The sequence below is a fragment of the Aeromonas sp. R7-4 genome, assembly GCF_040908055.1.
Classification (GTDB): domain Bacteria; phylum Pseudomonadota; class Gammaproteobacteria; order Enterobacterales; family Aeromonadaceae; genus Aeromonas; species Aeromonas sanarellii.
Genome location: NZ_JBFODA010000058.1, coordinates 1 through 54,790, shown reverse-complemented (window position 1 = coordinate 54,790; position 54,790 = coordinate 1). Strand labels below are relative to the sequence as shown.

General features: G+C 66.2%; 52 protein-coding genes and 4 pseudogenes. 32 read left to right on the top strand and 24 right to left on the bottom strand.

Going from position 1 to position 54,790, the window contains the following annotated elements; all coding sequences use genetic code 11:
• Window positions 1–149 precede the first annotated feature (149 nt).
• The 5 genes from AB5Y72_RS15620 (at window position 150) to AB5Y72_RS15600 (ending at window position 6,085) form a co-directional block, all read left to right on the top strand.
• On the top strand, window positions 150–2,078 hold the full coding sequence (locus AB5Y72_RS15620) for a PTS mannitol transporter subunit IICBA (RefSeq protein WP_042077585.1): 1,929 nt from the start codon (window positions 150–152) through the stop codon (window positions 2,076–2,078).
• Between the two features lie 37 nt (window positions 2,079–2,115).
• Window positions 2,116–3,261: a mannitol-1-phosphate 5-dehydrogenase gene (locus tag AB5Y72_RS15615; protein ID WP_182935173.1), complete on the top strand. Its 1,146-nt coding sequence runs from the start codon at window positions 2,116–2,118 to the stop codon at window positions 3,259–3,261.
• Window positions 3,262–3,377: 116 nt separating this feature from the next.
• On the top strand, window positions 3,378–3,899 hold the full coding sequence (locus AB5Y72_RS15610; RefSeq protein ID WP_042077582.1) for an MltR family transcriptional regulator: 522 nt from the start codon (window positions 3,378–3,380) through the stop codon (window positions 3,897–3,899).
• Window positions 3,900–3,990: 91 nt separating this feature from the next.
• A complete protein-coding gene (locus AB5Y72_RS15605) occupies window positions 3,991–5,772 on the top strand; it encodes a sodium:proton antiporter (RefSeq protein WP_325783461.1) in 1,782 nt (593 codons plus the stop codon).
• A 64-nt stretch (window positions 5,773–5,836) separates the two neighbouring features.
• Window positions 5,837–6,085, top strand: a complete 249-nt coding sequence (locus tag AB5Y72_RS15600) for a hypothetical protein (RefSeq protein ID WP_042077579.1) — start codon at window positions 5,837–5,839, stop codon at window positions 6,083–6,085.
• Window positions 6,086–6,123: 38 nt separating this feature from the next.
• Here AB5Y72_RS15600 and AB5Y72_RS15595 read toward each other — a convergent pair whose 3' ends face one another.
• Window positions 6,124–6,642, bottom strand: a complete 519-nt coding sequence (locus AB5Y72_RS15595; RefSeq protein ID WP_042077578.1) for a mechanosensitive ion channel domain-containing protein — start codon at window positions 6,640–6,642, stop codon at window positions 6,124–6,126.
• 9 nt (window positions 6,643–6,651) lie between these two features.
• Window positions 6,652–7,644, bottom strand: coding sequence for a zinc transporter ZntB (zntB, locus tag AB5Y72_RS15590; protein WP_209793709.1), 993 nt, complete (start codon window positions 7,642–7,644; stop codon window positions 6,652–6,654).
• Window positions 7,645–7,749: 105 nt separating this feature from the next.
• Here zntB and AB5Y72_RS15585 point away from each other — a divergent pair, with 105 nt between their 5' ends.
• Window positions 7,750–8,199, top strand: coding sequence for a YaiI/YqxD family protein (locus tag AB5Y72_RS15585; RefSeq protein ID WP_042077576.1), 450 nt, complete (start codon window positions 7,750–7,752; stop codon window positions 8,197–8,199).
• Window positions 8,200–8,325: 126 nt separating this feature from the next.
• Here the strand turns inward: AB5Y72_RS15585 and AB5Y72_RS15580 are convergent, their stop codons facing one another.
• Complete coding sequence (locus AB5Y72_RS15580) at window positions 8,326–9,531, bottom strand: NupC/NupG family nucleoside CNT transporter (RefSeq protein WP_209793710.1); 1,206 nt, start codon at window positions 9,529–9,531, stop codon at window positions 8,326–8,328.
• Window positions 9,532–10,094: 563 nt separating this feature from the next.
• Between AB5Y72_RS15580 and dbpA the strand changes: the two genes are divergently transcribed.
• The 6 genes and pseudogenes from dbpA to AB5Y72_RS15550 all read left to right on the top strand — a co-directional run.
• Window positions 10,095–11,474 (top strand): ATP-dependent RNA helicase DbpA, encoded by a 1,380-nt coding sequence (gene dbpA / locus AB5Y72_RS15575; protein WP_325783460.1) that lies wholly within the window; start codon window positions 10,095–10,097, stop codon window positions 11,472–11,474.
• A 72-nt stretch (window positions 11,475–11,546) separates the two neighbouring features.
• Window positions 11,547–11,834 (top strand): YkgJ family cysteine cluster protein, encoded by a 288-nt coding sequence (locus AB5Y72_RS15570; protein ID WP_042077573.1) that lies wholly within the window; start codon window positions 11,547–11,549, stop codon window positions 11,832–11,834.
• A 34-nt stretch (window positions 11,835–11,868) separates the two neighbouring features.
• Window positions 11,869–11,976, top strand: a pseudogene (locus AB5Y72_RS15565) (YkgJ family cysteine cluster protein); the annotation flags it as partial.
• Between the two features lie 34 nt (window positions 11,977–12,010).
• Window positions 12,011–12,118 (top strand): annotated as a pseudogene (locus AB5Y72_RS15560) (YkgJ family cysteine cluster protein); the annotation flags it as partial.
• Between the two features lie 34 nt (window positions 12,119–12,152).
• Window positions 12,153–12,260, top strand: a pseudogene (locus AB5Y72_RS15555) (YkgJ family cysteine cluster protein); the annotation flags it as partial.
• 34 nt (window positions 12,261–12,294) lie between these two features.
• A pseudogene (locus tag AB5Y72_RS15550) lies at window positions 12,295–12,402 on the top strand (YkgJ family cysteine cluster protein); the annotation flags it as partial.
• A gap of 40 nt (window positions 12,403–12,442) precedes the next feature.
• On the opposite strand, the gene AB5Y72_RS15545 reads toward AB5Y72_RS15550, so the two are convergent.
• Window positions 12,443–12,838, bottom strand: a complete 396-nt coding sequence (locus tag AB5Y72_RS15545; protein ID WP_042077572.1) for a hypothetical protein — start codon at window positions 12,836–12,838, stop codon at window positions 12,443–12,445.
• A gap of 275 nt (window positions 12,839–13,113) precedes the next feature.
• Here AB5Y72_RS15545 and AB5Y72_RS15540 point away from each other — a divergent pair, with 275 nt between their 5' ends.
• The gene (locus tag AB5Y72_RS15540; RefSeq protein WP_368199195.1) at window positions 13,114–14,511 is read left to right on the top strand and encodes a PepSY-associated TM helix domain-containing protein; all 1,398 of its coding nucleotides are present in this window, start codon (window positions 13,114–13,116) and stop codon (window positions 14,509–14,511) included.
• Window positions 14,512–14,577: 66 nt separating this feature from the next.
• On the opposite strand, the gene AB5Y72_RS15535 is transcribed toward AB5Y72_RS15540, so the two are convergent.
• The 5 genes from AB5Y72_RS15535 to AB5Y72_RS15515 form a co-directional block, all read right to left on the bottom strand.
• Entirely contained in the window at window positions 14,578–14,796 is a 219-nt protein-coding gene (locus tag AB5Y72_RS15535; RefSeq protein ID WP_042077569.1) for a DUF6500 family protein, read from the bottom strand.
• Window positions 14,797–14,809: 13 nt separating this feature from the next.
• Complete coding sequence (locus tag AB5Y72_RS15530; protein ID WP_216991137.1) at window positions 14,810–15,823, bottom strand: GTP-binding protein; 1,014 nt, start codon at window positions 15,821–15,823, stop codon at window positions 14,810–14,812.
• A gap of 111 nt (window positions 15,824–15,934) precedes the next feature.
• A complete protein-coding gene (locus AB5Y72_RS15525; RefSeq protein ID WP_025325546.1) occupies window positions 15,935–16,132 on the bottom strand; it encodes a YbdD/YjiX family protein in 198 nt (65 codons plus the stop codon).
• Between the two features lie 59 nt (window positions 16,133–16,191).
• Window positions 16,192–18,315 carry a pyruvate/proton symporter CstA gene (cstA, locus tag AB5Y72_RS15520; RefSeq protein ID WP_368199194.1) on the bottom strand — a complete coding sequence of 708 codons (2,124 nt, stop codon included), beginning with the start codon at window positions 18,313–18,315 and terminating at the stop codon, window positions 16,192–16,194.
• A 242-nt stretch (window positions 18,316–18,557) separates the two neighbouring features.
• Window positions 18,558–19,463 (bottom strand): 1,4-dihydroxy-2-naphthoate polyprenyltransferase, encoded by a 906-nt coding sequence (locus AB5Y72_RS15515; protein ID WP_209793716.1) that lies wholly within the window; start codon window positions 19,461–19,463, stop codon window positions 18,558–18,560.
• Between the two features lie 209 nt (window positions 19,464–19,672).
• Between AB5Y72_RS15515 and AB5Y72_RS15510 the strand changes: the two genes are divergently transcribed.
• The 8 genes from AB5Y72_RS15510 to AB5Y72_RS15475 all read left to right on the top strand — a co-directional run bounded on the left by AB5Y72_RS15510 (window position 19,673) and on the right by AB5Y72_RS15475 (window position 30,767).
• A complete protein-coding gene (locus AB5Y72_RS15510) occupies window positions 19,673–21,004 on the top strand; it encodes an isochorismate synthase (protein ID WP_325783511.1) in 1,332 nt (443 codons plus the stop codon).
• A 34-nt stretch (window positions 21,005–21,038) separates the two neighbouring features.
• Window positions 21,039–22,772, top strand: a complete 1,734-nt coding sequence (gene menD, locus AB5Y72_RS15505; RefSeq protein WP_325783510.1) for a 2-succinyl-5-enolpyruvyl-6-hydroxy-3-cyclohexene-1-carboxylic-acid synthase — start codon at window positions 21,039–21,041, stop codon at window positions 22,770–22,772.
• A complete protein-coding gene (menH, locus tag AB5Y72_RS15500; RefSeq protein ID WP_325783509.1) occupies window positions 22,762–23,523 on the top strand; it encodes a 2-succinyl-6-hydroxy-2,4-cyclohexadiene-1-carboxylate synthase in 762 nt (253 codons plus the stop codon). The genes menD and menH overlap by 11 nt, the downstream gene beginning before the upstream one ends.
• 4 nt (window positions 23,524–23,527) lie before the next feature.
• Window positions 23,528–24,376, top strand: coding sequence for a 1,4-dihydroxy-2-naphthoyl-CoA synthase (gene menB / locus AB5Y72_RS15495; RefSeq protein ID WP_325783515.1), 849 nt, complete (start codon window positions 23,528–23,530; stop codon window positions 24,374–24,376).
• On the top strand, window positions 24,376–25,305 hold the full coding sequence (gene menC / locus AB5Y72_RS15490; protein WP_325783508.1) for an o-succinylbenzoate synthase: 930 nt from the start codon (window positions 24,376–24,378) through the stop codon (window positions 25,303–25,305). Before menB ends, menC begins: the two co-directional genes overlap by 1 nt.
• The gene (gene menE, locus AB5Y72_RS15485; protein WP_325783507.1) at window positions 25,298–26,716 is read left to right on the top strand and encodes an o-succinylbenzoate--CoA ligase; all 1,419 of its coding nucleotides are present in this window, start codon (window positions 25,298–25,300) and stop codon (window positions 26,714–26,716) included. Before menC ends, menE begins: the two co-directional genes overlap by 8 nt.
• A 177-nt stretch (window positions 26,717–26,893) precedes the next feature.
• Entirely contained in the window at window positions 26,894–29,638 is a 2,745-nt protein-coding gene (locus AB5Y72_RS15480; RefSeq protein ID WP_325783506.1) for a collagenase, read from the top strand.
• A gap of 166 nt (window positions 29,639–29,804) precedes the next feature.
• On the top strand, window positions 29,805–30,767 hold the full coding sequence (locus AB5Y72_RS15475) for an ElyC/SanA/YdcF family protein (RefSeq protein ID WP_325783505.1): 963 nt from the start codon (window positions 29,805–29,807) through the stop codon (window positions 30,765–30,767).
• A gap of 58 nt (window positions 30,768–30,825) precedes the next feature.
• Here the strand turns inward: AB5Y72_RS15475 and AB5Y72_RS15470 are convergent, their stop codons facing one another.
• Both AB5Y72_RS15470 and AB5Y72_RS15465 read right to left on the bottom strand, forming a co-directional pair.
• A complete protein-coding gene (locus tag AB5Y72_RS15470) occupies window positions 30,826–31,440 on the bottom strand; it encodes a superoxide dismutase (RefSeq protein ID WP_325783504.1) in 615 nt (204 codons plus the stop codon).
• A gap of 21 nt (window positions 31,441–31,461) precedes the next feature.
• Complete coding sequence (locus AB5Y72_RS15465) at window positions 31,462–31,887, bottom strand: hypothetical protein (RefSeq protein ID WP_325783514.1); 426 nt, start codon at window positions 31,885–31,887, stop codon at window positions 31,462–31,464.
• A 280-nt stretch (window positions 31,888–32,167) separates the two neighbouring features.
• Here AB5Y72_RS15465 and AB5Y72_RS15460 point away from each other — a divergent pair, with 280 nt between their 5' ends.
• Both AB5Y72_RS15460 and AB5Y72_RS15455 read left to right on the top strand, forming a co-directional pair.
• Window positions 32,168–33,079 (top strand): triacylglycerol lipase, encoded by a 912-nt coding sequence (locus AB5Y72_RS15460; RefSeq protein WP_216991146.1) that lies wholly within the window; start codon window positions 32,168–32,170, stop codon window positions 33,077–33,079.
• The gene (locus AB5Y72_RS15455) at window positions 33,076–33,831 is read left to right on the top strand and encodes a lipase secretion chaperone (RefSeq protein WP_325783503.1); all 756 of its coding nucleotides are present in this window, start codon (window positions 33,076–33,078) and stop codon (window positions 33,829–33,831) included. Before AB5Y72_RS15460 ends, AB5Y72_RS15455 begins: the two co-directional genes overlap by 4 nt.
• A 51-nt stretch (window positions 33,832–33,882) precedes the next feature.
• Here the strand turns inward: AB5Y72_RS15455 and AB5Y72_RS15450 are convergent, their stop codons facing one another.
• Genes AB5Y72_RS15450 through sgrR form a run of 3 tightly spaced genes read right to left on the bottom strand, consistent with a single transcriptional unit; the run spans window position 33,883 to window position 36,797 of the window.
• Window positions 33,883–34,581, bottom strand: coding sequence for a hypothetical protein (locus tag AB5Y72_RS15450; protein ID WP_216991148.1), 699 nt, complete (start codon window positions 34,579–34,581; stop codon window positions 33,883–33,885).
• A gap of 30 nt (window positions 34,582–34,611) precedes the next feature.
• On the bottom strand, window positions 34,612–35,007 hold the full coding sequence (locus tag AB5Y72_RS15445; RefSeq protein WP_042077546.1) for a thioesterase family protein: 396 nt from the start codon (window positions 35,005–35,007) through the stop codon (window positions 34,612–34,614).
• A 50-nt stretch (window positions 35,008–35,057) separates the two neighbouring features.
• Window positions 35,058–36,797, bottom strand: a complete 1,740-nt coding sequence (gene sgrR / locus AB5Y72_RS15440) for an HTH-type transcriptional regulator SgrR (RefSeq protein WP_325783502.1) — start codon at window positions 36,795–36,797, stop codon at window positions 35,058–35,060.
• A 100-nt stretch (window positions 36,798–36,897) separates the two neighbouring features.
• Here sgrR and AB5Y72_RS15435 point away from each other — a divergent pair, with 100 nt between their 5' ends.
• The 3 genes from AB5Y72_RS15435 to AB5Y72_RS15425 all read left to right on the top strand — a co-directional run bounded on the left by AB5Y72_RS15435 (window position 36,898) and on the right by AB5Y72_RS15425 (window position 39,217).
• Complete coding sequence (locus AB5Y72_RS15435; RefSeq protein ID WP_084202829.1) at window positions 36,898–37,074, top strand: hypothetical protein; 177 nt, start codon at window positions 36,898–36,900, stop codon at window positions 37,072–37,074.
• A 138-nt stretch (window positions 37,075–37,212) separates the two neighbouring features.
• Window positions 37,213–38,481, top strand: coding sequence for an O-acetylhomoserine aminocarboxypropyltransferase/cysteine synthase (locus AB5Y72_RS15430; protein ID WP_325783501.1), 1,269 nt, complete (start codon window positions 37,213–37,215; stop codon window positions 38,479–38,481).
• Window positions 38,482–38,587: 106 nt separating this feature from the next.
• Window positions 38,588–39,217, top strand: coding sequence for a glutathione S-transferase (locus AB5Y72_RS15425; protein ID WP_325783500.1), 630 nt, complete (start codon window positions 38,588–38,590; stop codon window positions 39,215–39,217).
• Window positions 39,218–39,352: 135 nt separating this feature from the next.
• Here AB5Y72_RS15425 and AB5Y72_RS15420 read toward each other — a convergent pair whose 3' ends face one another.
• Window positions 39,353–40,528 (bottom strand): iron-containing alcohol dehydrogenase, encoded by a 1,176-nt coding sequence (locus AB5Y72_RS15420; protein WP_325783499.1) that lies wholly within the window; start codon window positions 40,526–40,528, stop codon window positions 39,353–39,355.
• Window positions 40,529–40,719: 191 nt separating this feature from the next.
• Between AB5Y72_RS15420 and AB5Y72_RS15415 the strand changes: the two genes are divergently transcribed.
• The gene (locus AB5Y72_RS15415; RefSeq protein WP_325783498.1) at window positions 40,720–41,304 is read left to right on the top strand and encodes a hypothetical protein; all 585 of its coding nucleotides are present in this window, start codon (window positions 40,720–40,722) and stop codon (window positions 41,302–41,304) included.
• A 102-nt stretch (window positions 41,305–41,406) separates the two neighbouring features.
• On the opposite strand, the gene AB5Y72_RS15410 is transcribed toward AB5Y72_RS15415, so the two are convergent.
• The 4 genes from AB5Y72_RS15410 to AB5Y72_RS15395 all read right to left on the bottom strand — a co-directional run bounded on the left by AB5Y72_RS15410 (window position 41,407) and on the right by AB5Y72_RS15395 (window position 43,525).
• Complete coding sequence (locus AB5Y72_RS15410) at window positions 41,407–41,835, bottom strand: hypothetical protein (protein WP_042077531.1); 429 nt, start codon at window positions 41,833–41,835, stop codon at window positions 41,407–41,409.
• A 194-nt stretch (window positions 41,836–42,029) separates the two neighbouring features.
• On the bottom strand, window positions 42,030–42,776 hold the full coding sequence (locus tag AB5Y72_RS15405) for an SDR family oxidoreductase (RefSeq protein WP_216991155.1): 747 nt from the start codon (window positions 42,774–42,776) through the stop codon (window positions 42,030–42,032).
• Between the two features lie 42 nt (window positions 42,777–42,818).
• Window positions 42,819–43,055, bottom strand: coding sequence for a DUF3624 domain-containing protein (locus AB5Y72_RS15400; RefSeq protein ID WP_216991156.1), 237 nt, complete (start codon window positions 43,053–43,055; stop codon window positions 42,819–42,821).
• Window positions 43,052–43,525, bottom strand: coding sequence for a GNAT family N-acetyltransferase (locus tag AB5Y72_RS15395; RefSeq protein ID WP_368199188.1), 474 nt, complete (start codon window positions 43,523–43,525; stop codon window positions 43,052–43,054). Before AB5Y72_RS15395 ends, AB5Y72_RS15400 begins: the two co-directional genes overlap by 4 nt.
• 186 nt (window positions 43,526–43,711) lie before the next feature.
• Between AB5Y72_RS15395 and AB5Y72_RS15390 the strand changes: the two genes are divergently transcribed.
• Window positions 43,712–45,151, top strand: a complete 1,440-nt coding sequence (locus AB5Y72_RS15390) for a RimK family protein (RefSeq protein WP_325783497.1) — start codon at window positions 43,712–43,714, stop codon at window positions 45,149–45,151.
• Between the two features lie 57 nt (window positions 45,152–45,208).
• On the opposite strand, the gene AB5Y72_RS15385 is transcribed toward AB5Y72_RS15390, so the two are convergent.
• The 3 genes from AB5Y72_RS15385 to AB5Y72_RS15375 all read right to left on the bottom strand — a co-directional run bounded on the left by AB5Y72_RS15385 (window position 45,209) and on the right by AB5Y72_RS15375 (window position 47,891).
• Complete coding sequence (locus AB5Y72_RS15385) at window positions 45,209–46,825, bottom strand: alpha-amylase family protein (RefSeq protein WP_325783496.1); 1,617 nt, start codon at window positions 46,823–46,825, stop codon at window positions 45,209–45,211.
• Window positions 46,826–46,950: 125 nt separating this feature from the next.
• Complete coding sequence (locus tag AB5Y72_RS15380; protein ID WP_042077515.1) at window positions 46,951–47,223, bottom strand: DUF2442 domain-containing protein; 273 nt, start codon at window positions 47,221–47,223, stop codon at window positions 46,951–46,953.
• A gap of 197 nt (window positions 47,224–47,420) precedes the next feature.
• Complete coding sequence (locus AB5Y72_RS15375) at window positions 47,421–47,891, bottom strand: Lrp/AsnC family transcriptional regulator (RefSeq protein ID WP_042077514.1); 471 nt, start codon at window positions 47,889–47,891, stop codon at window positions 47,421–47,423.
• A gap of 160 nt (window positions 47,892–48,051) precedes the next feature.
• On the opposite strand from AB5Y72_RS15375, the gene AB5Y72_RS15370 reads away from it, so the two are divergent.
• Window positions 48,052–48,570, top strand: coding sequence for a tyrosine-protein phosphatase (locus AB5Y72_RS15370; protein WP_368199185.1), 519 nt, complete (start codon window positions 48,052–48,054; stop codon window positions 48,568–48,570).
• A 4-nt stretch (window positions 48,571–48,574) separates the two neighbouring features.
• On the opposite strand, the gene metA is transcribed toward AB5Y72_RS15370, so the two are convergent.
• Window positions 48,575–49,525: a homoserine O-succinyltransferase gene (gene metA / locus AB5Y72_RS15365; protein WP_042077510.1), complete on the bottom strand. Its 951-nt coding sequence runs from the start codon at window positions 49,523–49,525 to the stop codon at window positions 48,575–48,577.
• 144 nt (window positions 49,526–49,669) lie between these two features.
• Here metA and AB5Y72_RS15360 point away from each other — a divergent pair, with 144 nt between their 5' ends.
• Window positions 49,670–50,908 carry an HD-GYP domain-containing protein gene (locus AB5Y72_RS15360; RefSeq protein ID WP_216991161.1) on the top strand — a complete coding sequence of 413 codons (1,239 nt, stop codon included), beginning with the start codon at window positions 49,670–49,672 and terminating at the stop codon, window positions 50,906–50,908.
• A gap of 28 nt (window positions 50,909–50,936) precedes the next feature.
• Window positions 50,937–52,100, top strand: a complete 1,164-nt coding sequence (locus AB5Y72_RS15355; RefSeq protein ID WP_219143393.1) for a CinA family nicotinamide mononucleotide deamidase-related protein — start codon at window positions 50,937–50,939, stop codon at window positions 52,098–52,100.
• Between the two features lie 9 nt (window positions 52,101–52,109).
• On the opposite strand, the gene AB5Y72_RS15350 is transcribed toward AB5Y72_RS15355, so the two are convergent.
• Window positions 52,110–52,625: a metal-dependent hydrolase gene (locus AB5Y72_RS15350; protein WP_325783494.1), complete on the bottom strand. Its 516-nt coding sequence runs from the start codon at window positions 52,623–52,625 to the stop codon at window positions 52,110–52,112.
• Window positions 52,626–53,018: 393 nt separating this feature from the next.
• On the opposite strand from AB5Y72_RS15350, the gene AB5Y72_RS15345 reads away from it, so the two are divergent.
• Window positions 53,019–54,683, top strand: a complete 1,665-nt coding sequence (locus tag AB5Y72_RS15345) for a DUF342 domain-containing protein (protein ID WP_368199183.1) — start codon at window positions 53,019–53,021, stop codon at window positions 54,681–54,683.
• Window positions 54,684–54,790: the final 107 nt, after the last annotated feature.

Sequence of the window (54,790 nt, the reverse complement as noted above, 5' to 3'; positions counted from 1 at the left end):
AGATGTGGGTCACAATACCCCCCGTTTTCAGCCTAATTTGATTACAAGCTGGTAGATTGAAGTTGCTTAGACGACAGGGATGGGGTTCTGCAAAACCGACCATCCCCACTACCACCCTTAATCACACAGGCTTAAAACGGGGTCCCGACATGTTATCACCGGATACCAAAGTCAAGATACAGAATTTTGGACGCTTCCTGTCCAATATGGTCATGCCCAACATAGGCGCCTTCATCGCCTGGGGCTTCATCACCGCCCTCTTCATCCCCACCGGCTGGCTGCCGAACGAGACGCTGGCCAAGCTGGTCGGCCCCATGATCACCTACCTGCTGCCCCTGCTCATCGGCTACACCGGCGGCAAGCTGATCGGGGGTGACCGGGGTGCCGTGGTCGGTGCCATCACCACCATGGGCGTCATCGTGGGGACCGACATCCCCATGTTCATGGGCGCCATGATGGTCGGCCCGCTCGGTGGCTGGGCCATCAAGCGCTTCGACAAGGCGATGGAGGGTCGCGTCAAGAGCGGCTTCGAGATGCTGGTGAACAACTTCTCCGCCGGCATCATCGGCATGCTGCTGGCCATCCTCGCCTTCTTCGTGATCGGTCCCTTCGTCAAGGTGCTCTCCGGTGCCCTGGCCGGCGGCGTCGACTTCCTGGTCGCCCACGGTCTGCTGCCGCTCACCTCCATCTTCGTCGAACCGGCCAAGATCCTGTTCCTGAACAACGCCATCAACCACGGCATCTTCTCGCCGCTGGGCATCCAGCAGGCCACCGAACAGGGCCGCTCCATCTTCTTCCTGATCGAAGCGAACCCGGGCCCGGGCCTCGGCGTGCTGCTGGCCTACATGGTGTTCGGTCGCGGAGCCGCCAAGCAGTCCGCTGCCGGTGCCTCCATCATCCACTTCTTCGGCGGCATCCACGAGATCTACTTCCCCTACGTGCTGATGAACCCGCGCCTCATCCTGGCGGTGATCGCCGGCGGCATGACCGGGGTCTTCACCCTGACCCTGTTCAACGCAGGCCTGGTCTCCCCCGCCTCGCCGGGCTCCATCTTCGCCGTGCTGCTGATGACACCGAAAGCCTCCCTGATCGGGGTGCTGCTCTCCATCATCGCCGCCGCCACCGTCTCCTTCCTGGTCGCCGCCGTGTTCGTCCGTGCCCAGCAGCCGGAAGCCGACGAGGCCGATGCCCTGGGTGAAGCCACCCGCAAGATGAAGGCCATGAAGGGTGCCAAGCCCGAGACCACCGCGGCCAAGAAGCCGGGTGCCGAGCTCACTGCGGTGCGCAACATCGTCGTTGCCTGCGATGCGGGCATGGGTTCCAGCGCCATGGGTGCCGGCATGCTGCGCAAGCGGGTGCAGGCCGCCGGCCTCGACATCAGCGTCACCAACCGTGCCATCAACAACCTGGACGATCAGGTGGATCTGGTCATCACCCACAAGGATCTGACCGACCGTGCCCGTCGCCACGCGCCGCACGCCCGTCACATCTCCCTCTCCAACTTCCTCGACAATGCCCTCTATCAGGAGTTGGTGCAGAACCTCACCCTGGCCAACGCGGCCAACGACGACGTGGCCAACCCGCAGCTGCTGGTGGCGGCCAACGACGACAGCTACGAGCCGCAAGCCAGCGAGGTCTTCACCCTGAGCCTGCAGGACGTGCATCTGGGCCTCAAGGCCGACAACAAGGAGGCCGCCATCCTGGCCGCCGGCAGGTTGCTGGCCGAGCGCGGCTACGTGGCACCGGACTATGTCGACGCCATGTTGGAGCGGGAGAAGCTGGTCTCCACCTACCTCGGCGAGTCCATCGCCGTGCCCCACGGCACCATAGCCGCCAAGGAGCACGTCAAGCGCACCGGCATCGTCATCTGCCAGTATCCGGCCGGGGTCGCCTTCGGCGAGGGCGCCGACGAGGTGGCGCGCCTGGTCATCGGCATCGCCGCCCGCAACGATGAACACATTCAGGTCATAACCCGCCTGACCAATGCACTGGACGAACCCGGTCTCGTCGACCGCCTGGCCAGTACCCAGGATCCTCAGGAGTTCCTGGACTTGCTGGGCGCCGAACAGGCTGCCTGATCATCCGTCATCGTCTTTGGTTATAGAGGTTAATATCATGAAAACATTGCATTTTGGTGCCGGCAACATAGGTCGTGGCTTCATCGGAAAACTGCTGGCGGACGCCAGCCACCAGGTCACCTTCGCCGACGTCAACGAGACCCTGATCGATCAGCTCAACCACCGCCAGGAGTACAAGGTGCACGTGGTGGGCACGGATCAGAAGCTGGACGTGGTGCGCAACGTGGCGGCGGTCAGTTCCGCCGGCCACGAGGTGATCGCCCGCATCATCACCGCCGATCTGGTGACCACCGCGGTCGGCCCCAACATCCTGGACAAGATTGCCAGCACCCTGGCCAAGGGGCTGCAGGCCCGCTTCGATGCCGGCAACCTGACCCCGCTCAACGTCATCGCCTGCGAGAACATGGTGCGCGGCACCAGCCACCTCAAGCAGGAGGTACTCAAGTATCTGCCGGTCGCGTATCATGCCACCCTCGAAAACTGTGTCGGCTTCGTCGACTCGGCGGTGGATCGCATAGTCCCGCCGGCGGCGGCGAACGACGATCCCCTGGAAGTGACGGTGGAGAGTTTCAGCGAGTGGATCGTCGACCAGACCCAGTTCAAGGGGGAGCTGCCCCAGGTGGCGGGCATGGAGCCTACCGACAACCTGATGGCCTTCGTCGAGCGCAAGCTGTTCACCCTCAATACCGGCCACATCGTCACCGCCTACCTCGGCAAGCTCAGGGGCTATGGCACCATCCGCGAGGCGATCGAGGATCCGCTGATCCGCAGCAAGGTGCGCCGCGCCATGGAGGAGAGCGGAGCCGTGCTGGTGAAGCGATACGGTTTCGACCCGCGCCTGCACGCCGCCTATATCGAGAAGATCCTGGCCCGCTTCGCCAACCCCTATCTGGTGGACGAGATCGACCGGGTTGGTCGCCAGCCACTGCGCAAGCTGTCGGCGGGGGACAGGCTGGTGAAGCCGCTGCTCGGCACCCTGGAGTACGGCCTGCCGAGCGATCACCTGCAGGAGGGCATCGCGGCGGCGCTGCACTACCACAATGCCGACGATCCCCAGGCGGTGGAGCTCCAGTCCCTGCTCGCGGAGCTGGGCCCGGCCCGGGCCCTGGCCAGGGTGACCGGCCTGGATGAAAACAGCGATGTCGTGCGCACCATAGTCGCCCGCTACAACAACTTGAAGTGACCCTATGGGGTGCCTTCACCGCCGCCGGTCAGCGCAGACCGGCCAGTGAGGCACCCCATACGATAAAACCGGGGAAGAGCCTGGCTCTCCCCCTGTCAGCCGGACCCTAGAGACCTATGACCACACACCAGGAAGATGATGTACTGGAGCGACTGAACGAGCAGGACGGCCCCCGCGGCTTCTTTCTCGAGGTCGTGACCATCCTGGAAGAGGCGGTCGACTCCCTGATGCGGCGAGCCTTTCGCCAGGAGGAGTATGCCGTCAAATACGCCATCGAGCCCCTGCTCAACCAGAGCGGCCCCCTCGGCCAGCTGGAGGTGCGCCTCAAGCTCATCTTCGCCCTCGGCCTCATCTCCCTCGAGCGCTATCAGGATCTCGAGGCCTACCTGAAGATCCGCGATTTTCTGGTGCGCGATCCCAAGGATTACCGCTTCAGCGACAAGCCGATCCGGGATCTGCTGGCTCGCCTCCATGGCATCAATCAGGGCAGCATGATGCCGCAGGATCCGCCGGCCAACGAGGAGGACTGGCCCCTCTACCAGATGCAGCTCAACCGGCTCGATCAGATGGTGCGCTCGGCCCTGGTGCTGGCGGTGACCGACTGTGTCACCGAGCTCCACAAAGAGAGTCCCATCTGATCGGGACCGTCCGCTGAGGGCCCACCCACAGGGTGTCAACTTGCCCTCCCCGCTACACTAGGTCCAACCCCATCATCTGTCCGAGGTTGGCATGATTGCACTCTCCCTCGCCGGGATCGCCTTGATCTCCCTGCTGGCCCAGTGGCTCGCCTGGTCGCTGCGCGTCCCCGCCATCCTGTTCCTGCTGCTGAGCGGCCTGCTGCTCGGTCCGATCACGGGCGCGCTCGACCCGGATCTGTTGCTGGGGGAGCTGCTGTTTCCCCTGGTCTCCCTCTCGGTCGCCATCATCCTGTTCGAAGGGGCGCTGACCCTGCACCTGACCGAACTCAAGGGGATCGGCAAGGTGGTGCGCAACCTCTGTTCGGTGGGCATGCTGGCCAGCTTCGCCGTCATCGGTGTGGCCAGCTACTTCCTGCTCGGGCTGGACTGGCGGGTCGCCATGGTGCTCGGCGCCGTGCTGGTGGTCACCGGCCCCACCGTGGTCGCCCCCATGCTCAACGTGATCCGGCCGGTGCGGGAGGTGGACAAGATCCTGCGCTGGGAGGGGATCGTCATCGACCCCATCGGCGCCCTGTTCGCGGTGCTGGTGTTCGAGGCGGTGCGCCTCGGCAGCCAGAGCGACGTGCTCAGCCACACCCTGCTGGCGCTGGCCAAGACGGTGGGGGTCGGCTCCCTGATGGGGGCGGCCGCCGGCTGGCTCACTACCTTGCTGATCCGCAAGGACTGGTTGCCGGTCAGCCTGCACAAGTTCGGTGTGCTGGCGCTGGTGCTGGTCACCTTCACCCTGTCTGACTGGCTCAGCCACGAGTCCGGCCTGCTGGCGGTGACCGTGTTCGGCATCTGGCTCGCCAATCAGGAGGGGCTGGATCTGGAGGAGGTGCTCGCCTTCAAGGAGGACCTTGCCGTCATCCTCATCTCCTCCCTCTTCATCCTGCTGGCGGCCCGCCTCGATCTGGCCCAGCTCTGGCAGCTCGGCCCCATGGTGCTGGCGCTGCTGTGCGTGGTACAGTTCGTCGCCCGCCCGCTCTGCATCCTGGTCTCGACCTGGGGGTCGGACCTGCCCTGGCGGGCGCGGGCCCTGCTCGGCTGGATAGCGCCCCGCGGCATAGTGGCGGCGGCGGTCAGCGCCTCCTTCGCCATCAGCCTGCACCAGGCCGGCATCGCGGATGCCGACAAGCTGGTGCCCCTGGTGTTTGCCGTCATCATCTTCACCGTGGTGTTGCAGAGCCTGACGGCCACCCCCCTGGCCCGGCTGCTCGGCATGCGCCAGAGCGCGCCCAACATCTGGCTGCTGATCGGCGCCAACTCGGTGGCCCGCGCCATAGGCCGGGCGCTGGCGGATCAGGGCATCCCCGTCCATCTCTCGGATCCGGCCTGGGAGCACTGCAAGCTGGCCCGCATGAGCGGTCTGCCCTGCTATTTCGGCAACCCGCAGTCGGAGCACGCCGAGCTGCACCTGCCCCTCACCAGCATCAATACGGTGCTCGCCCTCTCCCCCAACCGCCACAACAACGCCCTCGGCGTGCTGCATTTTGCCCACCTGTACGGGGAGGAGAAGGTCCACTCCCTGCGCTCCAGCGAGCAGCATGGCAAGGCGAACCGGGAGAGCGCCACCTTCCGCGCCCGCCAGCACCTGTTCGGCCCCGACGTCAATTTCGCCCGCCTGAGCGGCCTGCTGAGCCGGGGCGGCCAGATCAGGGCCACCAGGCTGAGCGACGCCTTTGACTGGGGCCAGTACCAGGACGCCAATCCGGGCGCCATCCCCCTGTTCGTGCTGGATCCCAGGGGCAGGCCCAGGGTCGTCACCGGCCCCGTCGCCCCCCTGGCAGGGGAGCTGCTGATCGCCCTGCAACCGCCCAGGGAGGCGGGATGAAGGGGGCGCATCCTTGGCTGCGAGCTAGACTTGAGGGTGGCGCCATGAGTCACAGGAGGATGTCATGACAGTCAGCGAATTGCGTGCGCTTCACCAGCAGCACAGGTTCAGGGAGGCGGAGATCATGCACGACATCATCGCGCCCGGCTGGATCGTGGAGTTTCGGGGGCAGGACGGTCATCTCTATGTGATGACGGATACCCTGGGGTGTCCCATGAGCTTCTCCTCCACCGAGGAGGCTCGCGACCACATCCATCTAGTGGCCGATTGCCCCATCCAGGTCGAACACCTCTACCGCTTCTTCGAACGTTGAGCCCCCGACCAGCAAGAAGGCTCCCGCAGGAGCCTTCTTCACTCCGGTTGCAGGGGTTCAACCTCCTTGCCCTCCAGCCGCCTGACCGGCTTTTGCAGGATAAGGTTGGCCGGATAGGTGACCAGATCGCCGTTGTCATCCCGCACCCGCACATAGAAGAGGCCGATCTCGGTGATGACGCCGGTGACGGAATCGTCCTTGTCCAGGATGCGGATCCGGTCGCCGATCTTGTAGGGGAAGGCGAAGAAGATGGTGATGCTGGCGGTGATGTTGGAGAGGATCGACCACTGGGCCACCATGGCGACGCCGAGCACCGCGAAGAAGGAGGAGGCGAGCACCACCAGCCGGGAGAAGTCGAGCCCCCAGACCCCCGCCAGGATCAGCAGGGTGGCGCAGCCGAGCAGGAAATGGAACACGTGCTCCACGTAGATCACCCGGTTCTCGCTCACCTGCCGGCTCTGGCCAAGGGCCATCAGGCTCTTGTGGATGAGGCCGCGGATCAGGGTGTGACCCAGCAGCAACAGCAGGGTCCAGCCAAAAGATTCCCATGTCGTCATGTTCACTCCTTACCACCAGCGCCTGTGCTTGAGCCAGACCGCGAGTCCGGTCGCCAGCGCCAGCAGGGAACCACAGAAGACCCAGAAGGCGGTCGGGCTCTCGGCCCCCGGCATGCCCCCCAGGTTGATGCCGAACAGGCCGGTCAGGAAGCTGGCGGGCAGGAACAGCAGCGCCATCACCGACATCTGGTAGGCGCGGCGGTTGGTCGCCTCCGCCATCAGGTTGTTGATCTCGTCCGCCAGCACGGCGGTGCGCGCCACCCCGGCATCCAGATCGTCCAGCCAGCGCCGCAGGCGGTCGGCGATGTCGAGCAGACGGCGCCTGTCGTCCTCGTCCAGCCAGCTGATCTTCTCGTTGGCCAGGCGCGCCACCAGATCCCGCTGGGGGGAGAGGTAGCGGCGGATCATGATGAGCTGCTTGCGGATCCGTGCCAGCCGGCCATTGGGGGGCAGATCGCGCATCAGCACCATCTCCTCCAGATCCAGGATCTGATCGTGCAACTCCTCGACAAACTCCCCCGCCCTGTCGGTCAGGGCATCGCAGATCTCCACCAGCCAGTCGGCGGGGGAGTCGGCGCCTCCCCCCAGCGTCAACTGCTCGAACACGTCCTTCTCGGAGAGCAGCGGACGGCGGCGACTGCTGATGATGAGATCCGGCGTGATGTAGATGCGCAGCGCCACCATCTCTTCGGGTCTGTGATCCTTGTTGTGGTTGATGCCCCGCAGGATCAGCAGCACCGTCTCCCCCATCCTGACCAGCTTGGGCCTGTTGCTCTGGCCGAGCAGGGCTTCGCGCGCCGCCTCCCCCAGCAAGGGGGTCTGCAGCAGCCAGCGCGCGGCCTCCGGGTTGCCGTAATCCAGATGCAGCCAGCCGGGCTGGGCTGCCGGGATCTCGCTTCCTGCCGCCAGCGGCTGCATGCCCCCCCTGCCATCCAGGGTCAGGCCATAAATCACGTCACTGGGCACCCGATCCATCCACACGTCCTTCTCGCTCATGGTCATCGGCCCAGCTTACACCAAAGCCGGGCCCGACTCAGCCCCGGGGCAGCCGCCCCGCACCGGCCGTGCTAACATTGCAGCCTCGCCTCAGACACAGGAAACCATGCCATGCCCATCTGGGTTGATGCCGATGCCTGCCCGCTCCCAATCAAGGAGATCCTCTACCGCGCCGCCCACCGCGCCCAGGTCGTCACCACCCTGGTGGCGAATCAGGGGTTGCGGGTGCCCCCCTCTCCCTTCATCAAGACCCAGCAGGTGGAGAAGGGGTTCGATGTGGCGGATCATGTCATCGCCCAGCAGGTCAAACCCGGCGATCTGGTGATCACGGGCGACATCCCCCTCGCCTCCTGGGTGATCGATGCCGGGGGCGAGGCGCTCAACCCCCGCGGCGAGATCTACACCCGCGAAACCATCAAGGCGCGCCTCGGCATGCGCAACTTCATGGAAGAACTGCGCTCAGCCGGGGTGCAGACCGGCGGCCCCGCCCCCCTCAACGCCGCCGACAAGCAGCGCTTCGCCAATGCGCTGGACAAGTGGCTGGTCAGGGGCAAGCTCTGACCCCTGCCCCACGCCGTCTGACAGGGCCAGGCCCTGCCTCTTGTGGACGGCCTGAGACCGCCAGACGCCCAAAAAACAACCCCCTGCCGGGGCAGGGGGTTGTCAGCACGAGCGCGGAGGGATGAGTTAGAGCATTACGCCGGCGATGACGGCGGAGAGCAGGCTCACCAGGGTGGAGCCGTAGACCAGCTTCAGGCCGAAGCGGGAGACCATGTTGCCCTTCTCTTCGTTCAGCGCCTTCACTGCACCGGCGATGATGCCGATGGAGCTGAAGTTGGCGAACGACACCATGAAGATGGAGAGCATGCCGACGGTACGCGGGGAGAGCTCGGCGGCGATCTTGCCGAGATCCATCATGGCCACGAACTCGTTGGTCACCAGCTTGGTCGCCATGATGGAGCCGGCCTGCAGCGCCTCACCGCTCGGGATGCCCAGGATCCAGGCGATGGGGTAGAAGATGTAGCCCATGACGTGCTGGAAGTTGACCCCAAATGCCGCCTCGAACAGGAAGTTGATGAGGGCGATCAGGGCGATGAAGCCCACCAGCATGGCACCGACGATGACCGCCACGGTGAAACCGGCCATGATGTATTCGCCCAGCATCTCGAAGAAATTCTCCTGCTTCGGGGTGTGGTGCTCGTCACCCTCGGCCAGCGCCTTGGCGTCGGTCACGGTATTGTCCGGCTCGTAGGGGTTGATCAGCGACAGCACGATGAAGGTGCTGAACATGTTGAGCACCAGGGCCGCCACCACGTAGCGCGGCTCGATCATCTGCATGTAGGCGCCGACGATGGACATGGAGACGGTGGACATGGCGGTCGCCGCCAGGGTGTACATCTGCTTCTCGTTCAGGTGCGGCAGCACGTTTTTCAGCGCGATGAAGTTCTCGGACTGGCCGACGATCATGGAGCTGATGGCGTTGAAGGACTCCAGCTTGCCCATGCCGTTGATCTTGGCCAGCACGGTGCCGATGCCGCGAATGACGATGGGCAGCAGGCGGATGTACTGCAGGATGCCGATCAGCACTGAGATGAAGACGATGGGCATCAGCACCATCAGGAAGAAGGAGAAGGCCCCCTCGTTCATCAGGCCGCCGAACACGAAGTCGGTCCCCTGCTTGGCAAACTCCATCAGCTTGGTGAAACCGGCGGCGAACCCGCCGATGACGGCCAGACCCACTTCGGAGTTCAGCATGAACCAGGCGAGCGCCAGCTCGACCACCAGCAGTTGACCGATGTAGCGCGGCTTGATCTGTTTCCAGTTGCGGCGGTTTGCCAGCAACGCCAGAGCCAGGACCATCACGAGTCCGAGCACAAAGTGAACGTATTCCATACCTGTAGCACCTGAGTGAATTGTAATTTTTGACCGGCGCCATCATAGACATTTGCACATTTAAAAATCTGATAGCCATCACAATCCGCGGTAAAAATATGCATGCAGGATAATACAAACGTTTTTAAATTAATTAAACAATTTCGCCAGTATTAATCCATCGTCCACAAAACAATTAAATCATTATAAAACAATCACTTAAAAATAATCCGCTTCACATTAAAGGCTTATTTTCACAGCCGCATTACATCCCTTTAAAATTCGCACAGTGGCGTCGCAGCCAACCTGTCAAATTTACGACCGCTTTATTTAATCAAGGCGAAATGACAAACGTTTATCTTATTTGCAATGAATGATGACGGCGCCATCAACCTATTTCCACGACAGCGGAATGGTGACTCGCATGCTCCCTGCCCGGCTGGCAGCCCAGACTCCCCTGCCGGGGCGGGAAGGCAGGCACCCGCACTGTCGCTCAAATTTGCGCCACATCCGGCGGGGGATTCTGGTACAATGCGCGCCCCTGCGCCCGGCGCAGCCCGTTTTCTCCGATATAGAGTCCTTTTGTGAACAACAGCGAATTTAGCAGCCTCACCCTCTCCCCCGCCCTGCAAGAGAACCTCGTCAGCCTGGGCTATCTGCAGATGACCCCGATCCAGGCCCAGAGCCTGCCCCTGGTACTCGATGGCAAAGACTTGATCGCCAAGGCAAAAACTGGCAGCGGCAAGACAGCCGCCTTCGGCCTCGGCCTGCTCTCCCGCCTCGACGTCAACCGGCTCGAGGTACAGGCCCTGGTGCTCTGCCCGACCCGCGAGCTGGCGGATCAGGTGGCCACCGAGATCCGCCGTCTCGCCCGCACCCTGCCCAACGTCAAGCTGGTGACCCTGTGCGGCGGCACCCCGACCGCCCCGCAATCCGCCACCCTGGGCTTTGGCGCCCACATCGCCGTCGGCACCCCGGGCCGGATCCTCAAGCACCTGGAGCAGGACACGCTCGTGCTCGACGGCCTCCAGACCCTGGTGCTGGACGAGGCGGATCGCATGCTGGACATGGGCTTTGGCGAGGACATCAACCGGGTCATAGGCTATGCCCCGCACGAGCGTCAGACCCTGCTCTTCTCCGCCACCTATCCGGAGGGGATCGCCCGGATGAGCCGCGGCGTGCAGCGCAACCCGGTCGAGGTGAGCGTGGAATCCCTGCACGAGGGCAGCGCCATCGAACAGAAGCTGTATGAAGTGCCGGCCGGCCAACGCCTGGACGCGCTCACCTGGCTGCTGAGCCACTATCAGCCGGGCTCCTGCGTGGTGTTCTGCAACACCAAGCGCGCCTGCAACGAGGTGGCCGACCATCTGGCCGCCAAGGGCTTCTCGGCGCTGGCGCTGAACGGCGATCTGGAGCAGCGCGAGCGGGATCAGGTGCTGGTGCGCTTCGCCAATGGCAGCGCCACCATACTGGTGGCCACCGACGTGGCCGCCCGCGGGCTGGACATCAAGGAGCTGGGCGCCGTCATCAACTACGAGCTGACCTACGACCCGGAAGTGCATGTGCACCGCATCGGCCGCACCGGTCGCGCCGGCCAGCAGGGCCTGGCCCTGAGCCTCTACCAGCCCAACGAGGCCCAGCGCGTCAACTTTATCGAGGAGTACCAGAAAGCGCCGATGCCGCTTGGCGATCTCGACGGGATAGGCCGCGAGATCAAGCCGATCGCGCCGCAGATGGTGACCCTCTCCATCGACGCGGGCCGCAAGAGCAAGGTGCGGGCCGGCGACATCCTGGGCGCCCTGACCGGCGAAGGCGGCATTGCCGGGGCCGACGTCGGCAAGATCCAGATCGCCGAGCAGTACTCCTATGTCGCGGTCAGACAGGGCGCGGCCAAGGCGGCGCTCAAGCGACTGCAGGAAGGCAAGATCAAGGGGCGCAGCTACCGTGCCCGCAAACTGGGCTAAGGTTCAGACCACAGGCGCCGCACCGGCGCCTGTTTCCTATTCTTCCGTGCCCATGACGGCGAGGCAGGTGCCATGACCCGGACAACTCCCGAAGTAAGCTGCCAGAACTGCGAGGCGTGCTGCTGCCGTCTCGAGGTGATGCTGTTTACCGATACCGGCGTGCCGGACCGCTATGTCGAAGAGCGGGAAGGCGAGGTGCCCGTGATGCACCGGCTGGAAGATGGCTGGTGCGCGGCGCTCGACCGGAACACCATGATGTGCCGCATCTACGAGGTACGCCCACTGATCTGCCGCGAATTCGAGATGGGTGAGCCCGACTGTCTCGACGAACGGGACAAGTGGTTTATCACGTTGAGTTAATCTGCTGAAGGGCGCTCGTTCGCCACTCCCCGCGATGATGTGCAGCATCCATGAGGTATGCCCGCTGATCTGCCGCGAATTCGAGATGGGTGAGCCCGACTGTCTCGACGAACGGGACAAGTGGTTTATCACGTTGAGTTAATCTGCTGAAGGGCGCTCGTTCGCCACTCCCCGCGATGATGTGCAGCATCCATGAGGTATGCCCGCTGATCTGCCGCGAATTCGAGATGGGTGAGCCCGACTGTCTCGACGAACGGGACAAGTGGTTTATCACGTTGAGTTAATCTGCTGAAGGGCGCTCGTTCGCCACTCCCCGCGATGATGTGCAGCATCCATGAGGTATGCCCGCTGATCTGCCGCGAATTCGAGATGGGTGAGCCCGACTGTCTCGACGAACGGGACAAGTGGTTTATCACGTTGAGTTAATCTGCTGAAGGGCGCTCGTTCGCCACTCCCCGCGATGATGTGCAGCATCCATGAGGTACGCCCGCTGATCTGCCGCGAATTCGAGATGGGTGAGCCAGACTGTCTCGACGAACGGGACAAGTGGTTTATCACGTTGAGTTAATCCGCTGAAGGGGCTCGTTCGCCACTCCCCGCGATGTCGTTCAGACAAGCTCGGCCAGCTGCTGTTCCAGCCAGAGCAGCGCCTCGTCAGTCTGCTCGAAGTAGCGTATCCCCTGAAACGGCAACTCGTGAAAGACCCGATCCGCCAGATAGCGCTTGAACCCGCCCGTCACCACCACCGCCAGAAAGGCACAGCCGTGGGTGGCACACCAGCCAAACTGGCGGCGAAAGCGCGCCAGCACCTCGGGCCCGGCCGCCTCGAACTCGGTCGCCACCTCGACTATGCCCCAGGGCGCGGCATGCAGGCTGGCGATCTGCTGGCTGAACTGCGCCTCATAGGCCATGGCCCCCGCCAGATTGAAGGGGCCGCTCGGACGGCAGATCAGCACCTGCCCCCGTCGCTGCATCTCGAAATGGCCGTGTGGTTTCAACGTCACGCCAGTCTCCTTCCTTGGATCCTTCCCGACTTCACCCAAAGGGTGGCATGTTGCAACAAGGTAAGGATTTATCTGCTGAAAGTCCATTTTGGCGGCGGCAGTCCCGCGCTCTCGACCACGCCCGCCCGGCCACAATCCCCCATGTGTTTCGCCTTTCTGCCCCCCGGCGACGCCCGTGCCATGTTCTGTTGCAGTTAACAAAACGTTGCTGCTATCATCCGCGCCGACAAACCTTCCACTAACTGCAATGTTTGCCCTTGCCGCAAGGATCCGAGATGAAAACCCGAGATGCGAACCACTACCAGAGGATCTGGCGCTGGCACTTCTATGCCGGGCTCTTCGTCGCCCCCTTTCTGATCCTGCTCTCGCTGACCGGGATCGTCTATCTGTTCAAGCCCCAGCTCGACAATCTGATGTACCCCGAGCTGATGAAGGTGGCCCCCAGCACTCAGACCCTGAGCGCAGACCAGCTGCTGGCCAAGGCGATGATGGCCATTCCGGACGCCAGCCTGAGCAAGTACCTGCCCCCCGCGGCCCCGGACCAGAGCGCCCAGTTTATCGTCCGCCAGCAGGGTCATGAGTTGACCCTGTTCATGGATCCCGCCAGCGGCGCCCTGCTCGGCACCCAGGATAACCAGTGGAACCTGCAGGCGGTGGCGCGGGCCCTGCACGCCGATCTGCTGATCGGCACCACGGGGGATCGCCTGATAGAGCTGGCCGCCGGCTGGGGAATAGTGTTGCTCGTCAGCGGCCTCTATCTCTGGTGGCCGCGCAAGGGTCCCGGGGTGGGCGGCATCCTCTGGCCCAGGGCGAACCAGAAGGGACGCCTCTGGTGGCGCGATCTGCACGCCGTGGTCGGCTTCTGGGGGGCGGGCTTCCTGTTGCTGCTGCTCTTGAGCGGCATGACCTGGACCGGCTTCTGGGGGGATCAGTTCGCCAACCTCTGGAACCGCTTCCCCGCGGCCATGTGGAACGAGGTGCCCAAATCCGCCCCCCTGACCCGCAGCCTCAACCATGCCCATGAGCAGACCGTGCCCTGGGGGGCAGAGACCCTGCCCATGCCGAGCTCCCAACCCAAGCCCGAGAGCCACGACCACGGCGCCATGAACCATGGCGGCGGCCACCAGGGCATGGTGATGGCCAGCCACCGCATCCCGCTGCAGCAGGTGGTGGAGATCGCCAGGGAGCGCCGGGTCACCCCGGGCTACAGCATCACACCGCCGACCGGCGAGCACGGCGTCTACACCATCGCTGTCTTTGCCGACGATCCCCGCAACGACGCCACCCTGCACATCGACCAGTACAGCGGCAAGGTGCTGGCGGACGTGCGCTGGCAGGATTACGGCCCGGTCGCCAAGACGGTGGAGACCGGCGTCATGCTGCACATGGGCAAGATGTATGGCTGGCCTCACCAGCTCGTCATGCTCCTCATCTGCCTGATGATCCTGGCAAGCTCGGCAAGCGGGCTCTGGATCTGGTGGCGCCGCCGCCCGACAGGCCGACTCGCCGCGCCCCCCCTGCCCGCCAGGCTGCCCCCCATGCGCGGTGCCATCGCCGTGCTGGTGCTGCTCGGAGCCGCCTTCCCCCTGGTCGGTGCCTCCATGGTGGTCATCTGGCTGCTGGACACCCTGCTCTTCTCCCGCCGCTCGAGGGAACTGGCGCAGGCCGAGTGAGGCCAGACGCCGGGACTGACGAAGGAAGGGCTTCTTGTCAGAAGCCCTTCCTGTCTCATCGCACCGTCATTCCATGCTCTCAACCAGCCTGATTATCTTCCTCGCCTTCTCGAAGTGGTCTAGTCGATGGGTCTGGATCCACCAGGTCGCGGCCTCCATCAGCAGATCGGGATCATCATTCCTGTTGGCGAAAAACGCATAGAAGGAGACGCCAACCTCCTCCCCCTTCTGCGCGATTTTCTTCTGGCAAACCTGGATCATCTTCTCTCTCAGCGATGCGCGCATCGGCGGCTCTCCCTCACTCCTGTGTCTGCAGAAAGTCTGCCCGCAGCACCTCGACGGGCAGGTAGCGGCCGATGATCACCAGACGCGACCGGGGCGTCTCATCCCCCCAAGGGGAGCCGTAATCGAAGCCCGCCACCCTGTGCACCCCCTGCACGATCAGGCGGCGCGGCTCCCCGGCGATGGCCAGCACTCCCTTGTAGCGCAACATGTCGTTGCCATGCTGCTCGATGCAGGACTCCATGAAGGCCCCTATCTTCTTCAAGTCCAGCTCGCCCCCCTCGAACAGCTGGGCCGAGATGGCGTCGTGCCAGGAGCGGGGACGGGCCGAGAGGGGACCAAATGCCTCCAGGCCCAGGTCACCACCGCGCACTATCCTGATGCCCTGGCTCAGGCTCAGCTCGTCGCTCAGGGTGAAGGCATCGAGATCCAGCCAGAGCGCGGCCGGGCACTCCCCCCGCACTATGTCGAGGATCTGGGCCCTGGCATTGATCTTGTGGATCCGGGCGATGGCGGCTGCCCGCGTCGCCTCGTCCACCCTGTCGGTCTTGGTGAGCAGGATACGGTCGGCGAAGCCGAGCTGGGCCGCCGCCACCGGATGCTCATCCAGCTGACGGCCGATATGTTCACAGTCGGCCAGGGTGATGACGGCATCCAGGCGCAGGGCATCCCGCAGCGCCTCTTCAACGAAGAAGGTCTGAATGATGGGGGCGGGATCGGCGAGCCCCGTGGTCTCGACGATCAGTCGCTCGAACTGCAACTCCCCCGTCGCCCGCCGGGCCAGCAGATCCCTCAGGGCAGCGCCGAACTCCCCGCGAACGCTGCAGCAGACGCAGCCGTTGCTGAGCTCCACCACGCTGACCCCGGCGCCTCCCTCCAGCAGGGAGCCGTCGATATTGGCGGCGCCAAACTCGTTCTCGAGAATGGCCACCGAGGCGTCGCCATGGTGGCGCAGGAAGTGGTTGAGCAGGGTGGTCTTGCCGGCGCCGAGAAAACCGGTCAGCAGAGTGACAGCTACAGCCTGTGTCATGTTGGAAATCCTGTGAGATGGGGATCGTATCTCTCGCCGAAACCGAGAAAACCGTTCAATAAAGAGTGACCGCTACAGCCTGTGTCATGTTGGAGTCCTGTGATGTGAAACCTAGCAGCAACGCCCGCCATTCTTGCCGCCATAGCGGGCATCCTGGCGTTCGCGAAAGAACTCGTCGTGGCTCATGGGGGTCTGCTCTGGATGAGTCAGCCGCATGTGCTGCACATAGTTGTCGTAATCGGGCACGCCCACCATGAGTCTGGCGGTCTGTCCCAGATACTTGCCCGCCTTGGCCAGGGTATCGAACATGCTTGCTCCTCGTTCGCCGTCGATGAGGGACCGGCACCCCGGGGTGCCGGCCTGCTGACTTACTTCAGGCTGGGGGCCAGATCGCCGTCGTCATCAGAGTCGGGCTGAGCCGCCTTGCCCGCCGGCATCGGCTGATAAGGGGTTTCGTTCGCGGTCGGCTGCGGATTTTGCAGCGCCTTGAGGGCCGTCTTCAGGGAGAAGAAGGCGAGCACCACCACCACCGCCATGAAGAACAGGGTCAGCCCCGCATCCAGCCGGTTGTTGAACACCAGCTGGGCCAGCTGGGACTCGGTGTACTGGGCCGGTATGGCGCCGCTGTCGATCATGGCCTGGAACTTGTTCGCGATGGCCAGGAAGCCGAGCTTGGGATTGTCGCTGAAGGTCTTCTCCCAGCCCGCCGACAGGGTGCAGATCAGCAGCCAGCTGGTGGGCAGCAGGGCCACCCAGGCGTAGGCCTGACGCTTCATCTTGAACAGCACCACGGCGCACAGCATCAGCGCCATGCCCGCCAGCATCTGGTTCGCGATGCCAAACAGCGGCCACAGGGTGTTGATGCCGCCGAGGGGATCCACCACCCCCTGATGAAGGAAGTAGCCCCAGGCCAGCACGCACAGGGCGGTGGCCAGCAGGTTGGCCGGCAGGGAATCGGTGCGTTTCAGGGACGGGGAGATGACCCCCATCAGATCCTGCAGCATGAAGCGGGCCGCCCGGGTACCGGCGTCCACCGCGGTGAGGATGAAGAGCGCCTCGAACAGGATGGCGAAGTGGTACCAGAAGGCGACGTTCATCAGGCCACCGAGGGCGCCGTGCAGTATGTAGGCCATGCCGACCGCCAGGGTCGGGGCGCCGCCGGCACGGGCGATGATGCTCTGCTCGCCCACCTCGCCGGCGATGCGGGTCAGGGTCTCCGGGGTGATCTGGAAGCCCCAGCCGCTCACCACGGCGGCGGCGGAGGCCACCACGTCGGCGGTGCCCGCCGGCGCCAGCACCGCCAGGGGGCTGTTCATGGCGAAGTAGACGCCCGGATCGATGACGCAGGCGGAGACCAGGGCCATGATGGCGACGAAGGACTCCATCAGCATGCCGCCGTAGCCGATGAAGCAGGCCTGGTTCTCGTTGGCCAGCATCTTGGGGGTGGTGCCGGAGGAGATGAGCGCGTGGAAGCCGGAGACGGCGCCGCAGGCGATGGTGATGAACAGGAAGGGGAAGAGATCCCCGGCCCAGACCGGACCCGTGCCGTCCACGAACTGGGTCAGCGCCGGCATCTGCAGGGTCGGCTGGGTCACCAGAATGCCGATGGCCAGGCCGACTATGGTGCCGATCTTGAGGAAGGTGGAGAGGTAGTCCCGTGGCGCCAGCAGCAGCCAGACCGGCAGCACGGAGGCGACGAAGCCATAGCCCACCAGCATCCAGGTCAGCTGCACCCCGTCGAAATCGAAGTAGGGCGCCCAGGTCTCGCTCCCGGCCACCCAGCCACCGGAGACGATGGCGAAGACGAGGCACACCAGGCCGATGATGGAGACCTCGCCGATGCGGCCCGGCCTCAGGTAGCGGGTGTAGATCCCCATGAAGATGGCGAGCGGTATGGTGAAGGCCACCGTGTAGGTGCCCCAGGGGCTGTGGGTGAGCGCCTTGACCACTATCATCGCCAGCACCGCCAGGATGATCACCATGATCATGAAGGTGGCGACCAGGGCGATGACCCCGGCGACGGGGCCCATCTCCGACTTGATCAGCTCGCCGAGGGAGCGACCGTCGCGGCGGGTGGAGACGAACAGCACCATGAAGTCCTGCACCGCCCCCGCCAGCACCACCCCCGCCAGCAGCCAGAGCATGCCGGGCAGATAGCCCATCTGGGCCGCCAGCACGGGGCCCACCAGGGGGCCGGCACCGGCGATGGCGGCGAAGTGGTGGCCGAACAGCACCTTCTTGTCGGTCGGCACATAGTCCAGGCCGTCGTTGTGGCGCACCGCCGGGGTCATGCGGCTGCCGTCCACCGCCAGCACCCGGCTGGCGATGTAGAGGCCGTAGTAGCGATAGGCGATCAGATAGACGCACACCGCCGCCACCACTATCCAGAGCGCGTTGATCTGTTCACCCCGGTTGAGGGCGATGTAACCGAGGGAGCCTGCGCCCAGCAGCGCCAGCAGCCCCCATCCCAGGTGTTTCCCTAACTTGTCCATAAGTGTGTCCCTGCCGTCGATTTTTACATGTGCAACCAAGTACGGTTACATCTCTATAGCAATCAGGCAGGCGCCACAATCGGAGCCCGTCACAACTCGGAAGCCTGCCCCGGGAATTTCTCAATATTGCCGGACGGATCACGGCCCTGTGGGGAGAGGCGACATGGATGGGATTGAATTGGCAGGAAAAACTGGCGATGGCCCCACAAAAAAGGCCCCTTGCGGGGCCCTTCAGGCAGCCCTCAGGAAAGGGCGAGGCCGATGGAGAGCAGCAGGCTGTAGAGGAAGGCGCTGATGGCGGTCTTCTTGAGGGCGCCGGTCAACACCTCCCCATCGAAGCTCTGGCGCAGGGTGCGGGCGGCATCGGCGAGGGGCTTCATGGCGGGCAGGAAGATCCAGGGCCAGAGGCTCGCGGGCTGGGTCAGCAGGAAGGCGACGGTGGCCAGCAGCGCCGCCCCCAGCAGCCCCCAGTGATAGGCGATGGCGCGGTTGCGGCCGAGCCGCACCGCCAGGGTGATCTTGCCGCTGGCGGCGTCCGTCTCGATGTCGCGCACGTTGTTGATGTTGAGCACGGCGGTCGCCAGCAGGCCGCAGGCGGTGGCGGGCAGCAGCAGATCCCACTGCAGGGTGTGGGTGAACAGGTAGTAGGAGCCGAGCACCCCCAGCAGGCCGAAGAACAGGAACACCGAGATATCCCCGAAGCCGCGATAACCGTATGGAGTCTTGCCCACCGTGTAGGTGATGGCCGCGACGATGGCGGCGCCTCCCAGCAGGATGAAGGTCAGGATCTGCTGCCACGCCTCCCCGAAGGCGCAGGCCAGCAGGGCGAGCCCGCTCACCACGGCCGCCAGGGCGGTCAGCCCCATGGCCAGGCACATCTGGTGCCTGGTGATGAGGCCGGAGACCACGGCGCGTTGGGGCCCGATCCGCTCCCCGTTGTCGGCACCGGACACCGCATCCCCGTAGTCGTTGGCCAGGTTGGAGAGGATCTGCAGCAGGATGGCGGTCAGCAGGGAGAGGCCCATGATGGTGCCGTCGAAGGCCCCCCGGCTGGCTGCCAGCCCCGAGCCCAGCAGGATGGAGGAACACGCCAGGGGCAGAGTTCGCAAACGCGCCGCCAGCAACCAAACAGAGAAGGTATTTGTCATATTGTGATGGCCAAACGATCGGATATTGATCGTGTTAAGGGTTATCGAACCGGATTTCGGTATACTTGGCTCCGCGGGGGCTGGACTCCCTCGGGCAATTTACATGGAAGAATGGGCAGATAATATATAGGAAATCGTCGCCCTTTGGCATCAACCTGCGCCATCCTCCCCCAGAGTGATTGCGACAATCCGGCTCAGACAAGACATCCATGTTGGCTCAGACCCATCTCAAGCAACAACTGGACGCCCTGCGTCACAGCACTGTCAGCGGTTTCGTGCGCTTGCGCGTGGCGGCCAGCGTCGAGGCGTTCCCGGGCTGGCTGGCGGCGCAGGCGATCTACCCCCGGATCTATTGGCGCGCCAGAGGGGCCAGCCGCCCCGAATACGTGGCGCTCGGCGCCATCCACGAGCTGACCCGGCCGGAGGATATCCAGCGGGTCTGCGCGCTCGCCGGGGCGGACAGTGAAGACAGCCCCCGCTACTACGGCGGCCTGGCGTTCGACCCCACCCAGCCAGGCTGGGACGGCTTCGGCCCCTGCCGCTTCGTGCTGCCGCGCATCGAGCTGGTGCGCCGGGGGGAGTGCACCAGCCTCTGCCTCAACCTCTGGCTGCCCGCCCGGGAGCAGGAGCGCGAATTCGAAGCCGAGCTGCGGGCCGCCGAAGCGGCGCTCGATGCCCTGCAACCTGAGGCGCCCCTGCCCGCGCTGACCAAACAGCCCTGGCAGCGCCGGGATCTGCCGGGCCCGGCCCAGTGGCAAACCCTGGTGGGGCAGGTGACGGCCCCCGACTTCCAGGCCCACACCCCCAAGGTGGTGCTGTCGCGGGAGAGCCTGCTCGCCGGCGAGGAGAGCGGCTCCCCCCTCTGTCCCTGGTCCCTGCTGACCCAGTGGGCCCGCCATGCCCAGGAGTGTTTCCACTTCGGCTTCCAGTTTTCCCCCGAGCAGAGCTTCATCGCCTGCTCCCCCGAGCGTCTCTATCGCCGGGAGCGGGGCCACCTCTTCACCGAGGCGCTGGCGGGCACCATACGCCGCTCCGGCGACGAGGCGACCGACGCGGCCCTGGCCGCCGAGTTGCTGGCCGACAGCAAGAACCGGCTGGAGAACCGGCTGGTCCACGCGGACATCCTGAGCCGCCTGGCCCCGCTCACCACCCGGACCAGCCTGACCGAGCCGCGCATCCTCAAACTGCGGCTGCTGCAGCACCTCAAGTGCGACATCGAGGCCGAACTCCAGCCCGGCGTGTGCGACTGGCAACTGCTGGCCGCCCTGCACCCCACCCCCGCCGTGGGCGGGGCCCCCCGCGAGGCGGCGCTCGCCTTTATCCGCGAATATGAACCTTACCAGCGCGGCTGGTATGCCGGCGCCTGCGGCATGCTGAGCCGGGAGACCTCGGAGTTCTCCGTCGCCATTCGCAGCGCCCGCATCACGGCCCGGGGCATCAGCCTGTTTGCCGGCGCCGGCATAGTGGCGGGGTCGCAGCCGGCCGCCGAGTGGGCCGAGCTCGACAACAAGATCGCCAACGTGCTCTCCCTGCTGGGATAGCGTTTCTTCATCGTTTCCTCACTGCGAGAGCCTTATGCCCGCCAGCCAATTGCCTGAGCACCGCGCGTTTGCCAGCCAGCATGCCACCTTCAACCACGTCTGGTCTTCCCTCCTGCTGGAGGAGCTCTATCGGCTCGGCGTGCGGGACATCGCCCTCGCCTCGGGTTCGCGCTCGGCACCGCTCACCATGGCCGCCGCCGCCCACCCGGGCTTTCGCCGTCACCTGCACTTCGACGAGCGCGGCCTCGGCTTCATGGCGCTCGGGCTCGCCAAGGGCAGCGGCCGCCCGGTGGCAGTGATCATGACCTCGGGCACGGCGGTGGCGAACCTCTGGCCCGCGGTGGCCGAGGCCCAGCTCACCGGCGTGCCGCTCATCATCCTCTCCGCCGACCGCCCCCCCGAGCTCATCGACAACGGCGCCAACCAGGCCATCGACCAGCAGGGGATCTTCGGACGCTATCCCGTCCATCAGCAGAACCTGCCGAGCCCCACCCCCAGCATCCCGGCCGCCTTCGTGCTGAGCTCGGTGGATCAGGCCCTGGCCCGCCAGGCGCACACCCCTGGGCCGGTGCACTTCAACTGCATGTACCCCGAACCCCTCTATCCCGGCGAGGCGTACCTGGACTTTGCCGACTACCTGGCCCCCCTCGGCGACTGGCTCCACTCGGGCAAACCCTGGAGCCCCTGGCAGCTGGCCGAGGCCCCCTGCCCCCGCCAGCCGGACTGGGAGGAGCTCCAGGGCAAGCGCGGCGTCATTGTCGCGGGGCGCATCCAGGATCCCGCGCAAGGCAGGGCGGTGGCCGAGCTGGCCGAGCGGCTCGGCTGGCCGCTGCTGGCGGACCTGCAGAGCCAGATCCGCTTCGACGGCCGCAACCTGGTGCACGCGGATCTCGCCCTGCAAAACGGCGACTTCGTGACCGAGCTGGCCCGCGCCGAGGTGCTGCTGCAATTCGGCGCCCGCCTCATCTCCAAACGCCTCGGCCAGTTCATCAAACAGCACCCCTGGCAGGATTACTGGCTGGTGGACCCGCAGCCGGCGCGGCTCGATCCCGACTATCGGCTGCGCCGCCGCCTGGTGTGCACGCCCTCGGCCTTTGCCGCCGCCCACCCTCTGGGCCGGGAGTCGCATCCCTGGCACCAGCTGGCCGCGCACCAGCAGGGGATCAGCCAGCAGATCCGGGCCGCCTGCGATCGCTTCTCCGAGCTCGGGATCTGTCACCGTCTGAACCGGCTCATCCAGGGCCAGCTGTTCGTCGGCAACAGCATGCCGGCCCGGCTGATGGACATGCTGGGCGAGGCGGGCACGGGCCCCAACCGGGTGATGACCAACCGCGGCGCCTCCGGCATCGACGGCCTGATCGCCACGGCCTTCGGTTTCTCCCAGTGCAGCGACGAGCCCACCACGCTGCTGCTCGGGGATCTCAGCGCATTGCACGATCTCAACAGCCTGGCCCTGCTCGGCAAGGCGAGCCGCCCTCTGGTGGTGATCCTGCTCAACAACGACGGCGGCAGCATCTTCCGCATGCTGCCGGTGCCGACCCAGGACGCCCTGCTGGAGACCTACTACTGCCTGCCCCACGGCCTGCACTTCGAGCACGCCGCCGCCATGTTCGGCCTCGCCTACCGGGCGCCGACCACCCTGGACGAATTTGAACGAGACTACGCCGCGGCGCTGCAAAGCGGGACAACCCTGATTGAAATCAAGGTCCCGAGCAGTGAAGTCGCCGAGGATCTCAAGGCGCTGGGAGCCGCCATCCGTGGCCTCTGATCCCGTACCTCTGGTGCTGCTGCACGGCCTGCTGGGGGACGCCGAGGACTGGCGGCCCGTCATCCAGGCCCTGGCCGGCATCGAGTGCCACGCCCTGGATCTGCCGGGCCACGGTCGCAACCAGGCTGTGCGGGTGAGTGGCTTCGACGAGGCCCATCGCTGGCTCCGCGACGAGCTGGCCACGCGGGATATCACCCACTACCGGCTGGTGGGTTATTCGCTGGGGGGGCGGCTCGCGCTTCATCACGCCAGCCTGTCACCGACGGGGCTGCAGGCCCTGCTGCTGGAGAACTGCCATCCGGGCCTGCCGGAAGCCGAGCGGGCGGCCCGCCTCGTGCACGACGAGCTGTGGGCCAGCCGTTTCGAGCACGAGCCTCTGACCCGGGTGCTTGCCGACTGGTACCGCCAGGGCGTCTTCGCCGACCTGGACGAGGAGGCCCGCGCCCGCCAGGCCGCCCGCCGCCTTGGCAACGACGGGCAGGCCGTGGCCACCATGCTGCGGGCCACCTCCCTCGGCAGGCAGCCAGATCTCGCCCCCTGGCTCGGGGAGACCCGGCTGCCGGTGCACTGGGTCTCCGGCAACCGGGATCACAAATTCCATGCCCTCGCTTGCCAGTTGGTAAAGCAAGGCTGCAATATCAAACACTTGGCTCTGGATGGCGGGCACAACCTGCACGCCGGCCAGCCCGATACCTTTGCCCGGCTCCTGCGGGAGTGGGTCAACCAACCAGAAGAGAAGATCCATGATTGAAGCAATGACGGAAGCCGAGCTCTATGCCCCTGTCGAGTGGCGCGACTGCTCCGCCGGTTACGAAGACATCCTCTATCACAAGTCCCGGGATGGCATTGCCAAGATCACCATCAACCGCCCCCAGGTGCGCAACGCCTTCCGCCCCCGCACCGTGAAAGAGATGCTGCAGGCCCTGGCCGATGCCCGCTACGACGATCAGGTAGGCACCATCATCCTCACCGGCTTCGGCGAGCAGGCGTTCTGTGCCGGCGGCGACCAGAAGATCCGGGGCGACTACGGTGGATACCGCGATGACGAGGGCACCCACCACCTCAACGTGCTGGACTTCCAGCGCGACATCCGCACCTGCCCCAAACCCGTGGTGGCCATGGTGGCCGGCTACGCGGTCGGTGGCGGCCACGTGCTGCACATGATGTGCGACCTGACCATTGCCGCCGACAACGCCCAGTTCGGCCAGACCGGCCCCAAGGTCGGCTCCTTCGATGGCGGCTGGGGTGCCTCCTACATGGCGCGCATCGTCGGCCAGAAGAAGGCCAGGGAGATCTGGTTCCTGTGCCGTCTGTACGACGCCAAGCAGGCGCTCGACATGGGGCTGGTCAACACCGTCGTGCCGCTGGCGGAGCTGGAGCGTGAAACCGTGCGCTGGTGCCGCGAGATGCTGCAGCACAGCCCCATGGCGCTGCGCTGCCTGAAGGCCGCCCTGAACGCCGACTGCGACGGCCAGGCCGGCTTGCAGGAGCTGGCGGGCAATGCCACCATGCTGTTCTACATGACCGAAGAGGGTCAGGAAGGGCGCAACGCGTTCAACGAGAAACGCCGTCCCGACTTCTCCAAATACAAGCGGAATCCCTGATGACACTCGCCCTCTACCGCTACCAACTGCCCTTTACCCAGCCCCTGACCTTTCACGGCCAGGTGCAGGTGGCGCGCGAGGGCCTGCTGGTGCGCATCCATGACGGCTGGGGGGAGATAGCCCCCCTGCCCGGCTTCTCCAGAGAGACCCTGGCCGAGGCCCAGACCGACGCCCTCGACTGCCTGGCGCAGCTGGCCAGGGGCCAGGCCATGACGCCCCGGCTGCCCTCGGTGCAGTTCGGGCTCGACTGTGCCCGCCGGGCCTGGCCGGCCCAGACGGCCCCCCTGCCCGAGCCCTATCCGCTCATCCAGGGCTCTCCCCAGGAGCTGCTCAAGAACTGGAAGCAGTGGCTGCACGAGACCCCGCCCAAGGCCAAGCTGAAGGTGGCCCGCTACCCCATGCGGGACGAGCTGGCGCTGATCCGGTTGCTGCTCGACCGGCGACCCAACCTCAAGCTGGTGCTGGATGCGAACCAGGGCTGGACCCGTGAGGAGGCCTGGGCCTTCTGCGGCCACCTGGATCCGAACCGCATCGAGTACCTTGAAGATCTGTGCGCCGACTTCGAGGACATCGCCTTCGTCGCCAGCCGCACCGGCATGCCGGTGGCGCTGGACGAGCTGCTGGCCCAGGGCAAGACCTGGGAGCCCATCCCCCAGCTGCGCGCCCTGGTGCTCAAGCCCACCCTGCTCGGGTCCCTGGCCCACTGCGAGGCCCTGGTGACACGGGCCCGGGAGCTGAGGCTCAAGGTGATCGTCTCCTCCTGTTTCGAGTCCGGTGTCGGTCTCGGCCAGCTCGCCCGCCTCGCGGGGGAGTGGGCGCCGGATCAGGCCCCCGGCCTCGACACCCGCCGCTGGCTGGCCAGGGATCTGCTGGACAAGCAGGGCCAACCCGACCCCAGCCGGATGGAGCCCCTGTTCCACCGTGACTGACCGGAAGAGGCTGTCGCCTGAGCCTCACCCCGTCGAACCCTGCCCGGTACGCCACTGGGCCAGGGTAGCGCCCAGGCGGATCGCCATCCAGGGAGCCCCCCCCCTCGACTATCAAGAGCTCGATCGACGGCTCAACGGCCTGAGCGAGCAGCTGGCCCGGGCCGGATTGCAGCCGGGCGATCGCCTCGCCGCCGTGGTGCGCGGCGCCCTGGAGGATGTGCTGCTGGCCTGGGCCTGCGTGCGCAGCGGCCTGGTCTTCTGCCCCCTCAACCCCGCCTTTCCCCTGGCGAAACAGGCCGGGCTGGCACGCCAGCTCCGGGTGCAGGCCTGCTGGTCGGCGGGGGAGATCCCGACGGGCGACTGGCAAGCGCTCAGCCTCGACTTCGCCCATGAGCCGGCGACGGACGAAGGCGACTGCACGCTGGATCCTGCCCGACTCAGCAACATGATCCTCACCTCGGGCTCCAGCGGCACGCCCAAGGCGGTGGTACATCGGCTGGCGAACCATCTGGCCTCCGCCCGGGGCTCCGCCACCCTGATCCCCCTGGACGAGACCTGCGGCTGGCTGCTCTCCCTGCCGCTGTTTCACGTCGGCGGCTACGCCATCCTGTTCCGGGTCTTCCTGGCGGGGGCCGCCCTGGTGCTGGACGATCGCAGCCAGCCGCTCAAGGCGCGGCTGGAGCGCCAGCCCATCACCCACCTCTCCCTGGTGCCGACCCAGCTCTGGCGGCTGCTGGCGGCGGGGTTCGAGCCATCGCGCACCCGGGTGCGCGAACTGCTGCTCGGCGGCGCCGCCATCCCGGCCCCCCTGGTGAGCCGGCTGACCGCCATGGGGCTGGTGCCCAAGGTGAGCTATGGCCTCTCGGAGATGGGCAGCCAGGTCTGTACCGGTCAGCCCTGCGCCGCCGGCGTGGTGGGCCGTCCGCTGCCGGGACGGGAGATCTGCATCCGCCAGGGGGAGATCTGCGTGCGCGGCGACACCCTGTTTGCGGGCTATTTCCAGGAGGGCGAGCTGGTGCGACCGCTGGACGAGGCGGGCTGGTTCCACACCCGGGACAAGGGACGCCTCACCGCCGAGGGCGAGCTGGTGGTGGAGGGGCGGCTCGACAACCTCTTCATCTCGGGGGGCGAGAACATCCAGCCCGAGGCCATAGAGCAGCGGCTGGTGGACCACCCCGCCGTGGCCCAGGCCCTGGTGGTGCCGGTGCCGAGCGAGGAGTGGGGGCAGAGGCCCGCCGCCTTTATCGACTGGCACGGCGAACCTGTTCCTCCTGCCGAGCTCGCCGCCTGGATCAGGCTGTCGTTACCCGGCTTTATGGTGCCGGATCGCTGGCTGCCCTGGCCGGATCTCGGCGGCAACCTCAAACCCTCCCGCACCCTGCTCGCCCGGCGCCTGCGGCAAGACAACTGACGCCGCCCCCCATATGGGGCTGAGCCCTTGCTATCAACACAGCCCCTTTTGGGGCTGTTTTTGTGCTGTTTGCTCCCGAACGCAGGATTCTGCCTCGCCATCTGGCACATTGATATTCTTTTGGAGCCCAATACCCTGTCTGGTCCCCACGCCCATCCATCCACCAAAGGGATCACGATGAACCACCTCTCTCCCCGGCTGCTGCTCCTGGCAGCCCCCTGCCTGCTCGCCACCTCGGCGCAGGCCAACTACTCCTCCGACTGGCAACAGTACCAACTCAAGGGGGAATCCAGCCGCCAGCTGGGGGATCGCCTCACCGAAGTGACCTACGAGCTGAGCGCCCGCAGTGGCGGCGCCCCCTATCAGCAGTTGAGGGTGTATCGCCGCTTCGACTGGCGCGATGCCAACCTGGCTGCACTGGCAGAGCGGCAGTGCGGCGAGCCGCAGCTCAGGATCGAGCAGGGCTGGCAGATCCGCTATCTCAGCTGTGAGGAGGTGGTGCCGGCCGGCAAGGCCGTCCCGGCCAGCAGCTACGACTATGGCTACGGCATGAAGCAGGGCCGCTGGGAGCCGCTGGCAGGCACCCCGACCGCGCCGCGTCAGGATCGCCTGCCGCTGGCGGAGCGGGTCATCCTGGGTCACAGCGAGCAGGAGCTGGATCGCTGCGAGCTCAACGCCGAAGGTCGCTGCGCCGAGCTGGCATGGCAGTACCAACCGCAAAACTGGCAGCAGTTGAAGGTGCTGGAAGAGACCCCCAATGAACGGGATGGCCGCCTCGAGCAGATCTTCTTCCGCCTGCAGCCCATCGCGGGCAGCCAGGCCGCCAAGCAGGTGAGCGAGCTGCACGTCTGGCGCCAGTACACCTGGTTGCTGGACGAGATCAAGGCCCAGCAGGAGTGCGATGAACCCCAGACCCGTCAGGAAGGGGACAAGACCATCAGCTACCGGGTGTGCCGTCAGACCCTGCCAGCCGGCAGCGAGGTGCAGGTGGTCTTGAAGGACACCGGCTATCAATACCCGGTGGGGGGCAGCGAATGGCAGACCCTGCCGGAGACGACCGAGTGGCAGGAGAGCCGGGTACTCAATCGCCCCATGGTGCTGGCCAGCAAGGAAGAGCAGCTCGACTGTCGCCGTGCCGACGGCCGCGCCTGCTCCGAGCCGGATCTGCCGGGCACCGAGCTGCTGGACGCCGAAGCGGCCAGGATAGTGCAGGATGCCAGTGGCCAGCCCGCGCCGGTCTGGCAGGAGAACTATGGTCACGATGACACCAAGCTGCTGGCCGTGTCGCGCGGCATCCAGAGCCTGCTGGCGGCCAATCAGCCGGCCCATCCGGCCATGAAGCTGCTGCTGGAATACGTGCGTGCCCACAACTACCACAACTACGGCAAGCACAAGGAAGACGGCCCGGCCGCCGCCGAGGCGCTGGCCGAGGCATTGACGGCGCTGGGCGCCCATCCGCTGCTCTTCCCGGAGCAGGCCAGCGACGAGGTAGGTGCCGTCATGGGTGCCTGGAGCATCGCCCTGCACGGCCAGTTCAGGAGCCCGGCGGTGCAGAGCCGGTTCGGCACCCTGCTCGGCGAGTTCAACCAGATGCTGGCCTATAGCACCCGCCATGCCAGCGAGATCAACGGCCGGCACCCCTGGGCGACCGGCCTGTTCGATCTGCTCAACTTCCTCGACTTCGCCAGCGACCATAGCGACCCCTTCGCCAACGACTTCCGCCAGCAGGATGGCGAGCTGCGCAAGCAGCTGCACGCCCTCGGCATGAGCGAGCTCGCGCTGTGGCAAGGAAGGGATGGCAAGGATCTGTTCCTGCTCAACAACGTGCTGGATGCCTACACCCGCCTCTACCGGGTCGCCCGCTATACCCGCCCGGACGAGCTCGACGGCTATCGCAAACTGCTGGATGACTCCGTCATCGCGCTGGTTCGCCACCACGACCTGATCCCCGGCGGTCAGCAGAGCCAGGATCTGCTGGAAGACATGTCGCTGACCCTCTCCACCTACTACCTGACCTACACGGACCGCACCGGCGAAGCCTGCATCAGCGGTGACTTCGCCGGCCTCTGCACCCCTGTCCGGGTGGAGGACGTGCTGCCGTTCGAGCACACCTGCTCGCCGACCCTGCGCCTGCGGGCCCAGGATCTGACCCTGGATCAGGCCGAGGGGATCTGCCGTGAACTGGGCGCCGAAGAGCAGCGGTTCCATCAGCAGATGGAGACCGGTTGGCAGCCGGTGGCGGACGATCACAACGAGGCGCTGGAACTGGTGATCTTCGACTCCTCCGCCGACTGGAAACGCTACGGCAGCGCCCTGTTCGGCGGCGTCTCCACCGACAACGGCGGCATCTACCTCGAAGGGGATCCGGCTCGCCCCGGCAACCAGGCCCGCTTCTTCGCCTACGAGGCGGAGTGGAAGCGCCCCGCCTTCCAGGTGTGGAACCTGCGCCACGAGTACGTGCACTACCTGGACGGCCGCTTCAACCAGTACGGCAGCTTCGGCCACTACCCCCTCAACCGCACCACCTGGTGGTCGGAAGGGCTGGCGGAGTTCATCGCCCACGGCCAGTGCTTCGCCCGCGGTCTGGACAACGTCGCCGGCCGTCCTGCCAGCGATCGTCCGGCCCTGGCCGACATCCTGCACCTGGATTACGACAAGGGCGGCGAGATGGTCTACTCCTGGTCCTACACGGTGCACCGCTTCCTCAGCGAGACCGGTCGCGGCGCCAGCTGGCTGGCCATGGCCCGGGCCCTGCGAGGCCCGGATCAGCAGCAGGCGATGAGCGCCTTCGAAGCCGAGCTGGATGCGCTGATCGCAAGCGACAGCGAGGCCTACCAGCAGTGGCTCGCTCGCGATCTGCTGCCCTGGTGGGAGGCCAACAAGGACTCTGACGAGTGCAAGGCCAACGACTCTGCCCACTGAGGACGAGACGGGGATGACAAGGGGCGGCCATGACCGCCCCTTCTTATGAACGATGTTAATCGGCTCAGGATCAAGCAGTTAGCCGACCTCTCCCTGCGACAACCTCTGCCCGTGTGACACCCTGGGCGGTCATCAAGCCTGACGCGCGGCGGCAACTTGTAATAGAATGACCCCCTGTCTTCTCTTACTTCAGACCCGAACCGCACCGCGCATGAAGAAGTTTGCCAAGATCCTGCTCGCCTGCCTCTGCCTGTTGCTGGCCTCCGCCGCCGCCCTGCTTGGCTACAGCGAGTGGACCGTCTCGGACGCCCGTCACTACACCTATGACGACGTCGATGCGGTGCCCTACAACCGGGTCGCCCTGGTGCTCGGCACCTCCAAATACCTGATCGGGGGCAGCCCGAACCACTACTTCAAATACCGGATCAAGGCCGCCGCCGAGCTCTACAACAACGGCAAGGTGGACTACATCCTGGTCTCCGGCGACAACGCCACCGTGCAGTACAACGAGCCGCGCCAGATGCGGCGGGCGCTGATCCAGGCCGGCATCCCGGCCAGCGCCATCTACAGCGACTACGCCGGCTTTCGCACCCTGGACTCCATCGTGCGGGCCAAGGAGGTGTTCGGCCAGGCCCGCTTCACCGTGGTCTCCCAGGCCTTTCACAACGAGCGCGCCATCTTCATCGCCCGCCACTTCGGCATAGAGGCCATCGGCTTCAACGCCCTGGATCCCAGCGCCTATCAGGGCATCCGTACCCGGGTGCGCGAGGTGTTCGCCCGCCTGATGGGGCTGCTCGACCTCTACGTGCTGGACAAGGGGCCCAAGTTCCTCGGCGAGCCCATCGTCATCGGCGCCCCCGCCCCCTGCCAGGTCTTGAGCACCATAGGAACGGGTCAGCCCTGCCTGCCCATTGTCGCCCCCAAGACGCCGGCCCAGCCGCCGACAGCCGGCACCGCACCAACGGCCAGCGCGGCAACCTCGACCGTCAGCGGGGCGGCAGCAACCAGCAGTGCCTTGGCCACCAGCGCAGCCTTGCCGAGCGAGACCACGCCCGTGGACACCCCGGCTGCCGCCAGTGCGGCGACGCCAACCAGCAGCGCCCCGGCCACCCGGGCGCAAGCACACTGACCCTCAATAGCAGAGACCCGCCAACTGGCGGGTCTCTTTCATCTGGCAATCGGGCTGGTCATGCCAACGCGTCCTGGTAGCGGCGCGCCACCTCGGGCCAGTCGATCACGTTGTAAAACGCGGCTATGTAGTCGGGACGCTTGTTCTGGTACTTGAGGTAGTAGGCGTGCTCCCACACATCCAGCCCCAGGATGGGCACCAGCCCCTCCATCAGGGGGCTGTCCTGGTTCGCGCTGCTCACCACCCGCAGCTTGCCGCTCTGGTCCACCACCAGCCAGGCCCAGCCGCTGCCAAAACGGCTCAGGGCCGCCTGGGTAAAGGCCTGCCTGAAGGCCTCCAGCCCGCCCAGATCCCGATCGATCGCCGCGGCCAGCGCCCCGCCCGGCTCGCCACCGCCCCGAGGGCTCATCACCTGCCAGAACAGGCTGTGGTTCGCATGGCCACCGCCGTGATTGCGCACCGCTCCCTGCACCCAGGCCGGCAGGCTGTCGAAACGGGTGAGCAACTCCTCCACCGGCAGGGTCGCCAGCTCGGGGAGATCGGCCAGAACCGCATTGAGGTTGGTGACATAGGTCTGGTGGTGACGCCCGTGATGGATCTCCATGGTCAGCGCATCGATGTGGGGTTCCAGTGCGTCGTAGGCATAGGCAAGGGCGGGCAGGGTATGGCTCATGGTCACCTCTGTTTATCGTGATTAATGCAGTTGCGGGGCTCTCTCGGCCTGGCACAGGCACTGGCCGAGACAGCGCAGGATGCCGTCGTGGTGGCCGTGCCTGCGCACGAAGGCGAGCAGCTCGGTACGGGTGCTGCGGGCGTGGCGAAGAGCCGCCTCCCGCAGGGCAGCGGAACTGGTGGGGGACTGGCTGGTGGCGAGCAGGCAATCGTGCACGTGGCACAGCAGGTCGGCCGCCCTGTCCGGCAGCGCCATGGCCACCAGCAGATCCGCCAGGTTGTGATGGGCCACCACCAGGGCCGCTACCGCTTCGTCGGCATCGTGCCAGTCGGCAAACTGCTGGCGAGCCAGCCACAGGGCCTGCTGGTAACAGTCGAGCGCCCTGGCATGCTCCCCCGCATCGAAATGGCGATTGCCGCTCAGAGTCTGCGCCTTCCAGTGCGCCATGCTGCTGTCCGCCTCTGTGGTGCCTATCCACCCCTTCACCCAGGTTCCCGTCATGACTCGACCACTCAAATGATAATAATTATTATTTAACTTATTTGATGGGCGGACACAAGGAATAGTTGGCGCGGCCTTTCTTGCCCATATGGGTAGGGTTTTTCTGCAATCCCCGGTTTAGTGATCCCATCCACAGATGCATTTGAGTTCGACCACCATGCTAATGTCACCGGCATGAGGCCGGTCGCTGCCGGATGGGCAGCCGACGTTCACAAGGATGGTGAAGATGAAGAGATGGTTGTTGGTGCTCTTGTGCGCCCTGCCCATGCTGGGCCAGAGCGCGGGTTATACCCAGACTCGCTACCCCATAGTGCTGGTGCACGGGCTGTTCGGCTTCGACAAGCTGCTCGGGGTCGATTACTTCTACGGCATCCCCCAGGCCCTGACCCGGGATGGCGCCAGGGTCTACGTGGCCCAGGTCTCGGCGACCCAGAGCTCGGAGCTGCGCGGCGAACAGCTGCTCAGGCAGGTGCAGCAGGTGATCGCCATCACGGGGGCGGAGAAGGTGAACCTCATCGGCCACTCCCACGGCGGCCCCACCATTCGCTACGTGGCCTCGGTCGCCCCCGAGCTGGTCGCCTCCGCCACCAGCGTGGGCGGGGTCAACCAGGGCTCTGAGATCGCCGACCTGGTGCGCGCCAAGGTGGCGCCGGGCTCGGCGGCAGAAACGCTGGCGGTGGCCGCCGCCTCGGCGCTCTCCGGGGTCATCTCCCTGCTCTCCGGAGGCGCCGACCTCCCCCAGGATCCCCTCGCCTCCCTGGATGCCCTCACCAGCGCCGGCGCCCAGCGCTTCAACCAGCGCTATCCGGAGGGGCTCCCCAGCCAGCATTGTGGCGAAGGGCCCATGCTGGCCGCCAACGGTGTCTACTACTTCTCCTGGAGCGGGCGCGGCAACATGACCAATATCCTGGATCCGGTGGATCCGGCGCTGGCGCTGACCGGCACCTTCTTCGGCGAACCCAATGACGGCCTGGTCGGGGTCTGCAGCAGTCACCTCGGCAAGGTGATCGGCACCGATTACCGGATGAACCATCTGGACGAGGTGAACCAGTCGTTCGGCATCCACCACCTGTTCGATACCGACCCGGTGACCCTGTATCGCCAGCACGCCAACCGCCTGCAGAGGCTGGGGCTATGAGACGGCTCCTGCTGGTCAGCCTCTCCCTGGCCGCGGCCCTGCTGGGCACACTCCTGCTCTGGCCCGAACCTGCCCCTGATCTGGCGGCGGCCCCCGAGCAGGGGAGCCTGCGCCACCAGCTGACCCAGCGGCTGGCGCAGGGGGAGACGGGGGACGCAGACCCCATGCTCGCCCGCTACCGGCAGTTTCTGAGGGCGGAGGGTGGGCTGACGGTGCCGACGGATCCTGGCCTTGCCAGCCTGCAGCAGCTGTTCGACGAGCGCGAGCGACTGCGCCGACAGCACTTCTCCCCGGCCGAGCAGGAGCCACTGTTTGCCGAAGACAGGCTGATGGAGCAGTGGACCCTGAGGCGCAAGGCGCTGGCGGAGGCTGGCGATGCCGACAAGCCGCTGCTGGCCAGCGAACTAGAGCTCTGGCTGGCGGAGCAGCCCCAATGGTTTCGGGAGGCGGAGGCCAACGGCCGCCTGCTCGGGGATCTGCGGCGCCTGGAGCAGGTCGCGCCGGCCGAGCGCGACGCAGTGCTGCGGGAGCGGCTGGGGCCGGAGGCGGCGGATAGGCTGCATCAGCTGACTCAGAGCCAGCAGGGGTTCGAGCGGCAGCTGGCCGGCTATCTGGCCGAACTCAAGCCCCTGCCCGCCGAGCGACGGGCCGAACAGCAGCCGGAGATACTGGCGCGCTGGTTCGAGCCAGCGCAGTGGCGGCGGGCGGAAGCCCTCGCCCGGCTCAGGCTGGGCGAGTCGTCACCGCAATAAATAAAAAGGGGGCCCAGATCTGGGCCCCCTTGCTTCATGCTGCAACCGTGCTTACAGCGGCTTGTTGGCCCCCGGCAGCGGCTGCCAGGTGAGGCGGGTCACCCGGGCGCCCTGCACCTCGCAGGTGAGGCAGAGATCCTGCCACCCCTTCTCCCTGCGCAGGGAGACCTCCCCCTCGATACCCTCGGCACTCGTCTTGAGCCTGGTCTGCTCGAAGGTCACCTTGTCTCCTCCGGCGAGCGCCATCAGCTTGCCGTTGCAGAGCCAGTGGGCGAGTTCCGCCCCCTTCAGCTTGACGCCCTTGGCGGCCTGCTCCTCGGCAGGGCTAGGCGCAAACAGCCTGCCCAGCTCGGCCGCCCGCCTGGTAAGCCAGGCCTCCCGCTGCTGCATGCTCATCTTGCTGACGAACTCCGCCGGCTGGCCCTTGTCGTCGAGCCACTGGGTCAGGGTGCCCTTGTCATCGAAGGCGAACTGGGCGGCGGGCTCCTTGACCCCGAACAGCTTGCCCCCCTTGAAGTAGTAGCGGCTCTCCCCCTCCTGCTTGCCCTGCTCGTTCAGAATGGGCACGGCGATGATGACGGGCTTGCCGTCGACCCAGGCCTTGATGTCGACGCCGTCGTGGCTGAACAGCCGGGTGTCGAGGGCGCCCTCGGCCCCCTTCTCCATCAGGGTGAACTGTTCGGCCAGGGTGGCGGCCAGGGAAGGCAGGGAGCAGAGTCCCAGCGTGAGAGCGATCAGGGTGTTGCGCATAGTTGTCCTGTGATGGGCCAGAAGGCCGGATTAACTCTCTACCAACCAGGCCCGCAGCCCCTCCCGGTGAGCCTCGCTCAGGGGGATGGACTGGCGGGTCCGGTAGTCAAAATGGATCAGGGTCGTCTCGGCGGTCACCGCCAGCTCGCCGCCCTGCCAGGCCTCCTGCCAGAGTGTGAAGGAGCTGGTGCCGATGCGGCGTACCCCGGTTTTGATCGACACCTGCTGGCCATAGAACAGCTCCCGTTTGAACTGCACCGTATAGCCCGCGATGATCAGATGCCAGTCGTGCACGTCCAGCTCGGGGGAGAAGAGGCGAAACAGCGGGTCGCGGGCCGATTCAAACCAGACCGCCGGCACCGTGTTGTTGATGTGGCCGAGGGCGTCCGTCTCTTGAAAACGGGGTTGGATCTGCATTTCCAGCATGGATGTCGACTCCTTGTCGTGGGACCGCGCACAGGCTAGCGCGCCCATCCTCAGGACTCAAGCATCCCGCGCTTCGGCTGAGAGCCCTCTCCGGTTTCCGGCGCCGCCATGCCCTGCTCGGGCCTTAGCCAGGCGCTGCGAAAATCGAACCAACCCAGGGCCGTCATCCGCACGCCGTGCACGCCGACCCGGCTCTCCAGCTCCAGCCAGTGGTGGAACAGGGGCACGAACCAGCCCTGGCGTTGCACCTCGGCCAGCAGGGCGCGCGGGCCGGGCTCGACGCCGCTGGCACGCCACTGCGTCAATCCCTGCCACAGGGCCTGTCGTCCCCCCCATACCCGGCGCAGCAAGGGGGTGCCCTGGAGCCAGGCGTAGGGGGCGAAGGCGTGCTCGTGCTCCAGGTTGAGGGTGCCGAGCCAGAGATCCACGTCCTCGTCCGCCCCGCTCACCCAGCGGCCGTAATCCAGGGTGCGCACCTCGAGCGCGATGCCCTGTTCTGCCAGCAGGCCGGCCATGGCGCCGGCGCACTCCTCAAACTCCAGGTGCTGGTTGAAGCAGGCCAGCACCAGCCGCTCCGGCAAACGGGTCGGCGTGGGCTCGGGGGCGGACTGGGTCTCGCGCCAATGGGGCAGCAGGCCCAGCGCACTGGTCCAGCCCCGCTGCAGCTCGGGGGCGACCCGCGCCATCAGGGCGATGGGGTTGAGCAGCCGGCTCAGCCACTGGCGCAGGGCAGGATCCTGCAGCAGGGGGGATCTGTCGTCCTGAAGCAGGAAGTAGCAACCCGATTCGAGCTCGGACTCACCGCGCATGGTGCCGAGTTCCGGGCTGTCACGCCCCAGTTGCAGGTGGCTCTCCAGCCGCTCCGCCAGCTCCGGCAGCATCCAGATGTCGATCTCGTCGAGCAGGGCGCGCAGACCGAAGTAGTCGTCGAATGCCTCCAGGCACAGGTGCAGGGGATCGTTGGCGGTCACCCGATAGGGGCCGGTGCCCACCGGCTGCAGGGCAAAGCCCGCCTCCCCCTTGAGCTCGCGCGGCAGGATGACGGCCACCGGCTCGGCCAGCAGGTGGGGCAGCAGGGGATCCGGGCTGTCGAGGTGCAGATCCAGGGTGCGCGGCCAGGGGTTCTCCAGCCGCGCCAGATGGGCGAACAGCGGACGATCCCGCAGGCTCTGCAGGCTCTCCGTCACGTCCTCCACCACCAGCTCGCGGCCGTGGTGAAAGCGCACCGCCGGCCTCAGGTAGAAGCGCCAGTGGCAGGGGCCGAGGCACTCCCAGTGGTGGGCGAGATCCCCCTCGATTTCCCCATTTTCCTCATTTCGCCGGGTCAGGCCGTTGAAGATCTGACGGCTCAGGTGGATTTCGGAGCGACGCAGCGGGCCGGTAGGCAGCAGTTGGGGCAGTGGCCGGTAGTAAGGCACCCGCAGGATCTGGCGCCCCTCCCGGGTGGCCTGACCGAGCTGCTCGATGAGCAGCGGGGTGAGCAGGTCCAGCCGATCTTCCGCCAGCCGCACCGCCTGGGCGAGTTGGCCCTGGCTCAGCAGCTCCCGCAGCCGGCGGCGGGTCAGGCTCTCCTGGTTGTCCAGCAGGGTGAGGCGGGAGCGCCGCCCCCGTCCTGCCTCGGCCGACCAGTCGAGCCAGCCCTGCTCCTGCATGCGGCGCAGCAGCAGGCGGGCGTTGCGCGGGGTGCAGCAGAGCAGCTCCGCCACCTCGGCGAGGCTTGTCTCCCGTTCGTCGCCGCCAAGCTGCTGGGCGAGCCGTTGAAACTGCTGATAGAGGCGGCTGCTGGGCATAAAAGAGGAAATCCTTGTGAGAAAAGTCATCAGTTTTTACTTCCTCATTTTAGCTCAATACTGCTGGCGAACGTGAACACCACAGCACAGGAGCACCATCATGAGCCAAGCCGCCACCCCCAAGCCGAACCGGATCCAGCAGACCCTGCGCCGCTACTTCCTGCGGATCCTGCCCCGTCCCCTGACCCTGATCGAGGACCCCATGAGCCAGCTCAACCGCCTGATGCAGTGGGACATGCACCAGATAGACGACAGGGAGTATCGCCGCCGCCTCTGACCCCGCCCCGGACTGGCCCCATGGCCACCGCAGCGTGCCGGCATTGCTTTACCGGATTGGGTGGTTTACATCGGCGCCGGGCCTGCTAGATTGGACGTCTATCCATCCATAATGGCGACATCCAACAAGGAGTGTGTGATGAAAGATGCGACCCTGGCCCTGCACCACGGCTTTTCCCACGATCCCGCCACCAAGGCGGTGGCCGTACCCATCTACCAGACGGTGGCCTACGAGTTCGAGAGCGCCCAGCACGGGGCGGATCTGTTCAATCTGGCGGTGCCGGGCAACATCTACACCCGCATCATGAACCCCACCAACGACGTGCTGGAACAGCGGATGGCCGCCCTGGAAGGGGGGATCGCCGGCCTGGTGGTCTCGGCGGGTTCCGCCGCCATCACCTACGCCATCCAGGCGCTGACCGCCGCCGGCGACAATATCGTCTCCACGCCCCAGCTCTACGGCGGCACCTACACCCTGTTTGCCCACATGCTGCCGAGCTTCGGGGTCGAGGTGCGCTTCGCCAGGGATGACAGCGCCGAGGCCATCGCCGCCCTCATCGACGACAAAACCAAGGCGGTCTACTGCGAGAGCATCGGCAACCCGGCCGGCAACATCGTCGATCTGGCGGCCTTCGCCAAGGTGGCCCACGCCCGCGGCGTGCCGCTGATTGTCGACAACACGGTCGCCACCCCTGTGCTGTGCAAGCCCATCGAACACGGCGCCGACATCGTGGTGCACAGCCTCACCAAGTACGTGGGTGGCCACGGCAACTCGCTGGGGGGGGTCATCGTCGACTCGGGCAAGTTCCCCTGGGCGGACCACGCCGCGCGCTTCCCCCAGCTCACCCAACCCGAGCCCTCCTACCACGGGGTGGTCTATACGGAGGCCTTTGGGCCGGCGGCCTTCATCGGCCGGGTGCGCACAGTGCCGCTGCGCAACACGGGCGCGGCGCTGGCCCCCATGAACGCCTTCCTGCTGCTGCAGGGACTGGAGACCCTGAGCCTGCGCATGGAGCGCCACGTGGACAACGCCCTGCGGGTGGCCCATCACCTCAAACATCACCCCAAGGTGGCCTGGGTCAGCTACGCCGGCCTGCCGGGCCACCCCCACTACCCGCTGGCGGAGAAGTACATGGCCGGCCGCCCCTCGGCCATCCTCTCCTTCGGCCTGAAGGAGGGGTACGAGGCGGGGGTGCGCTTCTACGATGCCCTCAAGATCTTCAAGCGGCTGGTCAACATCGGGGATGCCAAGTCCCTGGCCTGCCACCCCGCCTCCACCACCCATCGCCAGCTGAGCGAAGAGGAGCAGGCCAAGGCCGGGGTCAAGCCGGAGATGATCCGCTTGTCGGTGGGGATCGAGGCCATCGAGGACATACTGGCGGACCTGGATCAGGCGCTGGAGGCCTGAGCCAGCAGCAGAGCGGGGGCAGCCCCGCTCTTTTCTTCTGTGAGCCGGTGAACCAGTTTCAGTGCCGGCGCGTATCATGCCCTTCCGTCACCCCGTCGAGGTTTTCATGATAGTCCTGCACCACCTGAACAAATCCCGCTCCCAGCGCATCATCTGGCTGCTCGAAGAGCTGGGCCTGCCCTACCGGATCCAGGCATACCAGCGCGATGCCGCCACCTTCCTGGCGCCCCCCGAGCTCAAGGCCATCCACCCCCTCGGCAAGTCACCTGTCATCGAGTTTGACGGCCGGGTGCTGGCGGAATCCGGCGCCATCACCGAATACCTGATCGCCCGCCACGCCCCCGAGCGGCTGGCGCCGGCCACGGACAGCCCCGACTACCCCGAATACCTGCAGTGGCTCCACTTCGCCGAGAGCTCCGGCATACTGCCGCTGCTGCTCGACATCTTCGTGCGCAAGGATGGCAGCCCGATGCGCTTCCTGCCGGGCTACGCCAAGGCAGAGTGCGCCAAGGTGCTGGGCTACCTCGATGAGGTGCTGGCCAGCCGCCGCTACCTGGTGGCCGATCGCCTCACCGGCGCCGACATACTGAACTCCTTCCTGGTGGACCTGCTGGCCCAGAGCGACCAGCTGGCCCAATTCCCGCACCTTGAGGCCTACTGGCAGCGGCTCAATACCCATCCGGCCCGCCAGAAGGCGGCGGCGCTGGAGCGCGAGCTGGACCAGAGCGCCGAATAAGCGGCTGTGCGACAGGCAACACCATGCAAAACGCCCCGAAGATCGGGGCGTTTTCTTTTCCGTTGGCCAGCCGGTGATCAGAGGGCGTGGAAGAGGATCCACGCCACTATGATTGCCAGGTGCTGGCCCCCTGACTTAAAGCGCGTGGGAAAGGATCCTGGCCACCTTGTCGGGGTCGATGTCCTGCTGCTCCCCGAGGGCCGTCAGGCCGAAGCGTTTGAGGTTGGAGCAGATCCCCGGGATGCAGCGCGCATCCAGGCCGTAGTCGGTGAGGCGGGTGCCCACCCCCATCTGCTGGAAGAACTGCTCGGTGCGGATGATCGCCTCCTCGATGCGCAGCGCCCTGTCCTCGCGGCCGGAGTGCCATACCCGCTCGGCGAACTGGGCCAGCTTCTCCTGCTTCTGGGATGCCTGCTCGCGCAGCAACGAGGGCAGCACCACCGCCAGGCTCTGGGCATGATCCAGCCCGTGCAACGCGGTGAGCTGGTGACCGATGGCGTGGGTGGACCAGTCCTGCGGCACGCCGCGCCCGATGAGGCCGTTGAGCGCCAGGCTGGCCGCCCACATCAGGTTGGCGCGCACCTGGTAGTTGGCGGGCTCCGCCAGCACCCGCGGGCCGTTGTCCACCAGCACCTGCAACAGCCCTTCCGCCAGCCGGTCCTGCACCTCGCCCCCCACCGGGAAGGTGAGGTACTGCTCGATGATGTGAACGAAGGCATCCACCACGCCGTTGCCCACCTGGCGCGGCGGCAGGCTGTAGGTGGTAGTGGGATCCAGCACCGCAAACACCGGCTGCACCAGCGGGTTCATGAAGGAGAGCTTGGCCTCCCCCCGGCTCACCACCGCGGCCGGGTTGCTTTCCGAACCGGTAGCCGGCAGGGTCAGCACGCAGCCGAGCGGCAACGCCGCCTCGACGGGGGCCTTGTGCAGCAGGATCTCCCAGGGGTCCGCCCCTTCGAAGCAGGCCGCGGCGGCCACGAACTTGCTGCCATCCACCACGGAACCACCGCCGACCGCCAGCAGGAAGTCGATGCGCTCGCGCTTGACCAGGGCCACCGCCTCCATCAGCTGATCGTACTGGGGGTTGGCGCCGATGCCGGGAAACTCCAGCCACTCCCGTCCCGCCAGCGCCTGGGTCAGCTGCTCATAGACCCCGTTCCGCTTGATGCTGCCACCGCCGTAGAGCACCAGCAGGCGGCTGCCGGCCGGGATCAGTTCAGGCAGCCTGGCGATCTGGCCCTCGCCGAAACAGACGCGGGTGGGGTTGGCATATTGGAAGTTGTACACGGCAGAGCCCTCGGTTGAATGCATGCAGGGGGATTGTGCGCCCGCCGTGCCACCAGGTCAAAACGAGAGCGCGCCGTCAAAACGGCGATGACCTGCATCCGGCATGATGGTACTCAGGTGCGACTTTGCTATGTTGGTAGCGGGGAGCGGCGTGTCGCCCTTCCCGCCGTCATGACCCCTCTCGGGGTCCCGTTCCCAGCCACAGGGTCTCAATCATGAAACTGAAGCACGCATGGATTGCCGGAGCGCTCGCCCTCTGCACTCATCCCCTGATACAGGCCGCCCAGGTGACCACCAATGTGGCGGTCACCCCGGGCCAGGCCAGCCTGGCAGAAGAGCTGACCGCCGAAGCCACGGTGACCGCCATCGACCTGGCCAGCCGCAAGGTCAGCCTCACGAACGCCGAAGGCAAGGCGTTCGATCTGGTCGCCGGGGAAGAGGTGGCCAACCTCCAGAACCTCAAGGTGGGGGACGTGGTGGCCTTACGATACCTGCAACTGCTGGATCTGACGCTGCTCAAGGGCACCGCCGGGGTGAGAAAGCGGGTGGTGGAAGTGGAAGGGGGCAAGGCCGCCCCGGGAGAACAGCCGGCGGCGGGCGCCGGCATGCAGGTGACCATCTATGCGGACGTCATCGACGTCGACAAGGCGCAGCAGACCATCCGGGTCAAGGGGGTGGACAAGACCCTCAGCATCCAGGTGAAGGATCCGGCCCAGTTCGCCCTGATCGCCAAGGGGGATCAGATCAAGGCGGTGCAGACCACGGCCATCGCCATCGGGATAGCGCCGAAACAGCCCTGATCCCCTCTGGGCAGGGAGGGCCACGACCCTCCCTGCTTTATCCGGCCCGGCGCCCCCGGGAGCTCGACGCCTTGTCCCCTGGCGCCAGCCTTGCCAATCCGGTCACGCCTGAACGGGCGACGACTTGCCGGTGAGGCGATCCATGGCCGCCTTGAGCATGGCATCGCGCTGCTCGGTGAGCCCTTGGGTCTGGCTCTCCCGTTCCTCGTCCGAGAGCGTCTTGTCGTCGGCCAGGCGCTTGATCTGGCTCTCGAGATCGTCAAATTTCTTGCGATCGAAGCCCAGGGCCTTGTCCACCATCTGCTGCACCCGCGCATCCTTGACGCCGCCGGTCAGGGCCGCACTCTTGCCATTCCTGGCCAGATGCTCGTAGGTGAGGGCCTGCTGCGCCTTGCCGGTCAGCGCCTGGCTGGAGAGACTGACCTGCTGAGACCAGCCGCTCTGCTTGTCGTCGCTGTCGCCAAGGGTCGCCAGGGCACGGCTCTGGGACGCACTCTGGGCGAGCTGCTGACCATAGGGTTTGATATCCATGAAGACTCCACGCTGACTGCCGGTCGCACCGGCCTTTGGGGCCCCTCGCCCCGCCATGGCCTGAGTACAGCAAATTGCGGGCCAACTTGAGTACCGCGCGCCAGACAACCCAGGGCGACGGCACCCGGCAGCGGCGCCATAAAAAGAGGCGCCGAAGGGCGCCTCTCTTGGGTTGGTGAGTCACCAGACCGGCCTCAGCGGCGGCTGATATGCAGCGGGCCGAAGGTTTGGGCCACCGGCATGATCTCGATGCTGTTGATGTTGACGTGGGCGGGCTGCTCGCTGATCCAGAGCACGGTATTGGCGATATCCTCCGGCTGGATGGCATGCACCCCCTGGTAGACGGTGGCTGCCTTGGCATCGTCCCCGTGGAAGCGCACGTTGGAGAACTCGGTGCCGCCGCACAGGCCGGGCTCCACGTTGGTGACACGCACCGCCGTGCCCGCCAGATCGGCGCGCAGGTTGAGGCTGAACTGCTTCACGAAGGCCTTGGTCGCGCCGTAGACGTTGCCACCCGGATAGGGGTAGGTGCCGGCGATGGAGCCGATGTTGATGACGTGGCCGCGGTTGCGCGCCACCATGCCCGGCAGCAGCAAGCGGGTGATCAGGGTGAGGCCGCTGACGTTGGTGGCGATCATCTGCTCCCAGTCCTCGAGATCTGCCTTGTGGGCGGGCTCCAGCCCCAGGGCCAGACCGGCGTTGTTGACCAGCAGATCCACCTCCTGCCAGGCGGCCGGCAGCCCGGCGATGGCGGCATGGGTAGTGGCCTTGTCCTGCACGTCGAACACCAGGGGCAGGAACTGCTCGCCCAGCTCCTCGGCCAGGGCGGCCAGCCGTTCGGCGCGGCGACCCGTGCCGATCACCCGATGGCCGGCACTCACCAGCAGACGGCTGATGGCCTCACCAAAGCCGGACGAGGCGCCCGTTACCATTGCAATCATGTGAACCTCCATTGTTATTTGTCTTCTTGAAAAATCAGCACCTTATCTGTCTCGCTTCGCCAGCTTGCGCCATGCAAAGGCCGCCAGATGCAGCAGGAAGAGACCCGAGCCCCCGAGCGCAAACAGCAGGCCGGTCAGGGCGTTGACCGAGGTGTTGGCGCCGCACCACCACCACACCAGCCAGCCGACGACCCCGGTGAGAAGGGTCTGGACGGCGCAGACCGGGCAGCGCCCCAGCCTGGCCCTGATGGCCGTGGCCAGGCAATCCTCGCAGCTCATGATGGGTCCTGCCCCTCGTCATCCAGCACCAGCACCAGGCGGTGGGCATGCTGGCCGGGCCCGTAGTAGTCCGGCAGCCGTAGCCTTGGGCGAAACCCCAGCCCCTGATAGAGGGTTCTGGCCTCGAGGTTGGCGTCGGCGACTTCGAGCCGGATGGCCCCCCACCCCGCCTCGCGGCCTTCCCGGATCACCTGCTCCAGCAGGCGGCGTGCCCAGCCCTGGCGGCGCACCGTCCAGCGGATGGCGAGGGTCTGGATGATGAGGCGATCCCAGCCTTTGTGCTCCAGCACGCTCAAATAGCCCATCACCTGCGCCTTCTCGTCTTGCAGCAGCAGGGTGCGCCCCTTGGCCTGATTGAGCAGATAGTGCCAGCGGCTGCGGCCGAAGGCGACCTCGGGGGGAAAGCAGTAGCGTTCCAGCTTCACGATGGCGCCCAGATCGTCGGTTCGGGCGACGCGCACGGTCAACACGGGGAGTCCTTGTTCGGTTATTTATCCTCAGCACCAGAAATGCGACTTGTATCACAAGTTACCAAGGCAGAATATTAGGCACTGTAACCTCTTGTTTCCCCTCGCGCCATTGTCGTGCTTGTCGGTGCATCGAAGCCCACTGGGGATACTGCCGTTTCTGGCAGCCCTTTCTGTGGAGCCGAAAATATGAGTACCTATGTCATCGTCGAGGAGCCGGGCGACTGGCCCTGCCATGCCGACTATCTGCTGACCGCCCGCACCTACCTGCAGCACGGCCTGCCCACCACAGGCGGCCGCCCGCGCATCATCAACCTCTGCCGCTCGCTGGAACACCTGAGCGCCGGCTACTACTGCTCCCTGCTGGCCCAGGCCCGCGGCCACCACTGCCTGCCGGGGTTGCAGGCCATCAGCCGGCTGCAACCCCAGCAGCCCCCCGCCAAGCTCTGGCGCAAGCTGCAGGGCTGGCTGGCCCAGCAGAGCGAGGACAGGATCCGGGTGCGCGCCATCTTCGGCCAGTGCGAGCAGAGCGAGCTGGCGGGGCTGGCCCGCTACTACTACGGCCTGAGCCAGCTGCCGCTGCAGGAGCTGACCCTCAAGCGCGGCCGCCACGGCTGGTCGGTGCGCCAGCAGGAGAGCCTGTCGCCGCTGGCGCTGAGCCCGAGCGAGAAGGCGCTGATGCTGCAGCACGCCCAGGCCCTGGCCGGTGCGGGGGACGAGGAACAGGCGGCGCCGCGCTACCAGCTCGCCATCCTGGTGGATCAGGGGGATGGTCGCGCCAGCAGCGATGCCCTGGCGCTCGAGCGCTTCATCCAGGCGGCCGCCGCCCAGGGGATCCGGGCCGAGATCCTGGCCCCCTCGGCCATCGAGCGGCTGCCGGAGTTCGACACCCTCTGGCTGCGCGCCGAGACCGCGGTGGGCCACTACACCTTCGAATTCGCCCGCCGTGCCGAGCAGCTCAAGATGCCGGTGATCGACAGCTCCCGCGCCATCCTCGCCTGCAGCAACAAGCTCTACCTCTACGAGCTGATGGTGCGCAGCGGCGTCGCCATGCCCCCCACCATGGTGGTGACCCGGCGCGGCCGCCAGCACGTGGACGAGCTGGTGCAGCGCCTCGGCCTGCCACTGATGGTGAAGATCCCCGACGGCGCCCAGGGGCGGGATCTCGCCATGGCCAGCGACGAGCAGCAGCTCGCCCGTCTGCTGGACGAGGGGCTGGCCCGCTCCGCCCTGCTGCTGGTGCAGAGCCGGATCCCCGCCGAGTTCGACTGGCGCATCGGCTTTCTCGACGGCTCGCCGCTGTTCGCCTGCCGCCGCTACCGACCCGAACCCGGCAACCGCATCCGCCGCCGCAAGCACCCCCTCGACATGAGCCGGATCGAGGCGCTGCCCCTTAGCGAGGTGCCGGAGCGGGTGCTGCAGACCGCCCGCCGCGCCGTCCACCAGCTCGGCAACGGCCTGTTCGGGGTGGATCTGCGCCAGCAGGGCCAGGGCTGCGTGCTGCTGGAGATCATCGACAACCCCTGGATCCGGGGCGATATCGAAGACAGGGAGGCCAAGGACCTCTACGAGCGCCTCGCCCGGGCCTTCCGCCAGCGGCTGGAGAACCGGGGGCAGGGCGCCTCCTGACCCGCCAGAAACAAGAAGGGCCCCGTAGCGGGGCCCTCTTCATTGCCGGGACAGGCGTCATTGCAGCAACAGGAAGCGACCGGTCAGGGGCGGCAAGTCCACCGTCAGGCTGCTGCTCCCCAGGGTCAGGCGCTCGCCGCTCTGCAGATCCACCAGGGCGCTGCCGCTGCGCAGCTTGGCCAGGGGCAGGCTGTAGCTCTGGGGCGTGCTGGAGACGTTGAGCAGGTAGACGATCTGCTCGCTCGCCGTCTGCTTGAGATCGCCGTAGACGCTGCCGTCCGCCACCAGCTTGACCCGCTCCCCCTGATAGAGGGCGGGATGCTTGGCGCGCAGGGCCAGCAGCTCGCTCAGCCACTGCTTGAGCTCGGCCTGCTCGCCGCTCGGGACGAAGCCGGTGACACCGGGCACCTTGCCGTCGCTGCGGGCCACGTGATCGTCACACAATCCCTGGGCCGCACAGTCACCGCCCACCTGGGCAGCAAAGCCCGGCACCTCGTCGCCAAATTCCTCGCCGTAGTAGAGGGTGATGGGACCGGAGCGGGCCGCCAGGAAGCTGAAGGCCGCCTTGTGGCGCTGCCAGTAGTCCGCCTGGTTGAAGTTGCCACGCTCCAGCAGATCGCCGAAGCGCACCAGATCATGGTTGCCCAGCATCAGGTTCGGCATGGCGTGGTTCGGGTAGTTCTCCACCCTGTTCCAGCTGGCATCGAGCACGCTGGCCCCCTGCCCGCCCTTGCCGGACTCCTCCACCGCCAGCGCCTGCACCAGGCCGTAGCGCAGCGGGAAGTCGAACGCCGAGGAGAGCGCCGGGTTGTCGCTCGAGCCATAGGCCTCGTTGCGGATGTCGTCGGCCCCCTTCCACACCTCCCCCACCATGTAACCGAGCGTGCCCCACTGCAGGCCGGCGGCCTTGCGTGCCGCGCTGGCCTGCTCCACCTCGGTGCGAATGGCGCGCCAGTCGTCGAGGCCGAGCTGATAGGCCTGATCGAGGCGCCAGCCGTCGATGCCGTACTGCTCGATCCAGTAGCGGGCCACCTCCTTGAAGTAGGCCAGGCTCTCGGGCTGGCTGTAGTCCACCAGCTGGCCCGGGTAGCCAGCGCCGCCGCTCTTGAGGGCGGGCAGGCGCCCCTCCGGCGAGGGCTTGCTCACCCCCACCTTGTTGACGTGGCCGAACACCCCGTCGAGGAAGACATGGAGCCCGCGCTGGTGGGCCGCGTCCACCAGGGTCTTGAGCTGGGCGTTGCTGCCGAAGTTGGGATCCACGTTGAAGAAGTCGCAGGCGAAGTAGCCGGTCGCGTCCAGCCGGTCGTCCCCGGCCTGGCCGGCGCAGGAGTCGAACACCGGGGTGAGCCAGATGGCGTTGACGTTGAGGCTCTTGATGTGGTCCAGGCTGTCGATGATCCCCTGCAGATCGCCGTTGTGCCGGGAGGGGCCGTAGCCGACGCCGTAGTTGGCGCTGCCATCGCCATCGACGAAGGACTCCACCATCACCTGGTAGGTTCTCAGGTTGCAGGCCGGCTGATCATCCCCGTAACAGGCGCGGGCAGCAGCCGGGGGGACAGGATTGACCACCGGCGGCTCGGTCTCGGTGCTGGAGCCACCGCCCCCGCTGCCGCAAGCCGTCAGTAACAGGGCGGCCCCGATCAGGCCGCCACGACGCAACGTTCCTTGTTTCATTGTTATCTTCCCGCTGTGGTGGTGTCGGCGCAAAAGGCGCCGCCTTTGAGGCCATGATAACGGCCGGAGCAGAGCGGGTCTGTGACTGAAAACGTTACCTGCCTCAACGAGTTAGCAGGCCACGCTCAATGCGCATTGCGATCGTGGAAGGCGTCGCGCTCGTCGATGGGCAGGATCAGGTGGTAGACCTCCTGGGCCGACAGGGTGCAGCCTGCGGGCCACTCCAACTGGTGGCGGCGATTGATGAAGACACGGGCGAAGCGTCGCTCGGTGTCGATGGCGGCAAACAGGGGCTGGTGGCGCCAGGGGGTCAGATCCAGTACGCCCGTGACGCCGTCGGAGAGCACCACGAACAGGCACCATCCCCGCAGATATTCCACATCGATAAAGACCGGCATCCCTTCGGCTCCGATTGAGAAATTCGGCGCCATTATAGGCAAGCAACCCTCCCCGCTTTGCCGGGAGGATCACAGTTTTTTCAGCCGTTTATCTCGTAGTGGCCCGGGCTGGCCCCGGATCCGCCCGTTCCGGCTGCCGCCGGAGGCAGGTCAGGCCACCTCGCGCACCTTCACCCCTCGCCATGGACGAAGGAGACTCAGGCATGGGGGAAGCAGGGCAGGGAGCGGCTGAACCTGTGCTCGAACACCAGGGAGGTCTCGAGGTGCACCACCTCTTCGCGGGAGGTGAAGTGATCGAACACGAAGTTGCGCAGGTGCTCGGTGTCGGAGACGCACAGGTGCACCAGGAAATCATCCTTGCCGCCCATGTGGAACAGGCTGATCACCTCGGGCAGCGCCAGGATGGCGTCGCGAAACGCATCGATGATCTGGCGGCTGTGGCGCGCCAGCTGCAACGAGACCATGGCCTGGATGTGGCCGCCCAGGGCCTGGTAGTCCACCTCGCAGTGTGCCCCCTTGAGCACCCCGTCCTGCTGCAGCTTGCGCACCCGCTCCAGGCAGGTGGACGGCGCCACCCCGACCAGGGCCGCCAAGTCCTTGTTGGTCATGCCCGCATCGCGAAACAGATGGGCCAGGATGTCCAAGTCCAGTTGATCCAGGTTTCTCATCTCTACTCCTTCCATCGCTCGATATTTTTAAACTCTGCCCGTAAACCGGGACGAACACAACGCGGATTGACATCGCCCCCGGCGCCCCTATGCTGTGCCGCACCCCAGCGGGAGGCCATGCCATCCGCCTATCCCTATCCCAGCCACCACGAGGCCCCCCATGCTCAGTGCCCACCCTTTCTGGAGCCTGGAGGTGTTGCGCCTCGACGGCCAGCTGTTGCTCACCCCCTGCCCCGGCAGCCAGCAGGTCCCCATGGAACAGGCTCTGGCCCAGTTGCAGCTGGCCGGTGCCGGCGGAGTGCTCACCCTGATGACGCAGGCCGAGCTGGCCGACCTCGGCATGGGAACACTCGGCTCACAGGTGGAGGCCAGAGGCATGGGCTGGTTCCACCTGCCCGTCGCGGACGACCAGGCCCCTGACGACGCCTTCGAGCGGGCCTGGCCCAGGGTGTTGCCCGAGCTGCTCACCCTGCTGCGGGAGGGGCGCCACCTGGCCATTCACTGCCACGGGGGGAGCGGTCGCACCGGGCTGGCGGCGGCCCTGCTGCTGATGAGCCAGGGCCAGCCCCAGCAGGAGGCCATGGCCTGCATCCGGGCCAGGCGGCCCCGCGCCTTCACCCTGGCCAGCCACCGCCACTGGCTCGACACCCGGGGACGGCGGCTGGTCGGGGCCGACTGAGGCGTTACTGCCCCTTGGGCTGCTGGTAGGTGAACACCTTGCCGATGTCTTCCACCCTGTAGCTGGTCAACTGATAGACGTAGTAGTTGAGCCAGTTGGAAAACAGCAGGTGACCGTGGCTGCGCCAGGTGGCGCGCGGGGTCTGGTCCGGGTCGTTGTCCGGGTAGTAGTTGACCGGCACCACAGGGGAGAGGCCGGCCGCCAGATCCCGCCGGTACTCGCCGTCCAGGGTCAGGGCATCGTATTCTGGGTGACCGGTGACGAACACCTGGCGGCAATCCTTGGTCGCCGCCAGATAGACCCCCGCCTCTTCGGACTCGGCGAAGATCTGCAGATCGGTGTGGGCACGGATGAGATCCCCGTCGAACGCCGCGTAGCGGGAGTGGGGGGCGACGAACTCGTCGTCGAAGCCGCGCAGCAGCGGCTCGTGCTCGTCGAGACGGTGGTGACGATAGACCCCGGAGAGCTTCTCGCCGTGGGTCTGCTTCTCCATGCCATAGAGCGCCTTGAGCGCCGCCTGCACCGCCCAGCACAGGAACAGGGTGGAGGTCACGTGCTGATGGGACCACTCGATGATCTCGACGATGCGGGGCCAGTAAATCACCTCCTCGAACTCCACCAGCCCGAGCGGCGCCCCCGTGATGATCATGCCGTCATAGTTGTTGCCGCGCACCTGCTCGAAGTCGTGATAGAAGTTCTCCAGGTGCGCCTGGGGCGTGTTTTTCGACTCCCGATCGTCGATGCGCAGCAGATCCACGTCCACCTGCAACGGCGAGTTGGAGAGCATTCGCATCAGCTGGATCTCGGTCTCGATCTTCTTGGGCATCAGGTTGAGGATGAGCACCCGCAGCGGGCGGATGTTCTGGGTGACGGCCCGGGATTCCGTCATCACGAAGATGTTCTCCTGCCCCAGCACTTCGGCGGCGGGCAACTGGTCCGGGATCTTGATCGGCATGCTGACTCCCTGTACTGCATCGGTAAATATGTCTGGACATCTAGAAGCCTATAATAAAGCGCTCATCCTGTCATCAGATACCTTTTGTATTCACCCCGGCCTTTGACTAGCATACGGCTCAGTGTGTCTCTCGTGCCCAACCCCATGACAGGAATCAAGATCTCGGTCGACCGGCTGCAAGTCGGCAATTACGTCTCCCTGCCGCTGGGGTGGCGTGAACACCCCTTCCTGTTCTCCAGCTTCAAGCTCAAGAGCGAGGAGGAGATAGAGCTGATCCGTCGGCTCGGCCTCAAGCTGGTCACCATCATCCCCGACAAGAGCGACACGCCCCCCAAGCCCCTCGGCCAGGACACCTCCCACGAGGAGGACGGCGAGGCGCTCGTCGCCCGCCAGCAGGTGATGGAGCAGGAGAAGACCCGGCGCATCGAGCAGTTGCAGCGCTATCGCCGCGACCTGCAGCAGTGCGAGAAACAGTTCCGCCAGTCCCTGGCCCAGGTGCGCAACCTGATGGGCAAGATCCAGTCCCGTCCCCTCAACGCCATCAACGAGGCCCAGGAGCTGATCAACGCCATGACGGAGCAGCTGCTGTCGGTGGACGAGATGGTGCTGCACCTGGTGTCGGACAGCGCGGACGGCAACAGCCTCCAGTTCCACTCCCTCAACGTCAGCGTGCTCAGCATGCTGCTGGCCAGGGAGTGCAAGTTGCCGGCCGAGGCGATCCGCCAGGTCGGCATGGGGGCCCTGTTCCACGACATCGGCAAGCTCAAGCTGCCGAGCCAGCTGCTGCGCAAGACGGAGCCGCTCACCAAGCCTGAGCTGAACCTGATGGCCCAGCACCCGCGCTACGGGCTGGAGCTGCTGAGCCTGGCCAAGGATTTTCCGGATCCCGCCAAGCTCATCGTGCAGCACCACCACGAATACCTGGATGGTAGCGGGCCCCAGGGGCTCAGGGGCACCCAGCTCGATCCCCTCACCCAGATCGTCTCCCTCATCAACGAGTACGACAACCTCTGCCACCTGCAGGCCAAGGTGCCCTATTCGGCCCTCGGCAGCCTCTACAAGCAGCGCAAGGCCCAGTTCAACGCCGATCACCTCGGCATGCTGATCCGCCTGATGGGGGTCTACCCCCCGGGCAGCGTGGTGCAGCTCTCCAACGGCCAGGTGGGCCTGGTGATGTCGGTCAACGCCTCCCGCCTGCTCTACCCCGCGGTGCTGGTGTATGATCCCCGCATCCCGCGCCAGGAGGCGGCCATCATCGACCTCGACGAGGCCGGGCTGACCATCGCCAAGGTGATCCACCCCAAACGCCTGCCCCCAGCGGTGTTCGAGTACCTCAACCCGCGCACCCGGATCAGCTACTACTTCGAACACGGCAAGCCCTGATCGGGTGCCGCCCACCCAAGGAGTTCCCATGCGCATCGAGATCATCAGCACAGGCGACGAGATAGTGACCGGCCTGGTGGTGGACACCAATGCCGCCTGGCTCAGCGCCCTGCTGCTGGAGCAGGGCTGGCAGGTGCGCCGCCGCGCCACCGTGGGGGACAATCTCGCCGACCTGAAGGCCGTGCTGCGCGAGAGCAGCGAACGCGCCGAGGTGGTGCTGGTGTGCGGCGGCCTCGGCCCCACCGCCGACGACCTCACCGCCCAGGCGGCAGCCGAGGCGTTCGACCAACCCCTGACCCTGTTCCCCGACTGGCTCGCCACCATGGCCGAGCGCTACGCCAGCCGTGGCCGCACCATGGCCGCCAGCAACGCCAAGCAGGCCTGGCTGCCACAGGGTTGCGAGATCCTCGACAACCCGGTGGGCACCGCCTGCGGCTTTGTGGTCAGCCACCCGGCCAGCCAGGGCCAGAGCCGACTCTTCTTCACCCCGGGCGTGCCGTTCGAGTTCAAGCAGATGGTGCGCGAGCAGATCATGCCGCGTCTCAAGGCGCTGGCGGGGGAAGCGACGGATACCGAGCTGCGCCGCTTCTACACCTTCGGCATCTCGGAATCCGCCCTCTCGGACCGGCTGGATGCGGCCCCCTGGCCCTCCGGCATAGAGCTGGGCTACCGCTCGTCCATGCCGCTCATCGAGCTCAAGCTCATCGGCCACGGGGCCAGCGCCGCCGACATGGATGCCGCCGAGGCGCGCCTGCTGGGGGAGATTGCGCCCTGGCTGGTGGGACGGGGCAACGAGGCGCCGGCCAGCCAGATCCTGGCCCTGCTGGGCGCGCGGCCGCTGCACCTGCGAGAAGGGGAGAGCCGGGGCGCCCTGCTGGCCATGTGCCATTTCCACCCCGGGCTGGAGGCGCACTTCAGCCACAGCCTCCCCGCCGACCTGATGCAGCTGGCGGTGCCCGCCGCGCCCCTGAGCCTCACCATAGGCCGTGCCGGGCCGGACGGCGTGCCCCTGCTGCTGTGCGTCGACGGGCGGCAGTTTGGCCAGACCCTCAAGGTCAGCCACCCGGATCCCGAGAGCGGGCGCCGGATCCTCGCCTTCGCCGCCCTCGACATGCTGCGCCGCCACCTGCAGGGGCTGCCGGTGCTCGCCGACTACCTCACCCTGACGAGAACGGCCAGGCGCCAAGGCTGAACCTTCGCACTAGAAGGCGGCAAACCCCAGATCCCCGTGGACCCAGTACCCGGCGAGCGCCAGGGTCAGCAGGCAGAAGGCCCTCTCGTAACCCCCGCCACTCCTGAGGGGCAGGCCGGGCAGGCGAAAACGCCGACGCCAGGGCCAGAGCAGGGGAATCCCCATGGGGGTGAGCCAGTCCCCCAGCAGATGGCTGAGATAGCCCACGATGAGGGCATCCTTCACCGCCCCCGACAGCAGCCAGGGGGCCTCCACCTGTGCCAGCCCCCAGACCCCCATCCCCACCGCCAGCAGGCTGTGGGTGAAGCCGCGATGGCCGAACAGGCGGGAGAGGGGCCCCGAGAGCCAGGGCAGCTGTCGCCCGAGCAGGGAGTGGGGATGGTCCAGATCCGGCAGCAGGGCGCTGGCCAGGGCCATGGGGACCAGGTGCCAGAGGCTGGCATCGGCCAGGGCCGGGGTGAGCTCGGCCTTGTGGGCAAGCAGGACGCAGGTGACGGAAAACAGCAGGTGGCCTTGGGCGGTCATGGGGCTCGTTCGGTTGGACAAAAAAAGGGGCTGGTCGGTGGCGACCAGGGCCATCTCCCTGGGGCGGCGGCAGATTAAAATCTCTCTCTTCCTGCCTGGCAAGGTGAATCGTATTGCCACTCTCAACTTGATTGACACTCTGGATAGCGAAAGCATAAAAATTCAGCATGTAGCGCTAAAAAGCCGCAATGCGGCACATGGCATGTGCCGACTCCGCCCCTCTCCCGTCAGCCGATATTTCCTCAACCCGGTTCACCCATTTGCATTCAGATCGTTGACCCGGAAGGAAAAATACCCGAATACTGCGACCTGGGCCGCCCCGGCGGCATCGGTTTTCGGCAAGGACCTGCCCCGTTCGGGCAAGCCGGACAGGCGCAACGAGGGAGGCACCCGGTGTTAAGCAAAGCGTGGTTTCAGCTGTCGGCCGACATGAGCTATGTCTGCCTGCGCATCGCCCCTGGCCTCACCGAGCCCATCCGGGAGGACGATGTCCTGGCCCTGCTGCGCCTCTCAAACTGCCGGCGCTATCAACCCCTCGACGAGGGGATCCGCGAGGCCGTCACCCTGCTCAACACCCTGACGTCAACGCCGGATGCCCCAGCCCACCCGCCCGTGCCCGTGGCCCGGCGCCAGGACGCCAGGCTGCTGATCCAGGTGGACAAGGACCAGATGAGCGCCAGGGCGCAGATCACCGCCGACTGGGGCGGCCAGCCCCTCACCCTGGCGCAGTTGAGGGAAGCCCTGGCGGCCAGCCCGGTCAAACAGGGGGTGAGCGAGCGGCTGCTCGCCGCCGCCGTCCAGGCCGCCGGCGAGGCGGCCCCCGGCGCCCTGCTCAGCCCCGTGATCGCCCTGGGCAAGGCGGCGAAGCACGGCCTGGATACCCGCCTGGAGAGACTGGTGGCGACCGCGGCCGAGCGGATCCTGACTCCCCAGGAGCTGGACCACGGCAAGGTGGACATGCGCGACCTCGGAACTCTGCTCACCGTCAAGGCGGGGGCTGCGCTGATGCGCCGCCACCCCGCCACCCAGGGCGTGGACGGCTTCACCGTGACGGGCCAGGTGCTGCCGGCCAGGTCCGGCAAGGAGAGCGCCATGACGGCGGGGGAAGGCACCTGCCTCTCCCCCGAGGATCCGGATCTGCTGCTGGCGACCCGCCCCGGCCTGCCGTGCCAGGAGCGGGCCGGCATGCGGGTGGACGAGGTGCTGAGCGTCAAGCAGGTCGACATCCGCCATGGTCACGTCGAATTCGAGGGCTCCCTGCTGGTCACCGGGGACGTCATGCCCGGCATGCGCGTCAAGACCAGCGGGGACGTGGTGATCGGCGGCTTCGTCGAGGGGGGCTATATCGAGTCAGGCGGCACCATCACGGTGCGCAACGGCATCATAGGCCGCAAGCAGGGGGAGGACGAGTACCTCTGCCACCTCAACGCCGGGGGCGAGATCCACGCCGGCTATGCCCAGTACGCCAGGCTGGAGGCCGACGGCGACATCCAGATCCTGAGCCAGCTCAGCCACTGCTACTGCCGCAGCGGCCAGGATCTGAAGGTGGGGGACAGCGCCATGCGCAAGGGTCACCTCATCGGCGGCGTCAACATCGCCAACCGGCTCATCATGGCCCCCGTGCTCGGGGCCTCGGCGGCGAACCGGACCAGGCTGCAGATCCTCGGCGGCTACTTCAGCCAGAAGGAGCAGGAGCTGGCCCTGCGCCAGCGCAAGCAGGCCTGCCGGGAGCAGATAGACAAGCTGCAGGACCTCATCCTGCGGCTGCTGCAACTGCCCGGCGACAAGCGCAATCCCGAGACCCTGCAGAAGATCAAGGCGTTGCGCACCCGCCAGCTCGACGAGAGCAGATCCCTAGACGAGCAGTTGGTCGAGGCGCAGCAAGCGCTGCAGGCGCTCATGGCCAACATGGACATCATCGCCACCCAGCGCCTCTTCCCCGGCGTCGAGGTGGAGATGGCCCATCACCACAACAGGGTCGACATCGAGCACGGCCCCATCCACTTCGCCATCCGGGAGGATCAGCTGCAACTGACCCCCTATCAGGGCCAGTGCTAAGGCGCCAGTCAGAGGCAGCACCGCCCATGCAACCGTTCAACTCGTGATCCCGGCGGCGATTTTCGCTACACTCGGCCTCCCCATGGCCCCACAGGGCGGGCCGGCCA

Excerpts from the sequence above, each read along its gene's own strand:
- AB5Y72_RS15620 (WP_042077585.1), top strand. The coding sequence starts at position 150 with ATGTTATCACCGGATACCAAAGTCAAGATACAGAATTTTGGACGCTTC.
- AB5Y72_RS15615 (WP_182935173.1), top strand. The coding sequence starts at position 2,116 with ATGAAAACATTGCATTTTGGTGCCGGCAACATAGGTCGTGGCTTCATC.
- AB5Y72_RS15610 (WP_042077582.1), top strand. The coding sequence starts at position 3,378 with ATGACCACACACCAGGAAGATGATGTACTGGAGCGACTGAACGAGCAG.
- AB5Y72_RS15605 (WP_325783461.1), top strand. The coding sequence starts at position 3,991 with ATGATTGCACTCTCCCTCGCCGGGATCGCCTTGATCTCCCTGCTGGCC.
- AB5Y72_RS15600 (WP_042077579.1), top strand. The coding sequence starts at position 5,837 with ATGACAGTCAGCGAATTGCGTGCGCTTCACCAGCAGCACAGGTTCAGG.
- AB5Y72_RS15595 (WP_042077578.1), bottom strand. The coding sequence starts at position 6,642 with ATGACGACATGGGAATCTTTTGGCTGGACCCTGCTGTTGCTGCTGGGT.
- zntB (WP_209793709.1), bottom strand. The coding sequence starts at position 7,644 with ATGACCATGAGCGAGAAGGACGTGTGGATGGATCGGGTGCCCAGTGAC.
- AB5Y72_RS15585 (WP_042077576.1), top strand. The coding sequence starts at position 7,750 with ATGCCCATCTGGGTTGATGCCGATGCCTGCCCGCTCCCAATCAAGGAG.
- AB5Y72_RS15580 (WP_209793710.1), bottom strand. The coding sequence starts at position 9,531 with ATGGAATACGTTCACTTTGTGCTCGGACTCGTGATGGTCCTGGCTCTG.
- AB5Y72_RS15570 (WP_042077573.1), top strand. The coding sequence starts at position 11,547 with ATGACCCGGACAACTCCCGAAGTAAGCTGCCAGAACTGCGAGGCGTGC.
- AB5Y72_RS15540 (WP_368199195.1), top strand. The coding sequence starts at position 13,114 with ATGAAAACCCGAGATGCGAACCACTACCAGAGGATCTGGCGCTGGCAC.
- AB5Y72_RS15535 (WP_042077569.1), bottom strand. The coding sequence starts at position 14,796 with ATGCGCGCATCGCTGAGAGAGAAGATGATCCAGGTTTGCCAGAAGAAA.
- AB5Y72_RS15530 (WP_216991137.1), bottom strand. The coding sequence starts at position 15,823 with ATGACACAGGCTGTAGCTGTCACTCTGCTGACCGGTTTTCTCGGCGCC.
- AB5Y72_RS15525 (WP_025325546.1), bottom strand. The coding sequence starts at position 16,132 with ATGTTCGATACCCTGGCCAAGGCGGGCAAGTATCTGGGACAGACCGCC.
- cstA (WP_368199194.1), bottom strand. The coding sequence starts at position 18,315 with ATGGACAAGTTAGGGAAACACCTGGGATGGGGGCTGCTGGCGCTGCTG.
- AB5Y72_RS15515 (WP_209793716.1), bottom strand. The coding sequence starts at position 19,463 with ATGACAAATACCTTCTCTGTTTGGTTGCTGGCGGCGCGTTTGCGAACT.
- AB5Y72_RS15510 (WP_325783511.1), top strand. The coding sequence starts at position 19,673 with ATGTTGGCTCAGACCCATCTCAAGCAACAACTGGACGCCCTGCGTCAC.
- menD (WP_325783510.1), top strand. The coding sequence starts at position 21,039 with ATGCCCGCCAGCCAATTGCCTGAGCACCGCGCGTTTGCCAGCCAGCAT.
- menB (WP_325783515.1), top strand. The coding sequence starts at position 23,528 with ATGACGGAAGCCGAGCTCTATGCCCCTGTCGAGTGGCGCGACTGCTCC.
- menC (WP_325783508.1), top strand. The coding sequence starts at position 24,376 with ATGACACTCGCCCTCTACCGCTACCAACTGCCCTTTACCCAGCCCCTG.
- AB5Y72_RS15480 (WP_325783506.1), top strand. The coding sequence starts at position 26,894 with ATGAACCACCTCTCTCCCCGGCTGCTGCTCCTGGCAGCCCCCTGCCTG.
- AB5Y72_RS15475 (WP_325783505.1), top strand. The coding sequence starts at position 29,805 with ATGACCCCCTGTCTTCTCTTACTTCAGACCCGAACCGCACCGCGCATG.
- AB5Y72_RS15470 (WP_325783504.1), bottom strand. The coding sequence starts at position 31,440 with ATGAGCCATACCCTGCCCGCCCTTGCCTATGCCTACGACGCACTGGAA.
- AB5Y72_RS15465 (WP_325783514.1), bottom strand. The coding sequence starts at position 31,887 with ATGGCGCACTGGAAGGCGCAGACTCTGAGCGGCAATCGCCATTTCGAT.
- AB5Y72_RS15460 (WP_216991146.1), top strand. The coding sequence starts at position 32,168 with ATGAAGAGATGGTTGTTGGTGCTCTTGTGCGCCCTGCCCATGCTGGGC.
- AB5Y72_RS15455 (WP_325783503.1), top strand. The coding sequence starts at position 33,076 with ATGAGACGGCTCCTGCTGGTCAGCCTCTCCCTGGCCGCGGCCCTGCTG.
- AB5Y72_RS15450 (WP_216991148.1), bottom strand. The coding sequence starts at position 34,581 with ATGCGCAACACCCTGATCGCTCTCACGCTGGGACTCTGCTCCCTGCCT.
- AB5Y72_RS15445 (WP_042077546.1), bottom strand. The coding sequence starts at position 35,007 with ATGCTGGAAATGCAGATCCAACCCCGTTTTCAAGAGACGGACGCCCTC.
- sgrR (WP_325783502.1), bottom strand. The coding sequence starts at position 36,797 with ATGCCCAGCAGCCGCCTCTATCAGCAGTTTCAACGGCTCGCCCAGCAG.
- AB5Y72_RS15435 (WP_084202829.1), top strand. The coding sequence starts at position 36,898 with ATGAGCCAAGCCGCCACCCCCAAGCCGAACCGGATCCAGCAGACCCTG.
- AB5Y72_RS15430 (WP_325783501.1), top strand. The coding sequence starts at position 37,213 with ATGAAAGATGCGACCCTGGCCCTGCACCACGGCTTTTCCCACGATCCC.
- AB5Y72_RS15425 (WP_325783500.1), top strand. The coding sequence starts at position 38,588 with ATGATAGTCCTGCACCACCTGAACAAATCCCGCTCCCAGCGCATCATC.
- AB5Y72_RS15420 (WP_325783499.1), bottom strand. The coding sequence starts at position 40,528 with ATGCATTCAACCGAGGGCTCTGCCGTGTACAACTTCCAATATGCCAAC.
- AB5Y72_RS15415 (WP_325783498.1), top strand. The coding sequence starts at position 40,720 with ATGAAACTGAAGCACGCATGGATTGCCGGAGCGCTCGCCCTCTGCACT.
- AB5Y72_RS15410 (WP_042077531.1), bottom strand. The coding sequence starts at position 41,835 with ATGGATATCAAACCCTATGGTCAGCAGCTCGCCCAGAGTGCGTCCCAG.
- AB5Y72_RS15405 (WP_216991155.1), bottom strand. The coding sequence starts at position 42,776 with ATGATTGCAATGGTAACGGGCGCCTCGTCCGGCTTTGGTGAGGCCATC.
- AB5Y72_RS15400 (WP_216991156.1), bottom strand. The coding sequence starts at position 43,055 with ATGAGCTGCGAGGATTGCCTGGCCACGGCCATCAGGGCCAGGCTGGGG.
- AB5Y72_RS15390 (WP_325783497.1), top strand. The coding sequence starts at position 43,712 with ATGAGTACCTATGTCATCGTCGAGGAGCCGGGCGACTGGCCCTGCCAT.
- AB5Y72_RS15385 (WP_325783496.1), bottom strand. The coding sequence starts at position 46,825 with ATGAAACAAGGAACGTTGCGTCGTGGCGGCCTGATCGGGGCCGCCCTG.
- AB5Y72_RS15380 (WP_042077515.1), bottom strand. The coding sequence starts at position 47,223 with ATGCCGGTCTTTATCGATGTGGAATATCTGCGGGGATGGTGCCTGTTC.
- AB5Y72_RS15375 (WP_042077514.1), bottom strand. The coding sequence starts at position 47,891 with ATGAGAAACCTGGATCAACTGGACTTGGACATCCTGGCCCATCTGTTT.
- AB5Y72_RS15370 (WP_368199185.1), top strand. The coding sequence starts at position 48,052 with ATGCTCAGTGCCCACCCTTTCTGGAGCCTGGAGGTGTTGCGCCTCGAC.
- metA (WP_042077510.1), bottom strand. The coding sequence starts at position 49,525 with ATGCCGATCAAGATCCCGGACCAGTTGCCCGCCGCCGAAGTGCTGGGG.
- AB5Y72_RS15360 (WP_216991161.1), top strand. The coding sequence starts at position 49,670 with ATGACAGGAATCAAGATCTCGGTCGACCGGCTGCAAGTCGGCAATTAC.
- AB5Y72_RS15355 (WP_219143393.1), top strand. The coding sequence starts at position 50,937 with ATGCGCATCGAGATCATCAGCACAGGCGACGAGATAGTGACCGGCCTG.
- AB5Y72_RS15350 (WP_325783494.1), bottom strand. The coding sequence starts at position 52,625 with ATGACCGCCCAAGGCCACCTGCTGTTTTCCGTCACCTGCGTCCTGCTT.